The organism is Citrobacter sp. Cb080 (assembly GCF_030334745.1).
GTDB classification, from domain to species: Bacteria; Pseudomonadota; Gammaproteobacteria; order Enterobacterales; family Enterobacteriaceae; genus Citrobacter; species Citrobacter braakii.
Window position 1 is genome coordinate 203,065 of the sequence record NZ_JAOWDG010000078.1, and the last position, 56,764, is coordinate 259,828.

Consider the following 56,764-nt stretch of genomic DNA (forward strand, 5'->3'; position numbering starts at 1 on the left):
CGCCACCGTCTCTTTTCTCACCTCAGGCGTGGCTGTCGGGCCACGGAATATCAACAGTGAGCCGCAGGCGATAATCGCCGAGCCGCAGACAATTGAGAGCACATAAATCGGCCATTTTTCTACCGCCAGCCAGCCGTAAAAACCGGAGATCGGCGCATGGTTTACCGCCCCTAATCCTACCGCCATCGCCGCCCCCACCGCCGAGCCAATCACGTTGACGACAATAATTCTTGGATTTGACAGCGCAAACGGAATGGCGCCTTCAGAAACACCAATCAGCCCCATCAACGTAGAGGCTTTACCCGCCTCACGCAGGGATTCCGGGAAGCGTGACGACCACAGCAGCGTAGCGACACCCAGACCAATTGGCGGCACGATAATCGCCACCTGCGCGGCGGTGTTTGGGTCATAAATACCGGAGGCCAGTAACGCCATTGCCGTCGTCACCGCCGCCTTGTTAATCGGGCCGCCGAGATCAAACCCAACCATGCCGCCAATGACCGCCGCCAGCAGCACTTTGTTCGTGCCGGACATGGATAACAGCCAGCTTTCCATGCCGTGATTCAACGCCGCCAGCGGCGTACCGATAATAAATGCCATCACCACGCAGGTCAGCAGCGTACCGCCGACTGGCAGAATGAAAATAGGCACAGCAGAGGAGAGCGCCTTCGGCAATTTGATGTAGCGGTTCAGGGCGCGAACGATATAGCCCGCGACAAAACCGGCCGCCAGCGCGCCGAGAAAACCCGTTCCCAGGTTACTCGCCAGCAGTCCGCCAATCATCCCCGGCGCAAGACCCGGTTTGTTCGCCAGCGCAAAGCTGATATAGCCGGCCACCACCGGCAACATCAGGGACAGCGCCAGCCCGCCGAAACCATCAAATTTGTGCAGCAACTGCACCACCATGCCGGCCTGCTCGTAGCTGGCATCCCAGATGTTATCAATACCGTAGAGAGAAGCGCCGATACGGGCGATCCCCATTAGCACCGCTCCAGCAATGACAAACGGCAGCATCCATGAAACGCCGGTCATAATGGCGTTCTTGACCTCTATCCCGGTAGACGGTTTGTCTCCCCCCTGAAACTTAGCCATTTGCAACCTCCTGCTCTACTGCTTCAAACACCGCATCGCCAAATTTGATGGGATCAGAGACGCTGCATTCGAGCTTCACCATGCCATCAAAACGCTCTTTCCCGCTAATCGCAACGTCGGCAGCAATGATGACCGCGTCAGCGCGCGCCAGATCCTCTGGCATAATTTCATTCTCAGCGCCAATGCTCCCCTGCGTTTCCACTTTGACTTCATGCCCACGGTTTTTCCCCGTGATTTCAAGCGATTCCGCAGCCATGTAGGTATGAGCAACGCCGGTCGGACAAGCTGCAACACAAACAATGTACATAATGATTCCTCGTAGATTCAGGCAATAAAAAAAGCACAATGGCGAAAGTGCGCATTGTGCTTTGTGTAGGACTAACAAATTGATAAACCTGGCTTTCACCGTCAGCGCCGCTGGCATGGCGGCAAACTAACAGTTGGTGCAGGCTGGAGATACGGAAACTGAAGGCCAGCTCATCACGTTTGCGACGGCACAGCAGCGCCTGCGGGAAATGCAGGCCAAAACGAGCAGGACGATGACAGCGTTGACGTACGCTCGCGCCGATAGCTTCGCTGGCGCAGTCCCACAGGCTGGACCATTCGCGCGCCATTTGCGTATCCATACACTCCTGCTCGGCGATATCATTTTCAGCCAGATCGTTAACGGAATTAAACCAGCAAAAATAATCAAGCATACGTTTAATTTTGCGATCGCAAGATAGCAAAATTAAAAGCAGACTTTTGATGATTATAGAGTTGGTCAACACAAACGTTACTCCGATAAATAAGTTTGCTGAGAATAAAACAAAAATAAAAGAGCAACTGTGATTTATTGCACAGAGCATTCACTAATTATGTCTGATTTAGTCTGAATATGTATCAAAACGCCACTGCAATATATTAACCACATTTATATATTATGGTGTCACCCGACTACGATGGCGCCATTGCCCTGGCGTCATCCCGACTTCGCGGTTAAATACCACCGAAAAATAGTTACTGTCTTCAAAACCGCACTGCATAGCAACTTCACCAATCAGCTTTTCAGTATGCGATAACAGGTACTGAGCATGGCAAATGCGCAGTTGCCGCAGGTAATGGTTGATAGTCATCCCGGTCTGGCTACGGAACTGCTGGCGCAAAACGCGTTCGCTGCACCGTTCACGCTCGCAAAACGTATCCAGTTCGAACGCATGCTCATGGCTACCGGCTAACGCGGTGATCAGTTTATCCAGCAGCGTTTCACTTGACGTCGCCGGGAGCGTATCCGTGGCATAACGATGACGTTTAAGGTGAGTTACCAGTTGACCAAACAGCAGCTCAGCCATGGTAAAGGCCTGCGCATCGCGCTGATTACTTTCATGCTCAAGCTGGCTTATCACCTGTCTGGCCTGGGTCATGCCAACGCTGCCAAGTCGCCAGTGCGGCTGCCTTGGCGTACCGTCAAATCCGGGGATCGCCCCTTGCCAGTCAACATTCAGCGTTAACCGCTCCGGGCAGTAGATGATATTTTGCAACACAAGGTCGTTAACGGAGGTGTAGGAGTGTTTATCTTCGGCGCGAATGTAAAACAGATCGCCACGGGTTATCCGGTACGGACGATCGTTAAGGACATGCAGACCATTGCCGCGCCAGACCAGAACCAGCTCGCAAAACTCGTGGGTATGCTCAGCAAAGACATCCTGCGGATAACGATCGGCCACGGCGACAGCCTGCTGCTCATGCGCAAAAAAGTCTGATTTCGAAAGAACCAGATGATTCGCCATCACATCACCTCAACCTGTACGCTTGCCGGATAAGCGCAGCGCATCCGGCATGAAAGGGTATGATTATCAGCAAACGGACGGTAAAAAACGTTGATAGCTTTCGCGTTACTGAAGGCTGCTTCCCGCTATAAGGTCACGCCCCTGACGAATATCGCGTGGCGACCACTCGAACTCACGGCGAAAAAGCGTCGAAAAGTGGTTACTGTCACCGAAACCGCAGAGATAAGCGATATCAGTCACGCTGTCATCACTGTGGCGGAGAAGATGTCGGGCTTTAATCAGTCGCAGACGGTTAAGGTAGCGCTGCGGCGTCAATCCTGTTTGCTGTTTAAGCTGGCGATGCAGAGTGCGTAAAGAGAGCGAAAACTTCTCGGCCAGCGCCTCCCAACACACCTCTTCGGCAAAGTTATCCTCCAGCCATGCCATCAAAAGGTTAAGCCGCGCATCGTTATCGGTCGCCGCTTCCATCAGGCTGCTTTTACGTAGCAGTACCAGCAACTGCATAAACAAGATCTCGCGATTTGCCGCCGTGGGCGTATCCATCTCCTCGCCGAGCGTCTCCATCTGCCCCACCAGGTGACGAACCTGCTGCAGTACGCCCTGGTTTACGCGCCAGTGGGAGGGATACTGCCCATTTTGTTCCTGAGGCAAAAGCTGATTCAGCCCGGCCAGAAATTGAAACGCATCCGGAGAGCGATACAAAACATTGGTCAGACACAGATTGTCAGTATGTTCATATAAATGCCTGTCATGATCGCGGACGAAACACACCGTACCGCCGCTGATGGTGTAAGGCTGTCCGTTGAACACATGGATCCCCGTTCCATGTTCGACCACCACAATTTCATGAAAATCATGATGATGTTCAGGAAACGCGGGCTGAGGAAGCCGCGGTTCAATAGCCACAGGCGCTTTACCTGTCGGAAAAAAATCCACGCAATGCAGTACGGTCATGACGGCTCCCCCTGATTAACGAATATGGCTGAATAGTAATTAAGGGTTCCTACCCTCACCTTAATTTTTTGACGCCAAAGTGCGTAAACACGGTTAATTCTTCAAGAAATGGCGGGAAAGATCGGGAAATGCGGAAGGCGTCACATCCGCCAAAATCCGCGCTATTAGTGGAAACTGTGAACAACATCACGTTCACCTTTGCCATGTTGCCAGCCGCTAATTGGGGCTGTCACTGTCAAGAAGGTACGCTTTATTCGGGGTTCTTAGACTGAGTGCAATAAAACTCAGAAGGACCTCGCCATGACTTTTCGCCATTGTGTCGCTGTCGATCTCGGCGCATCCAGTGGGCGCGTAATGCTCGCACGTTACGACAGTAAACACCGCACCCTGACGCTGCGTGAAATCCACCGCTTCGTTAACTGTCTGCAAAAAACGGACGGTTTTGACACCTGGGACATCGACAGCCTGGAAAACGACATTCGCCTTGGCCTGAAAAAAGTCTGTGATGAAGGCATTCGGATAGACAGCATTGGCATTGATACCTGGGGCGTGGATTACGTATTGATCGATAACGCCGGCCAACGTGTTGGTCTGCCGGTCTCTTACCGTGACAGCCGCACGACCGGCATTATGTCACAGGCGATGGCGCAGCCAGGTAAAGGTGAAATCTACCGCCGTAGCGGCATTCAGTTTCTGCCGTTTAACACCTTGTATCAGCTACGTGCGCTGGTTGAACAGCAGCCAGAACTGCTTGCGCAGGTGGCACATGCCCTGCTGATCCCCGACTACTTCAGCTTTCGCCTGACCGGCAAATTGAACTGGGAATACACCAACGCCACCACCACCCAGTTAGTCAATATCAACACCGACGACTGGGATGACACGCTGCTGGCGTGGACCGGGGCAGACAAAGCCTGGTTTGGTCGCCCGACGCATCCGGGGAACGTCATTGGTCACTGGATTTGCCCGCAGAAAAACCAAATTCCGGTTGTGGCCGTCGCCAGTCACGACACCGCCAGCGCGGTCATCGCTTCACCGCTGGCCGATAAAAATAGTGCGTATCTCTCTTCCGGTACCTGGTCGCTGATGGGCTTTGAGAGCAGAACGCCGTATACCAACGATGCGGCGCTGGCGGCGAACATCACCAACGAAGGGGGCGCGGAAGGGCGCTACCGCGTACTGAAAAACATCATGGGACTGTGGCTGCTCCAGCGCGTTTTAAAAGAGCGCCAGATTACCGACCTGCCAACGCTTATTGCCCAAACGCAAGCGCTGCCGGCCTGCCAATTCCTGATAAACCCGAACGACGATCGCTTTATCAACCCCGACGATATGAGCGCGGAAATTCAGGCGGCCTGCCGTGAATCGGGTCAACCCGTTCCCCAGCAAAACGCCGAACTGGCGCGCTGTATCTTCGACAGCCTGGCATTGCTATACGCTGACATTCTGCAAGAGCTGGCACAACTGCGTGGTGCAGCATTTAGCCAACTGCACATCGTTGGCGGCGGCTGCCAGAACGCCCTACTGAACCAGCTATGCGCGGATGCCTGCGGTATTCGCGTGATGTCCGGGCCGATTGAGGCCTCCACGCTCGGCAATATTGGCATCCAGTTGATGACGCTGGACGAGCTTAACAACATCGATGATTTCCGTCAGGTGGTGCGTGCCAACTACGACCTGACCACCTTCATTCCAAATCCTGAAAGTGAAATTGCCCGCTACCAGGCGCAGTTTCCATCACTACGACAGACAAAGGAGCTTTGCGCATGACCACTCAACTTGAACAAGCCTGGGAACTGGCAAAACTGCGTTTCGCCGCGGTAGGCATTGATGTCGAGGCGGCCTTACGCCAGCTCGATCGTCTGCCGGTCTCCATGCACTGCTGGCAGGGCGATGATGTCGCCGGTTTCGAGAATCCGGAAGGCTCGCTCACAGGCGGTATTCAGGCCACCGGCAACTATCCGGGCAAAGCGCGTAACGCCACCGAACTGCGCGCCGATCTGGAGCAGGCGCTGAGCCTGATCCCAGGTCCAAAACGTCTGAATTTGCACGCGATCTATCTGGAATCTGAGACGCCGGTTGCCCGCGACCAAATCAAACCTGAACACTTTAAAAACTGGGTCGAGTGGGCGAAAGCAAACCAGTTAGGGCTGGATTTCAACCCCTCCTGCTTCTCTCACCCGCTGAGCGCCGACGGCTTCACGCTGGCCCACGCCGATGACACTATTCGCCAGTTTTGGATTGACCACTGTAAAGCCAGCCGTCGCGTCTCTGCGTATTTTGGCGAGCAGTTGGGTACGCCGTCGGTAATGAATATCTGGATCCCGGATGGCATGAAAGACATTACCGTTGACCGGTTAGCGCCGCGCCAACGTCTGCTTGAAGCACTGGATGAAGTGATCAGCGAAAAACTCGACCCGGCGCACCATATCGACGCCGTCGAGAGCAAGCTGTTTGGCATCGGCGCCGAAAGCTACACCGTGGGCTCCAACGAGTTCTATATGGGTTACGCCACCAGCCGTCAGACCGCGCTGTGCCTGGATGCGGGTCACTTCCATCCGACTGAAGTGATTTCCGACAAAATCTCCGCCGCCATGCTGTACGTACCGCGTCTGCTGCTGCACGTCAGCCGTCCGGTGCGCTGGGACAGCGATCACGTGGTGCTGCTGGATGATGAAACGCAGGCGATTGCCAGCGAGATCGTCCGCCACAACCTGTTTGACCGCGTACACATCGGCCTCGACTTCTTCGACGCCTCTATTAACCGCATCGCCGCGTGGGTTATCGGCACTCGCAATATGAAAAAAGCCCTGCTGCGCGCGCTGTTAGAACCGACCGAGCAACTGCGTCAGCTTGAAGCCAGCGGCGACTACACCGCACGTCTGGCCCTGCTGGAAGAGCAAAAATCGCTGCCGTGGCAGGCCGTCTGGGAGATGTATTGCCAGCGTCACGACACGCCAGCAGGAAGCCAGTGGCTGGACAGCGTGCGCGCCTATGAGAAAGAGATTTTGAGCAAACGTAGCTAACCGTGACACCAGGCTTACAGGCCGGATAAGACGCCCACGTCGCTATCCGGCAATGAATGAAACACGAAGCCGGATGGATCTTCACTTATCCGGCTTACGTAAGACCCGATAACGATCGGGCAATCAACAGGATCACCGAATATGCAAAACATGACTAATTCCTGGTTCGTCCAGGGGATGATCAAAGCCACTTCCGACGCGTGGCTGAAAGGCTGGGACGAACGTAACGGCGGCAATCTGACGCTGCGTCTGGATGAGGCTGATATTGCGCCATTTAGCGCCGATTTCCACGAAAAACCGCGCTATATCGCGCTAAGTCAGCCAATGCCTTTGCTGGCTAACACGCCGTTTATCGTCACCGGTTCCGGTAAATTTTTCCGTAACGTTCAGCTCGATCCCGCGGCAAATTTGGGCGTGGTGAAAGTAGACAGCGACGGCGCGGGCTACCACATCCTCTGGGGCCTGACCCACGAAGCGGTGCCAACCTCTGAGTTGCCGGCTCACTTCCTCTCCCATTGCGAGCGTATTAAAGCGACGAACGGCAAAGACCGCGTGATCATGCACTGCCATGCTACCAACCTGATCGCCCTGACCTACGTGCTGGAAAACAACACCCCGCTGATTACCCGCAAACTGTGGGAAGGCAGCACCGAGTGTCTGGTGGTGTTCCCGGATGGCGTCGGCATTCTGCCGTGGATGGTGCCGGGTACGGATGAAATCGGTCAGGCAACCGCCGAGGAAATGCAGAAACACTCGCTGGTACTGTGGCCGTTCCACGGCGTGTTCGGCAGCGGTCCCTCCCTCGACGAAGCATTTGGCTTGATAGATACCGCAGAAAAATCCGCCGAAGTTTTAGTCAAAATCTATTCGATGGGCGGTATGAAGCAGACCATCACACGTGAAGAGCTGGTAGCACTGGCTAAACGCTTTGGCGTGACCCCGCTGGCCAGCGCCGTAGAGCTGTACTGATACCTGCCAACTCAACGCCGGATGCGGCTTCGCTTTATCCGGCCTACATGACGATGCACGTTTCACCGTCGGCCCGATAAGCGTAATGCCACCGGGCACCAGGGATTTTTTTTAAGGAGAATAGTGATGAGCTTTATGTTGGCACTGCCAAAAATTAGCCTGCATGGCGCCGGCGCGATTGCCGATATGGTGAATCTCGTGGCGAATAAACAATGGGGCAAAGCGCTGATCGTCACCGATGGTCAGCTGGTGAAGCTGGGCCTGCTGGATAGCCTGTTTGCCGCACTGGATGAACATCAAATGTCTTACCACCTGTTTGATGAGGTGTTCCCGAATCCGACAGAAGAGCTGGTACAGAAAGGTTTTACGGCATATCAGGGGGCAGAATGTGACTACATTATCGCCTTCGGCGGCGGCAGCCCGATCGATACCGCCAAAGCGGTGAAGATCCTGACCGCCAACCCTGGCCCTTCTACCGCTTACTCCGGCGTAGGCAAAGTGAAAAATGCGGGCGTGCCGCTGGTTGCCATCAATACCACTGCTGGTACAGCAGCAGAGATGACCAGCAACGCGGTCATTATCGACTCTGTCCGTAAGGTCAAAGAGGTGATCATCGACCCGAACATCATCCCGGATATCGCCGTGGATGACGCCAGCGTGATGCTGGAAATCCCAGCCTCCGTTACCGCCGCAACCGGCATGGACGCCCTGACTCACGCGGTGGAAGCCTATGTTTCCGTTGGTGCGCATCCGCTCACCGACGCCAACGCGCTGGAAGCAATTCGCCTGATCAACCTGTGGCTGCCGAAAGCGGTCGACGATGGTCATAACCTCGAAGCCCGCGAACAAATGGCGTTTGGTCAGTATCTGGCGGGTATGGCATTCAACAGCGCAGGTCTGGGTCTGGTGCATGCGCTGGCACACCAGCCAGGCGCGACCCATAATCTGCCGCACGGCGTCTGCAACGCCATCCTGCTGCCGATCATCGAAAACTTTAACCGCCCGAACGCCGTGGCGCGTTTTGCCCGAGTGGCGCAGGCGATGGGAGTGGACACCCGCGGGATGAGCGACGAAGCGGCAAGCATGGAGGCCATCACCGCGATTCGTGCCCTGAGCAAGCGTGTAGGTATCCCGGCTGGTTTTAGTTCCCTTGGCGTGACGAAAGAGGATATTGAAGGCTGGCTGGATAAAGCGTTGGCCGATCCATGCGCGCCGTGTAACCCGCGCACTGCCAGCCGCGATGAGGTCCGCGAGCTGTATCTGGAGGCGTTATGATCCGCAAGGCCTTTGTGATGCAGGTGAATGCCGACGCGCACGTTGAGTATCAACGTCGGCACAATCCCATCTGGCCAGAACTGGAAGCGGTGCTGAAAGAGCACGGTGCCCATCACTACGCGATTTATCTCGACCAGGAACGCAACCTGCTGTTCGCCACCGTCGAGATTGAGTCAGAAGAGCGCTGGAACGCCGTTGCCAGCACCGATGTTTGCCAGCGTTGGTGGAAGCATATGCGTGATGTAATGCCGGCAAATCCGGACAACAGCCCGGTCAGCGCTGAGCTAAAAGAAGTGTTTTATCTGCCTTAACCGCTCTGTTTCCTCCCCTGACGGGGGAGGAAACCTTTTTCTCCCGTCAGCAGCATTGCGTTCGTTTTGTCATCCACGCCATTTCCCCACGACCCGGCACCTGCTCAGGCTTGCCAATGCTGAAAGTCTCCGGCGTCACCAAACTGGAAGATGGGACGGCATTTAACTACTCGTGTAGCTACAACCGCGCCGACAAGTTCAAAATCAAAAATAACTGGGTGGGAAAATAAAAGCCTGATGACCAGGCTCTAAGAAAAAGCGCCTGAATCCAGGCGCCTGAGAACAGAAAATCAGAAGAAGTATTTGAAGCGGAGACGCGCGCCGTAACGGTCGTCGTCGTCGGTATAATTCTCCGGATTGCTGTTATCGCTGTTAATCATCGAATAATAAGCGCCGAGATAAATATTAAAGTTCTGCATATCCATCACGTTCGGAATTAAATAAGACGCGTGAATGGTATGAATATCGTAAGTGCCCTCATTGTAGAACCAGTCATTATCATCGTGATCGATCAGACCGTTAAATTCGTCGATCTTGTTATGAGCATAGATATAGCCCAGTTCAAAGCGCTTCCACAGAGCGTTGACCGCCGCCGTAAAATCTTTTTCGTTATCCGCATCGAGATAAGCGGTGTTCAGGTTAAACACCAGGCCATTTTCCGGATCGGCTTTCAGACCGTTCCAGGTCATCGTCATACCGTAACCGGTACGATCGGACTGATCGACAAAGTTGCCCTGAGCATCGGTATATCCATAGGCGTTATTGATAACGTTCGATTCCATGGCCGCAGAAATCGTCAGCGCATCCACCGGTGTCCAGGCGACGACCGGGCGCAGATAAGCCACGTTTTTCTCCTGCGACATTTCACGACCATGATAGCGGCTATCCTGATAAAGCGAGGTACCATCTTCCAGCAGGGTATTTAACTCGAAATACCAGTTATCGAGCTGTTTGCTCATCAGGAAGCTGCCGCCGGAATCTGAACGGCCACGACCTTCTTTCATCATGTAGATGTAGCCGCTACCGTCATCATACAAATCGTTGGCGGTATGCCCTGAATGCTCAACAAAGGTATCCTGATTCAGCGGGAACATATCGTAAGCTTCGAAACGACCGACTTTTACTTTCCAGTCATTTTCCTGACCGAAGAAGAAAGCGGCGTCATCAAGATTGACCGAACCCGTCATGTCAGCCAGCGGTTGCGCTGAGAAACCGGCGAAATAGCCGTTATCCAGCTTACGCATACCGTCAAAGCCCAGCAGGATGCGTCCGTTCAGATCCCAGCGTTCATTAGTTGGGTCGCCCACATTCGAATTGGTTGCCGCCAGCACGCCTTTGTTGCTTTCCGCATCCATGTTGAATTCCACGTCGCCGTAGATTTTCAGATCGCCATAGCCGGAGAGCACCAGGTTAGGGGTGGTGGCGTTCTTTTTGGTCTCTTGCGCGGGCGTAGTGCCGTTGACTGGCGTATTTCCCTGAGCAACTTTAATTTCCTGGATCTCCGCAGCCTGCTGTACCTGCAATTGCTGCACCTGATTTTCCGCTTTTGCCGCGCGGTTTTCCGCAGCTTCCAGCCGAGCCTCCAGCTGTTCGAGCCGCTGTTCCAGAGTCATTTTTTGCGTTTTAGCAAAGCCATTATTTGCCACTAATAATAGACCTATTGCTAAAGCTAATGTCGATTTCTTCATTATTTGCTTTCCTTGAAATAAAGATCGTCCAACGTCTTCCGACCGGAAGACGCGCAACATGCAAATCCAAAAAATATTTTTATAGGTAATACGATACCGATGACTGAAATAAAATCAGAACATTAAAACGTGGCACCAGTGCAGGCTAATATTTATTATCATACTGATTTTTTTATGTGTAACGTAGATATAATTAAGAATGTGAGGGATATAACAATAGTGCTGAAATTAACGAAAAATAATAAAAACAATTTTATATGAATAACAATAAAATATAATTAAAAATAATAAAAGCGCGAACGATAATCGCCGCGCCTTTATTTAATAAGCGTTCAATTAACTCTGCTCAGAAACCAGAATCGCCTGAGTGTCAGGCTCCAGTGCTTTAAAGATATGCGCTTGATCGGCGGGGTAACAAATATAATCGCCCTCACCTAACTCCTCCGGCGCTTCCGTCAATCCCACCATCGCCTTACCCTGCGTTACGATAATATGTTCAACCGATCCCGGTGGATGCGGTTGTGAAATACGATCCGCGCCCGGCTGCGTCAGCAGCAGATAGATATCCCGCCGCGCACCCGGTGGGCAGGCGGCCAGTAAAATGGCCTGATAGTGGGCCTGCTCAGCCACGACTTTTGTCCCTTCGCCGCGGCGAATCACCTGCGTTTTTTGCTCCTGCGGTTCCAGCAGGCGCGCAAAGGGAATATCTAACGCCACACACAGCGACCAGAGCGTTTCCAGGCTAGGATTTCCATTGCCCGCTTCCAATTGCGAGAGTGTCGATTTTGCAATCCCCGCGCGACGGGCAATCTCCGCCAGCGACAAACCGGTGCGCTGACGTTCACGCACCAGACTTTTCGCGATCATACTGATGGGCTGGGTCATTCACGACTCCATGTTTTTTATATCGAACGAATTGTTCGACTTGTAAAGCCAATTGGTCGCGTTCATTATAATGGAAACTCGTTCGATATGGCTAAAACGGTATGAAACATTATTTTTCCAGTCTCAAAGGCGACACGATAAAAGCAATATTTTTAGTCTGTCTGGCCGTCGGTGTAGTCGGCATGTCATACGGCTCGCTGGCGATGGCCTACGGCTTCCCGCTGTGGGTACCGTTTGTACTCTCTATTACTGTGCTGGCGGGCGCGTCCGAGTTTATGTTTATCGGCATTATCGCCAGCGGTGGTAATCCACTGGCGGCTGCGGCTGCGGGTTTACTGGTTAACGCCCGACACGTGCCGTTCGGCGTCACCGTGCGCGATCTGGTAGGCACCCGGGCTGCCAGTTTCCTCGGCTGTCATATTATGAACGACGAAAGCGTAGTCTTTGGCCTGTCGCAAAAAACGCCTGAGCAACGTAAAGCCGCCTACTGGCTGTGCGGTCTGGGCGTCGCAATTTTCTGGCCTGTTGGCACCCTGATCGGCGCAGGCGTCGGCAAACTGCTCCCTGCCCCGGAAACCATCGGTCTGGATGCCGTCTTCCCTGCCATTCTGCTGGCTCTGGTCGTCCCGGCATTCAAAAACCGCACTACGCTGATTCGTGCCTGTAGCGGCGCCACGTTGTCGCTTGCCGCCATTCCCTTTGCGCCGGTCGGTTTACCGGTTTTGCTCTCACTCTTTGGCTTACTGACGAGGAAAAAATAATGGGCAACATGACGCTGTTTATCGTCGGTATCGCCATGTTATCTGTGGGAACGTATTTAATGCGTTTAGGGGGAGCCAAGCTTGGAAGCCGTTTAGCGTTCTCAGAACGCTCGCAGGCGCTGCTTTCCGACGCCGCAACGGTATTACTGTTCTCCGTTGCGCTGGCGACCACCTTTTACGAAGGCGAACACTTTGCCGGAATGGCGCGCGTACTCGGCGTGGCTTTTGCGGTATTTCTCGCCTGGCGTAAGATGCCGCTGATCGTGGTGATCGTTGCCGCTGCGGTGGTAACCGCGCTGTTACGAATGGTGGGTATACACTAAGAATATAATTACCCTGGCGAAATATTCATCAGGGTAATCACCTGTAGCGTTATGTGTTTTACCCCACAAAACCAGGCGCTAACTCTGCCTCAAATTGTCACTTCCCGCTGACATATTGCTGCTCATCTCTTCACCATCTCACCGTTAAAATCAAATCAAACAGTTTTTAACGGAGTCCCACCATGACAGCCCTTACAGCTAACTGCATTGACCTGAATATTCAGGGGAATAGCGTTTATGCCATCCTCAAGCAACTGGCGAATATGGCGCTTCAAAATGGCTACGTCTCTGACCGCAGCGCCTTCCTGCAAACGCTGCTGATACGCGAAAAGCTGCATTCCACCGGCTTTGGTTCGGGCATTGCCGTCCCACACGGTAAAAGCGTCTGTATCACACGCCCCTTCGTCTTGTTCGCGCGCAAATCAGAAAAAGTGGACTGGAAAGCCAGCGACGGCGAGGACGTTAACTGCTGGATCTGCCTCGGCGTGCCACAAACGGGCGAGGACGATCAGGTCAAAATTATCGGCACCCTGTGCCGCAAAATTATCCATCAAGATTTCATCAACCAACTGAAGCAAGGCGACACCGACCAGGTACTCGCCCTGCTCAATCAGACCTTAACCTCATAAGGAAGCGGCTATGGAGTCATCCTTGCGTTTAGTGGCGATTACCAACTGTCCGGCGGGTATCGCCCACACTTATATGGTGGCAGAAGCGCTGGAGCAAAAAGCGCGCTCGCTCGGCCATACGATTAAAGTCGAAACCCAGGGCTCAAGCGGCGTCGAAAACCGACTGACCAGTGAAGAAATTGCCGCTGCCGATTACGTTATTCTGGCTACAGGTCGCGGCCTGAGCGGTGAAGACCGGGGGCGTTTCGCCGGGAAAAAAGTCTATGAAATAGCCATTTCCCAGGCGCTGAAAAATATCGACCTGATTTTTACGCAGTTACCGACTCATTCACAACTTTTTGCCACTGATAGCAGCGTGAAGCTGGGAAAACAGGAGGTCCAGCACGGTAGCGTGATGAGCCACCTGATGGCTGGCGTTTCCGCCGCGCTGCCGTTTGTTATTGGCGGCGGTATTCTGGTTGCCATCGCTAATATGCTGGTGCAGTTCGGTTTGCCCTATGCCGATATGTCGAAAGGTGCGCCGTCGTTCACCTGGGTTGTTGAATCCATCGGCTATCTGGGCTTCACCTTTATGATCCCCATTATGGGGGCATACATCGCGTGGTCGATTGCCGATAAGCCCGCTTTTGCCCCGGCGTTTCTGGTGTGTTACCTGGCGAACGATAAAGGTCTTCTCGGCACCCAGTCCGGCGCGGGGTTTCTCGGCGCGGTCGTACTCGGGCTGGCAATTGGCTACTTTGTGCTTTGGTTTCGCAAGGTTCGGCTCGGCAAAGCGTTGCAGCCGCTGCTCGGCTCCATGCTGATCCCGTTTGTCACTTTGCTGGTGTTTGGCGTACTGACTTATTACGTCATCGGCCCGGTGATGTCCGACATCATGGGGGGGCTGCTGCACTTCCTGAACACCATTCCGCCATCAATGAAAATGGGCGCAGCCTTCCTCGTTGGCGCAATGCTGGCATTTGATATGGGCGGGCCAATCAATAAAACGGCCTGGTTCTTCTGCTTCTCACTGCTGGAAAAACATATCTATGACTGGTACGCCATCGTCGGCGTGGTGGCGCTGATGCCGCCCGTCGCGGCAGGTATCGCTACCTATTTAGCGCCAAAACTGTTTACCCAGCAGGAGAAGGCCGCCGCCAGCAGTGCGATTGTGGTGGGTGCCACCGTCGCCACCGAACCGGCAATCCCCTATGCGCTGGCCGCGCCGCTGCCGATGATTACCGCCAATACGCTCTCCGGTGGTATTACCGGCATGCTGGTCATCGCCTTTGGAATCAAACGTCTCGCGCCGGGTTTAGGTATCTTTGATCCGCTGATTGGCCTGATGTCTCCGGTGGGGTCATTTTACCTGGTGCTGGCTATCGGTCTGGCGCTGAACATTTCGTTAATTATCATCCTGAAAGGATTGTGGCTGAAACGTAAAGCCGCACAGCAGGAGCTTGCCCATGAACATTGAGTTACTTCAGCAGTTATGCGAAGCCAGCGCCGTCAGCGGTGATGAGCAGGAAGTTCGCACTCTTCTCATTAATGCGCTGGATTCCAGCGTCGATGAAATCACTTTTGACGGCCTCGGCAGCTTTGTCGCACGCAAGGGCAACCGTAGGCCGAAGGTTGCCATCGTCGGTCACATGGATGAAGTGGGCTTTATGGTCACGCATATCGACGAAAGCGGCTTTTTGCGCTTCACCACCATTGGCGGTTGGTGGAGCCAGTCGATGCTGAACCACCGGGTCGCCATCCGTACCCGCAAGGGCGTTAAAATCCCTGGCATAATCGGCTCCGTAGCACCGCACGCCTTAACGGAAAAGCAGAAACAGCAACCTCTGACATTTGACGAAATGTTCATCGATATTGGTGCCAACAGCCGCGAAGAAGTAGAAAACCGCGGAATTGCGATCGGTGATTTCGTTAGCCCGGAAGCCAATTTCGCTCGCTGGGGCGAAGATAAGATCGTCGGCAAAGCGCTGGATAATCGCGTCGGCTGCGCCCTAATGGCCGAGCTTTTACAAACCGTGAATAACCCTGAAATTACCCTGTACGGCGTGGGCAGTGTGGAAGAAGAAGTGGGTCTACGCGGGGCGCAAACCTCAGCGGAGCATATCAAGCCCGATGTGGTGATCGTGCTGGATACTGCGGTTGCGGGCGATGTGCCCGGAATCGACAGCATTAAATACCCACTCAAGCTTGGCGATGGCCCAGGGCTGATGCTGTTCGATAAGCGCTATTTCCCTAATCAGCAGTTGGTTGCCACATTAAAAGCGTGTGCAGAAAACAGCGGTGCGTCATTGCAGTTTTGCACCATGAAAACCGGGGCGACGGACGGTGGACGCTATAACGTTATGGGCGGCGGTCGTCCGGTGGCGGCACTATGCCTGCCGACGCGCTATCTCCACGCCAACAGCGGCATGATTTCCGCATCGGATTACGACGCGCTGTTTACGCTGGTGCGGGAACTGCTCACCTCGCTGTCGACCGAAAAGGTCCGCGCGCTTACTGACTTTCGCCGGGAGAGTTAATGCTTTCGGAACGCCAGTTAAAATTGGTGGATCTTCTTGAACAGCAGCCGTGTTTGCTGGGCGACCTGGCGCGGCAAACTGGCGTTTCAGGCAGAACCATCCTGCGCGATATTGACTACCTCAATTTTACCCTCAGCGGTAAGGCCCGCATTCAGCCCGGTGGCAGTGCGGGCTATCAGTTGGAAATTGTCGACAGACGCGGTTATTTTCAGCTTCTGCAACGCCATGATAATGATGACCGGTTGCTGGCCTTTCTTCTGCTCAATACCTTTACACCGCGTGTACAGCTGGCTTCGGCGCTCAATTTACCTGAAACCTGGGTGGCCGATCGTCTCCCACGGTTGAAGCAGCGCTATGAGCGCGCCTTTTGTCTTGCCAGTCGCCCGGGCGTCGGTCATTTCATTGATGAACCGGAAGAAAAGCGCATTATCCTGTTGGCGAATCTGCTTAAAAAAGATCCCCTCTTAATTCCACTGCCGGGTATTACCCGAGACAACATCGACAGGCTCAATGCAGCATGTGAAAAACTTAATGAATTCCCGCTCATCTCGGGAGAGTACCTGGCAAGTCTGGTGCTGGCCGTCTATGCCCTGCGTAACCAGCTCTCCGGGTCATGGCCGGAGTGTCGGTATGTATCACTGAAAAACGCGGTGGAACAAGGAGGAGTCTACCTGGGCGAGAACGCCTTCAGAACACTGATCGGCCTTCTGGAAATCAGACAACGGCAGGCAATGACAATTTCTGCCGATGCGGTGACCTTGTTGTTAAAAAGCGTTCCCGGCATCGCTGCGTTGAACGTTATCGATACCCAACTGGTTGATAATATTACCGGCCACCTGTTGAGATGCGTCTCTGCCCCGGTTTGGGTACCGGAACATCGCCAGAGCAGTATGCACAACCTGAAGTCGACCTGGCCTGCCGCCTTCGATTTGAGTCTGCGTTTTATTGCCCTGTTGCGTGAAAAACTGGATATCCCACTGTTCGATAGCGACCTCATCGGGCTTTACTTCGCCTGCGCCCTGGAGCGCCATCAAAACGAGCGCCAGCCAGTCATTTTGTTATCCGACCAGAATGCTATCGCCACCATCAACCAACAGGCCATTGAGCGAGATGTTCTGAATTGTCGGGTGATCATTGCGCGAAATACGAGTGAAGTCAGCGCCATCAGTGAAGAAATCACCCCACTGTTAATCATCAACAATAGTCACTATTTACTTGATGAATCTATAAAAAACACCTTAACCATCAAGAATATCATCACCTCTGCGGGTACCGAGCAGATTAAACACTTCCTCGCGACGGCCTTTATCCGCCAGCAGCCCGAACGTTTCTTTTTACAGCCGGGCAGCTTCCATTACGCCAATATGAAGGCCGAAAGCTGGCAGAGTATCATCGGCCGGATCTGCGGCCAGCTTGTGGCACAGAGCCATATCACCGAGGACGAAGCGCTGCGCATTTGCGCCCGGGAGCATGAAGGTGAAAACCTGATCGTGAATCGCCTGGCGATTCCTCATTGCTGGAGCGAACAGGAGCGCCGCTTTCGTGGTTTCTTTATTACCCTCGCACACCCTATTCTGGTGAATAACGAACCGGTCAGCCATGTCCTAATCGCCTGTGCCGCCGCCGAGGCGCGGCATGAGCTAAAAATCTTCAGTTATTTATCCAGCGTGCTGAGCAGCCATCCGGCAGAAACTATTGCGGGATTGAAAGACTATAACGCGTTTATCGCATTGCTCAGGCAGTGAATGCCGGAAATGAAAAAAGCGCCTCAAGGGCGCTCTTTCGACAGTACTGAGGTATCTTATTTCAGCAGTTCAGCGGTCATGTGCACGCGGTTGCCGGTGTATGCCTGAGTGATTTTATAATCGCTGGCACCTGCACGTTCAGCCTGAGCGGCAATTTTTGCTTCAGCGCTTTCCAGTGTAGAACCAGTTGCGGTAACTGTCTGAGCAGCGAAAGAACCGAAAGAAGTAGCCAGAGCGATAACTGCGACAAAAGTTTTGATGCTTTTCATGATATAAACCCTTTAACTTAGTTGTTTGATTAAGGCACCGTGCCTTGATGTGATAAATAATAGCCATCTCATCGCACAACTAAAAGCGGAAGGATTTGCCAGTCTTATTCAAATTAATTGAATACTGGTTACTCAGTTATCAGACGCTCGGGATGTGTATAAATCGTCGCCCGGCCCGGTTTGCAAAAACCCACCAGCGTCAGGTTACAGCGTTCGGCAACTTCCACAGCGAGCGTTGTCGCCGCAGAAACAGCAAACAGGATTTCCACGCCGCACATTGCCGACTTCTGCACCATCTCGTAGCTGGCGCGGCTGGAGACTAATACCGCGCCCTGCTGCCAGGTTTCCCCTTCGATCGCACGTCGTCCCAGCAGTTTATCCAGCGCAACATGACGTCCAACATCTTCATGTCCGCCCGCCAGATGACCTGACGGCTGTACCCAGGCAGCCGCGTGCGTGCAGCCTGTCAGTTGCCCAACAGGCTGGAAATCAGGGAGATGCCTTAAGGCGTTATCGAGATGCGCCAGATTGAATGTCTGGGTAAACGGCAGCGGCTGGACCGGTTTGCCAATATCATTAAGTTGTTCCACGCCACAAACACCGCAGCCAGTCCGACCGGCCAGTGCGCAACGACGCTCTTTCAGCCCCATAAAGCGCCGGCTGGACAGCTCAACCTGCACTTCTAATCCGTTGCAGGAAGGCACCACGTCCATCCCGTAAATATCTTGCGAGGACTCAATAATGCCTTCAGAAAGTGAAAAACCCATCGCAAAGTGCTCAAGATCTTTCGGTGATGCCATCATCACCACGTGTGAAATCCCGTTGTATACCAGCGCCACAGGCACTTCTTCAGCTACCTCATCTGGCTGAGGATGTTGCAAGTCCTCGCGCTTCCAGAGGGTCAACTGACGAGATCCTGTCGGAGATGTCACATTCTTGATGTTTTCTTGAATAATCTTATTCACTTTCTTTTAACCGTATTGGAACACGCATACCAACATTGTGGTATTCTTTACAAACCCCTCCTGGACGGAGGGAAATTCACCCAATTCTGGACCTTTGCGGTCCCGTCCGCAAAGAAAAATAACAACCACTTCCCTCGCGTTCGCGTTATAGGAAAACGAAGGGAACGTGACAATGTCGAAACAAGGAGCGAACCATGCAGGTCAGCAGAAGGCAGTTCTTTAAGATCTGCGCTGGCGGTATGGCAGGCACCACGGCAGCGGCACTGGGCTTTGCACCCGGCGTAGCGCTAGCGGAAACACGGCAATATAAATTGCTGCGCACCCGCGAAACCCGTAACACCTGCACTTACTGTTCCGTTGGCTGTGGACTGTTAATGTACAGTCTCGGTGACGGAGCAAAAAACGCCAAAGCATCCATCTTCCATATCGAAGGGGACCCGGATCACCCGGTGAACCGTGGCGCACTGTGCCCGAAAGGGGCAGGACTTGTGGACTTCATCCACTCTGAAAGCCGCCTGAAATTCCCGGAATACCGCGCACCTGGCTCTGATAAGTGGCAACAGATTAGCTGGGATGAGGCATTTGACCGCATCGCTAAGCTGATGAAAGAAGACCGCGACGCTAACTACGTTGCACAAAACGCCGAAGGCGTAACCGTTAACCGCTGGCTTTCCACCGGGATGCTGTGTGCTTCCGCTTCCAGTAACGAAACCGGCTATTTAACACAAAAATTCTCCCGCGCGCTTGGTATGCTCGCGGTCGACAACCAGGCACGCGTCTGACACGGACCAACGGTAGCAAGTCTTGCTCCAACATTTGGTCGCGGCGCGATGACCAACCACTGGGTCGACATTAAAAACGCCAACCTCGTTGTGGTGATGGGCGGTAACGCCGCTGAAGCTCACCCGGTCGGGTTCCGCTGGGCGATGGAAGCCAAAATTCACAACGGCGCGAAGCTGATTGTTATCGATCCGCGCTTTACGCGAACCGCGGCGGTGGCTGATTTCTATGCTCCGATTCGTTCCGGTACTGACATTGCTTTCCTGTCAGGCGTTTTGCTGTACCTGCTGAACAACGAAAAATTCAACCGCGAATACACTGAAGCCTATACCAACGCCAGCCTGATCGTGCGTGAGGATTACGGTTTCGAAGATGGCCTGTTTACCGGCTACGACGCGGACAAACGCAAGTATGACAAAACCAGTTGGAACTACGAACTGGATGAAAAAGGCTTCGCCAAACGCGATGTCACCCTGCAACACCCGCGCTGCGTATGGAACCTGCTGAAACAGCACGTCTCCCGCTACACGCCGGACGTCGTAGAAAATATCTGCGGTACGCCAAAGGCCGACTTCCTGAAGGTCTGTGAGTACATCGCAGAAACAAGCCGCCCAGATAAAACCGCGTCGTTCCTGTACGCACTGGGCTGGACGCAACACTCCGTTGGTGCGCAGAACATCCGTACCATGGCGATGATCCAGTTGCTGCTTGGCAATATGGGGATGGCAGGCGGCGGCGTTAACGCCCTGCGCGGACACTCTAACATTCAGGGTCTGACCGACTTAGGTCTGCTGTCACAAAGCCTGCCGGGCTACATGACGCTGCCAAGCGAGAAACAAACTGACCTGCAAACTTACCTTGCCGCCAACACGCCAAAACCGTTGCTGGAAGGCCAGGTGAACTACTGGGGCAACTACCCGAAATTCTTCGTTTCGATGATGAAAGCCTTCTTTGGCGATAAAGCGACAGCGGAAAACAGCTGGGGCTTCGACTGGCTGCCGAAGTGGGATAAAGGGTACGACGTCCTGCAGTACTTCGAGATGATGAACCAGGGTAAAGTGAATGGCTATATCTGCCAGGGCTTTAACCCGGTCGCATCATTCCCGAATAAAAACAAGGTTGTGGCTTCACTGTCCAAACTGAAGTTCCTGGTTACCATCGACCCGCTCAACACAGAGACCTCCACCTTCTGGCAGAACCACGGTGAGTCGAACGATGTTGACCCGTCGAAAATCCAGACTGAAGTATTCCGTCTGCCGTCCACCTGCTTCGCCGAAGAGAACGGTTCTATCGTCAACTCCGGTCGCTGGCTGCAGTGGCACTGGAAAGGTGCGGATGCCCCAGGAATTGCCGTTACCGATGGTGAAATCCTCGCCGGTATCTTCCTGCGTCTGCGCAAGATGTATGCCGAACAGGGTGGTGCGAACCCGGAACAGGTACTGAGCATGACCTGGAACTACTCCACCCCACACGAACCGGCTTCGGAAGAAGTGGCGATGGAGAGCAACGGTAAAGCCCTGGCCGACATTACCGACCCGGCCACCGGTGCCGTTATCGTCAAGAAAGGCCAACAGCTTAGCTCGTTCGCCCAACTGCGTGACGACGGTACCACCTCCAGCGGCTGCTGGATTTTTGCCGGTAGCTGGACGCCGGAAGGCAACCAGATGGCACGTCGCGATAACGCCGATCCGTCAGGCCTTGGCAATACGCTGGGCTGGGCATGGGCGTGGCCGCTCAACCGACGTATTCTGTATAACCGCGCCTCCGCTGACCCGCAGGGGAATCCGTGGGATCCAAAACGTCAGATCCTGAAATGGGACGGGGCGAAATGGAGCGGGATGGATATTCCAGACTACAGTGCCGCCGCGCCGGGCAGCAACGTTGGGCCGTTCATCATGCAGCCGGAAGGGATGGGACGCCTGTTTGCTATCGATAAGATGGCAGAAGGTCCGTTCCCGGAACACTACGAGCCGTTTGAAACGCCGCTGGGGACTAACCCGCTGCACCCGAACGTTATCTCTAACCCTGCCGCACGTATCTTTAAAGGTGACGCGGAAGCACTGGGTAAAGCGGATAAGTTCCCGTACGTCGGTACGACCTACCGTCTGACCGAGCACTTCCACTACTGGACTAAGCATGCGCTGCTTAACGCTATCGCCCAGCCGGAGCAGTTTGTGGAAATTGGCGAGAAGCTGGCGAATAAGCTCGGTATCTCTCATGGCGATACCGTCAAAGTCTCCTCTAACCGTGGCTACATTAAAGCCAAAGCGGTGGTGACCAAACGTATTCGCACGTTGAAGGCCAACGGTCAGGATATCGACACTATCGGAATCCCGATTCACTGGGGCTACGAAGGTGTGGCGAAAAAAGGCTTTATCGCTAACACGTTAACGCCATTCGTCGGTGATGCGAACACGCAGACGCCGGAATTTAAGTCCTTCCTCGTGAACGTGGAAAAGGTGTAACGGAGACGACCTATGGCTTATCAATCGCAAGACATCATTCGTCGTTCCGCCACTAACGGTTTCACCCCCGCGCCTCAGGCGCGGGACCATCAGGAAGAGGTGGCGAAGCTTATCGACGTCACCACCTGTATCGGCTGTAAAGCGTGTCAGGTGGCGTGTTCAGAATGGAACGACATCCGTGATGAAGTGGGCAACAACGTTGGGGTGTACGACAACCCGGCTGATTTGACCGCTAAATCCTGGACGGTAATGCGCTTCTCGGAAGTGGAACAAAACGACAAACTGGAGTGGCTAATCCGCAAGGATGGCTGTATGCACTGCGCCGATCCGGGCTGCCTGAAGGCGTGTCCGGCCGAAGGAGCAATCATTCAGTATGCCAACGGTATCGTCGACTTCCAGTCCGAGCAGTGCATCGGCTGTGGCTACTGTATCGCGGGCTGCCCGTTCGACGTGCCGCGCCTCAACCCGGAAGACAACCGCGTTTACAAATGTACGCTGTGCGTTGACCGTGTAGTGGTCGGACAAGAACCAGCCTGCGTGAAAACGTGTCCAACCGGCGCTATTCATTTCGGCACTAAAGAATCGATGAAAACGCTGGCCGGTGAGCGCGTGGCGGAGCTGAAAACGCGTGGTTACGAAAACGCGGGTCTGTACGATCCGGCAGGCGTTGGCGGTACGCACGTGATGTACGTATTGCACCATGCGGACAAGCCGAATCTGTACCACGGTCTGCCGGAGAACCCGGAAATCAGCGCCACCGTGAAGTTCTGGAAAGGCATCTGGAAACCTCTCGCAGCCGTCGGCTTTGCAGCGACATTTGCGGCCAGTATCTTCCACTACGTCGGCGTAGGCCCGAACCGTGCGGAAGAGGAAGAAGACAATCTGCATGAAGAAAAAGACGAGGTGCGCAAATGAAACGACGTGACACCATCGTGCGCTACACGGCGCCGGAACGCATCAACCACTGGATCACCGCCTTCTGCTTCATTCTGGCGGCAGTGAGCGGGATGGGTTTTCTCTTCCCGTCGTTTAACTGGCTGATGCACATCATGGGCACGCCGCAACTGGCGCGAATTGTGCACCCGTTTGTCGGCGTGATCATGTTTGCCTCGTTTATCATCATGTTTTTCCGTTACTGGCACCACAATCTAATCAATCGGGATGATATCTTTTGGGCGAAGAATATTCGTAAGATTGTCGTCAACGAGGAAGTAGGTGACACTGGACGTTATAACTTCGGCCAGAAATGCGTATTCTGGGCGGCGATTATCTTCCTGGTCCTGTTGCTGGTGAGCGGAGTGGTCATCTGGCGTCCGTATTTTGCGCCTGCTTTCTCAATCCCGGTGATCCGATTCGCGTTAATGCTGCATTCATTTGCCGCAGTAGCGTTAATTGTGGTTATCATGGTGCACATTTACGCCGCCCTTTGGGTGAAAGGCACCATTACCGCGATGGTGGAAGGATGGGTTACCAGCTCATGGGCGAAGAAACATCACCCGCGCTGGTACCGTGAAGTCCGCCAGAAACAGGAAAAGTCATCTGAATGAGTATTCGCATAATCCCGCAAGATGAGCTGGAGAAGAGCGAGAAACGCACGGCGGATATGATTCCGCCGTTATTATTCCCCAGACTCAAAAATTTGTATAACCGCCGCGCTGAACGTCTGCGCGAGCTGGCCGAGAACAACCCACTGGGTGATTACCTGCGTTTTGCCGCGCTGATCGCTCACGCGCAGGAAGTGGTGTTGTACGACCATCCGCTGCAGATGGATCTGACCGCTCGCATCAAAGAAGCGAACGATCAGGGCAAACCGCCACTGGATATCCACGTTCTGCCACGCGACAAGCACTGGCAAAAACTGCTGCAATCGCTAATTGCTGAGCTGAAGCCGGAAATGAGCGGCCCTGCGCTGGCCGTGATCGAGAATCTGGAAAAAGCCTCGGAGCAGGAGCTGGAACTGATGGCCAGCGCGCTGTTTGCCTCCGATTTCGCCTCCGTCAGCAGCGACAAAGCACCGTTCATTTGGGCTGCCCTGTCGCTCTACTGGGCGCAGATGGCGAGCCTGATCCCCGGCAAAGCCCGTGCGGAATACGGCGAACAGCGTCAGTACTGCCCGGTGTGTGGTTCAATGCCGGTCTCCAGCATGGTGCAAATCGGTACCACTCAGGGGCTGCGCTATTTGCACTGCAACCTGTGCGAAACCGAGTGGCACGTGGTGCGCGTGAAGTGCAGCAACTGCGAGCAGAGCCGTGATTTGAACTACTGGTCGCTGGATAACGAACAGGCGGCAATTAAAGCTGAAAGCTGCGGCGATTGCGGGACTTACCTGAAGATTCTCTATCAGGAAAAAGACCCGAAAGTCGAGGCCGTAGCCGACGATCTCGCTTCACTGATGCTGGACGCACACATGGAGCAAGAGGGCTTTGCCCGCAGCTCCATCAACCCGTTCCTGTTCCCGGGTGAAGGGGAGTAAGTTCTTCGCACTACCGGGCGGCGCAGGTCGCCCGGGTTATAACGTATACGGTGTGACCACGCCGGATATGCCTGCAAAATCCCTGGTATTACGCGTAACCAGTGTAAGACGATGAATCTGCGCAGTGGCCAAAATGATGGCATCCGGCAATTTCATCCCATATTCCTGCCTGATACTCACGCTTCGTTCAGCAATATCCTGTGAAACACCGATCACATTAAAAGCGCCTAGCGCAACGCGTGTGCGAGATTCCTGATGATATTTTTTTGCTCCCACCATCAACTCCATCCATGTAATGAGGCTGATTGCGTTCTGCGGCGGCCATGTTTCTATCGCTAGTTTTGCTTCACTTCGCCCGCTAAACAGGTCGATCAGGATGTTGGTATCAAAAAGCGCAGATCCTGTGACCATTACCATTCCTCGCGGAGTTTACGCTGATAATCAACGCCATCTTCCTCACAACCTTGCCATAGCCCAAGAGCACGTGAAATTGTCGTTTCAGCTTGATCCTGCCTCTCAAGATACTGTTCAACAGCCTCCCGCAAAAGCTCAGCCCGCGGCAGATTACGCTGCACCTTGAGATCATCAAGACGTTTGATCACTTCGTCTGATAAATCGAGTAAAATTCTGCCCATATCCATCCCAGCCATCATACTCACATATACCTCCAGTATATCATTGGCGATTAATTTCCACACAACATACACCCGAGAAAAGCGAGAAAATAGCCTTCACGCGAACGATTTTTACTTTTGCGAGCCGCTTTCCAGAATCGTACACCCCGTCACTTTTCCCATTCTCATTCGTGGCTATCCAGGTTATAAACCTGTATATCCATACAGATAAGGAAAATAATAAATGGCACTGGAAAGCGGGATTGCACAGCTGGTTGAGACATTTATCGCGGCGGGACGCCCTTCTTCGTGCGAGCAAAATATTGATGACCGGAGAGCAGGCTACATTGCCAGCACGGTACTGGCAGGAGAAACTGAAACCCGCGTACAGGTTGAAGATTTTGAACTCGATGCAATGACATTTCGCGTTGTTTCGCCGCGGGACGCCACGGGAAATCTCCCCTGCGTTATCTATTATCACGGTGGCTGCTTTGTCAGTGGCGGATTCGCGACGCATGATAACCAGCTAAGGCAGCTCACCTGGTACAGCGGCTGTCGAGTCATTGCGGTGCATTATCGCCTCGCACCAGAGCATACTTTCCCGGCTGCACATAACGACGCTGAAACGGGAGCCAATATTATCTGGAAGTATGCCCAGAAACTGGGTGTCGACCGCGGCAGGATTACGCTTGCTGGCGACAGTGCGGGCGGGCATCTGGCGCTGGTCACTGCACTTCGCCTAAAAGCTGCCAATCAATGGCAACCTGCGCAGCTAATGCTGATTTACCCAATGCTGGACGCAACCGCCAGGTTTGAGAGCTACGACCGAAATGGGCAGGATTACATTATCACACGTGACACGTTGCTTTCGGGCTACGAGATGTATTTGCCGCAAACCGACCTGCGGCATCCTGAAGCCAGCCCTGTCTGGCGTGAAGACTTCAACGGTCTGCCGCCCACGCACATCATTACAGCCGAATTCGACCCACTGCGCGATGAGGGCGAGGCCCTGTATCAACGGTTCCAGGAGCAGGGCGTGGAGTGCACCTGCCAACGCTATCTTGGCGTTATCCACGGATTTTTCCAGTTGGCAGGAGTGAGCCAGGCGGCACGAAATGTTATGCGAGATGTGGCCTGGCGGCTTGGCCGTTAGGGTTGTTTATGTTTTCGTCCACGGGTGCTATCTTGTGTGAATAGATAACACAAAGGACAAACTTATGCCCAGAACTACCAGCATTACAATCGGCGAGCATCTCGATCGTTTTATTAACGAAATGATTGAAAGTGGGCGCTATGGCTCCACCAGCGAAGTTGTTCGTTCGGCATTGCGTTTGCTGGAGGAACAAGAATTGCGAAATAATGCATTGCGCGACGCGCTGGAGGATGGGATACACAGTGGCACAAGCGACCTGACTCTACAGGAGGTCGCGCTCCGGAAGAAGCGCAGTCTGAATGTATAAACTCTCTAATCGGGCAGTCGAAGACTTTGAATCTATCTATGAATACACCTGGAGAAAATTCGGTTATCAACATGCAGATAAATACACGACAGAGTTGGAGCAGCTTTTATTACTATTAGAGAAAAACTCTTTGATGGGTCGCAACAGCTCTGAAATTAAGGAAGGTACCCGTCAATACAACCACCGCCAACATGCAATTTTTTATCAAAATGCGGATTATGGCATTTTCATAATCCGCATTTTACATCAGCAAATGAACCCAATATTGCATATTAACTAGAGAAACTACTCTTCCTCATTCCCGCCCTCTTCATATGCGCCAAACGGTTTCGCGGGTAGCACAATGTAGGTACCTTCAAACACGACGCCCGGCGTGTCATCGCCAAACACCCCGACCTGCATCTGAACGCGCGCCTTGCGGCCTCTTGCCAGACGGTCCAGGTCACCGCTCAGCGAGCCCAGATCGGCAATAGCGGTAGGTTTCCCGGTAATTGGCCTGCTGTATCGGATATGCGCGTCGGCGAGGATTATCGTCCCCCCCCAGATGACGCTCGCGCAGCATCAGCCAGATAAGCCCCCAGCCCGTTAACGTCGCCAGTGAAAACAGGCTTCCGGCAAACAGCGTATGGTGCGGGTTCTGATTGCCTGTCTCTGGCATCGTAGTAATAAATTTCTGCCCGGTGTACTGCTGAATGCGCACGCCCATTTTCTCACTCAATGGAATATGTTCGTACCAGGCTTGCTGTAGCTGTCCGCACCAGTCCCCGCGATGGAGAATGTCGTCCAGCGTTGCGATGGGTTTAATCATCAAAAAATGGCGCACCGGCGTGGTTTGTGGCGTGGTAATTTCGCCCTGACTCACAAACCCCAGTTTGGCGAAAAATTCGACCGCATCTTCACGAGCGCTACAGGTTACGCGCTTTACCCCTTCCTGACGCGCCACAGACTCCAGGGTCATCGCCATCAGCGTGCCCAGCCCTTTCTCCTGCACAGAGGGGTCAACGGCCATAAAGCGTATGGAGGCTTCGTTATCCGCATTGATATACAGACGCCCGACCGCGACCAGATTTCCCTCTTCGTCCACCACCATCTGGTGATGCGCCATCGCGTCCCAGGCATCCCGTTCGGAGCCTTTGGGCTGGTGCAACGGTTTACGCAACATCTCCCAGCGAAACTGGTAGTAACGCTCCAACTCTTCTTCTGTTTGCGGTACTCGAAGGTGATACATAGTCGTATTCTCTCTTGTTGCCCGCGGCCACACCGGTAGCTGGTTCATACTTGTAACCAGAACGTCACGGGGCCATCATTAACCAGTGAAACCTGCATATCCGCAGCGAATCGACCGGTTTGCGTATTCATTTCCTGTTGGCGGCAACGCTCAACAAAGTATTCATACAGCGCTTCTGCCCGCTCTGGCGCAGCACCTTTCGAAAACCCCGGGCGCATGCCGCGTTCGGTATCTGCCGCCAGCGTGAACTGTGAAACCACCAGCACACTGCCACCTGATTGCTGCACGTTGAGGTTCATTTTTCCTTCGGCATCGCTAAAGATTCGATAGCCGAGTACGCGCTCGCACAGACGGTTCGCTTTCTGTTCGTCATCATCCCTTTCGACACCTAACAGGACCAAAAGTCCTGGGCCAATTTCACCCGTCACCTCGCCCTCCACGGTGACGCTGGCACGGGTTACGCGCTGAATTAATGCAATCATGGTTGATCTGCTTCTTCTTGTTCTGCGGCTTGTTTAAGTTTGCGGTATTCCCCGAGAGTGACAGTTATTTCCGCGCCAAGCAAGACGATACACCACGTCCAGTATACCCAGACAAATAAAATGGGGATCACCGCCAGGACACCGTAAATGAGCTGATACGACGGGAACATCGTGATGTAGAGCGCAAATCCTTTCTTTCCGGCCTCGAACAACACGGCGGCCACAAAGGCGCCAATAACCGCATCACGATTGGGCACACGCGTAGTTGGTACAATGCTGTAAAGCAGCCAGAACGAGAGCCAGGAAAGCACCAGAGGGAAAATACGCAAGACGTCATCAATCACCGAGTTGAGATCGCTGGCCCAGCGCAATGACAACAAATAAGAGCTGATCGCCAGACTAGCCCCCGCCAGCAGCGGCCCCAGCGTTAAAATCATCCAGTAGACGGCGAAAGAGTAAACTTTGGGACGAGTGCGCTTACTGCGCCAGATAGTATTCAGAGCATTATCAATGGCATACATCAGCAATAACGCCGTGACAATCAGCCCACATGCCCCAACGGCCGTCATTTTGTTCGAGTTGGCGACAAACTGTTCGATATAACGCTGGATGACGTCTCCCGTCGCCGGGATAAAGTTTGCAAAAATAAAATGACGTAGCTGGGCACTGACGTCGGAAAACATCGGAAATGCGGCGAAAAGAGCAAACACAACGGCGATAAGCGGCACTAATGAGAGCAGTGAAACGTAGGCAAGATTCCCTGCCAGCGTCGTCATGTTGTCCTCATCAATCCGCTGCCATAGTAGCTTCAGCCAGGCCCGTACAGGACGCGTATGGTGCCTGGCTTGTTGCTGAACATTTTTTAACATAACAACTTCGCGAAATAGTCAGGAATGGTCGTTTTATCGACGACCTGGATACTGGTAATCCCTAACCGGTTAGCCCCTTCAATATTATCGGCGTTGTCGTCAAAAAAGACCGCATCTTCCGCAGAAAAACCTTCAGACTGCAGGACATGCTGGTAAATCCGCGCTTCCGGTTTTCGCATGCCCAGATCCTGGGAAAGATAAATATGGTCAGCAGCCTGACGAATTTCAGGATATTCATCCGGCCAAAATGTTGTGTGCAGACGGTTAGTATTCGACAAGACGACCACACGATGCCCCTGCTCACGCAGCTTATGCATGATGTCGATGACTTCAGGGCGCAATGCCACAAAAACGGCCTGCCAGCCGTGAGAGAACTGCTCGTAACTTAGCGGCAGCGCCATGTCATGACATAGCGCCTCGGCAAAGGCTTCATCCGTTATTTCACCTCGCTCGTGCTGGTGAAAAGCCTCCCCCATGGTGAAACTTTGCTTCAGCGAGGCCAGCGGTACACGGCTCAGATCGCTCCATGTGCCCAACACGCGGTTGAAGTCGATATCGACAATCACATTACCTAAATCAAAGATATAGAGCATGCCCTTCTCCTTATTCGCCGTGGATGAATAACTGTAGCGGGAAAGGAGAAGTTTGACTATGCGTCCCTGTTGGGATTATTGGCTAAGCCATCAGAATTCCTGTGCAAATTGCCAGCGTGACTCAATCACCAACGGAAGACCTGCACTGACAAACTGCGGTGTCCTATTTATCGCATTTGGCGCCTGAGTAAGCGGATTGGCACAAGTTGCATCGGGCTGTTTATCAAAGACAACCAGACTTTGCGCACTCGATGTCATTGTCATACTCAGCTTACCAGGCCACTGTAATCTGACATTGAGACCGTTATTAAAACCAAAGCAGTCATCCCACGGACCTGATTGTGGAGGGATTTTTTTACCGGTTGGTAGCTCATTGTTTCCAGCCTCTTCCTGCCAATCAGCATCAAAAATTACCTGTAATTGTTCTTGTTCATTCTGCTGGTCGAGTCGTTTTGCAAACCAAGGGTGCCATCCAGCTGATGCAGGGAATGTTTCAGACAAAGTATGAATTTCTAAGCGTAGAATTAGCGCATTGTCTTCAATGGTCAGCGTTTGCAGGACCTCTCCTTGCCATGGCCATGGAGCGCCCAGTGGCATGCGCAGTTTCAAGGTATCCGCTTTATGTTCGACAATTTCCCATGATGAATAACAGGCCATACCATGTAGAGCATGAGGCGGTTTGTTAGCAGGTAATGCGTACTGTTTCTTCCCTACTGTCAACGTTGCATCGCCAAGGCGGCCTGCCCAAGGAACCATAGGAAAGCAGCCATACTGAAATGCTTTACGCTGTGGCTCCCATTGACGTAACACTTCAAAACCAAATGCCTGTAGCGAGGTGATTCTGGCACCATCACGCGGAAAAACTTGCAGACGTAAATGTCCTTTTTCCAGCAAAATAGGTTGACCGATCGGTCCCGGCCAGGCGGCATCAAAAGCACGCTGTAATGCTTGATAATGCTCAGTATTCAATTCATTGTTCATGTTATTGCTCTCTGATATTTCGGTAAGAAGTTAAATGTTATTAGCGTCATTTTTATTGTCTGAATGTGGCTCAATAAGCCAGACGCAAATGAATGAAAGTATTGAGATAACAAACAGAAACAGTGCTACATACCACGGTTTCCCGCCTCCCAGCGCCAACAAGCTGGAGGCAATTAGCGGGCTTAACCCACCCAGAATTGCGGAGAACTGATAGGCAAATGAAAGACCCGTATAACGCACTCGTGTTCCGAACATACGAGTAAATAAGGTGGGCTGTACTGCAGACATCATCGTTGGCCCCAGGTTATAGCCAAGAATCATGCAGCACCAGATGATAAGTGTGCTTTTCGTATCCAGCAGCAGGAAGAATGGGAATGCAAAAAGGATGCAAAAACCAGCGCCAAATAAATACATCTTCCGTTGCCCAACGCGGTCAGAGATCCAACCAATTAATGGACAACATACAATGCCAATTGCTGAGGCGATTAGCATGCCGTTGAGTGGAATATCCCTTGATAATGCCAACTGGCTGGAAATATAGACAATACCAAAGGCATTAATGATGTTCGACGAAACGCTCTCCGCCAGCCTGGCCCCTAGCGCCAACAGAATGTTACGTGGATGCTTACGGAAAAGTTCAATCAACGGTGGTGCTGATTGTTCCTGTGAGACAGCCGTTTTTTGTTTTTTAAAATCCAGTGTTTCTTCAGTATGTAATCGTATGAACATCCCAACAATTAACATGATGGCAGAGAGCCAAAAAGGGATACGCCATCCCCAGGCCAGAAACTCTTCCTGGGTCAGGAAGTGATTGCATAATGCAAACACCCCTGTCGCCAGCATAATCCCAACCGAGGCTGCAGTTTGTGGGAGCGAACCTAAAAACCCGCGCTTCGCCTCAGGCGCAGATTCAATAGTCATCAATGCAGCCCCGCCATATTCCCCACCCAGACCGAACCCCTGCACCAGACGAAGAACCATCAATATAATCGGGGCCCAGATACCAATGTCCTTGTATGTTGGTATGAAGCCGATTAAAAACGTTGAGGAACCAACTATCGCTAACGTCCAAATCAACGTTATTTTGCGACCGACTTTATCGCCAAAATGGCCAAAAACAATGCCCCCTAGCGGACGTGATAGAAAACCCACACCAAAGGTCGCGAATGCGGCGATTAAACCAATAAAAGGATCGCTATCAGGGAAAAACAGGGGAGCAAAGACTAGCCCTGCTGCCGTTCCGAAAATAAAAAAATCGTACCATTCCATCAACGCGCCAGCGAAACTGCCCATGACAACGCGTCTCATGGCTTTGCCGGATAGCTCTTTCCCTGGTACATGTTCTATTTCAGCCATACTTTTCCTCTCCGGGTCGGCGAGAAATCTGCGCAATAAAATCACTAAAAAAGCAGCGGATATACGAAAAAGCGCGTCGACATGTTGCGACGCGCTTGCTTGTTATTTATCCAGCTCAGCCAGTACCTCAGCGTCTTCAGCGTCAACGTTTGCACCAAGTGGTTCCCACTTAATCAACACGCATGTCAAGAAGCCGAGAAAAGGAACAATTGCCAGCCAATAGAACGCTTCTGTCTTTAATGCACCCCACAACATTGGCCAGAAAATAAGTCCGGCAATCGCCCCAGTACGCATAATTGCACGAGCAAATCCTACGCCTGTCGGGCGAATAGATGGCGGATAAGAAAGTGTGGCAATGGTCATTCCCAGGCCGCCCGGGCCCGCTGAATGGAAGAAAATGATCGCGCCCAACAAACCTAAAGAAAGCCATGGGTTGGTGGTTGCTAATGCACCTAAAGCAAGTAATGCAACCGTTACGACGGCGAAACCATACATCGACTGAAGGCGAGTTCCCAAACGCTGGAGGATAAGTGAACCAATCAATCCACCTGTAATGCCACACAGGGCATTCACTACCGCAGAACCGCTAAGTGCCCCGGTTAATCCACCGCTCAGTATTCCCGCCAAAGTCAGCGGTAAATAAACGCCCACGGCGTTGTATTGCCAGGCTTGCATCGTCGCCACAACGCAGCCGAGAATGGTACGTTTGCGATAACGTGAGTTAAATAAAATCCCATACCCGCCATGAAACTTACTTTCTGTTTTTTCAGCAGAAATATCATCGCTTTTTGACTTGGCAGCAACGCGAGCATGAACACCATAGCGTTTAGCCAGAATATCGCAGGCTTTATCATAACGTCCGACTCGTGCGGCCCACATTGCGGATTCGCCAATGAAGAAATAGCGTAGGATCATGATAATGATGGCAAAAATAGCACCAATGAAAATACCATAGCGCCATAATTGCTCTTCTGCGATACCCGACAACAGCAGTGGAAGCAGCACAAGATAGACGACCGTAGTTGATACATACCAGGCCATTTGCCAGAGATTAACCGATGAACCGGTTTTCTTAGATGTTGAGCCGCGTAGTTCTGCCACCGCATTTGTTGCCAGCGGGAAATCAATACCCAAGCCAAATCCCATGATTACGCGACACACCAGCACCCACCAGATGTTCGGGGCTATCGCGACAGCTGCGGCACCTATTGTGCACAGGCCCATTCCGATGATAAATGCACGCTTTTGACCAAAGCGGTTAATCACACGGTTCGCCAGCAATCCACCAATCAGAGCGGCAACTAAAACAGAGGCGTTAACCGTCGCCGCTAGCCCCGGCGAAATACCAAATTGCAATGCAATATATTTATTACCAAACCCCACCATCGCCGCCTGATAGGCATCAATTAGAATGCCGCCAAGAGCGATAAAAATGACGCCGACACTGGTGTTTACTGCTGAATGTTTATTAACAATATCAATCACGTCCTGGGGACGACCGATCGAGTAAGGTGTAGGACTGGTGATGTGACTCATCGCAGCATCCTTTTTCATTGTTGTAGGATGGCGCTACCCTTAAGCAGCGCCAGACAGAGGGTTACAGCATCAAACCTCAGCAAATTGCAGCATGACTTTTATAGAGTCATTTTGCTGCGCACGTTCAAACGCCTTATCCGCATCTTCGACAGGGAAGAGATCGGTCACCAGTTCGCTGGTGTCAAACCGCCCATCCGCAAGCCATTCAATCACGGCATCGAAGTCTTCCGGGATATACATGCCGGAATTCAACAAATCGCGTTCGAAGCGCTGCATCATCGGAAGAGGAATTTCACGTGGGCCACTCGGTACTCCCATGCACACTACCGTTCCGCCAGCATAAACGTGGGTAAATGCATCATTCAGCGTGGTCTGGGCAGCAACAACATCAATTGCCCCCGTAAAACGGACCTGTGCATCCAATTCCCCCGGAGCCCAGACTTCCGTGGCACCTAGCTTTAACGACAACGCGCGCTTAGCGGCATCAGGTTCGATGACGGTGATCTTTCCCGCGCCCATGATGCGCAATGCTTGAACGATGGATAAGCCAATTGTCCCTGCACCAATCACTAGTACACTTTCCAATGACGCTTTCGGCATACGGCTCACGCAATGACGCGCGCAGGCTGCTGGCTCAGCGAAAGCCAGTGCTTTTAGTGGTAACGAAGCAGGTGCAACATGGCAGTTTCGTGCAGGTACAATGTGCTGCGAGCGGGCAAAACCCGGCGCCCGAAAGCCAGCAACCTGTGGCGGCTCACACAGATTAAAGCGACCCGCTTTACAAGCACGACACTCCATGCAGGCCATTATTGGGTCGACTACGACATGATCGCCCAGCTTAACATTCGTCACTTCACTGCCCACTTCAGTTACGCGTGCCGCAATTTCATGTCCAGGCACAACCGGAGGTTTTGCAAATGGGTGCCCTCCCTTCAGTACATGCAGATCAGAGCCACATATTCCGTAAAACACCGGAGCAATGCGGACTTCTTGCGGTTTAAGTTCCTGGTGCGGCAGCTCAACATATTGGGTGGTCACCTTCCCAATATCAGAAAATAGAACTTGGGTAATCTTATCCATGGTTCTTCTCCAGATTCGTTAAAATGGGTGATTAACGCTGAGAAATCCCTTCATCGACGATTTCTGCCAGGCGTTGTAAGCGTGGAACCGACACATCACGCAACATTGTTTGCGGATCTTGAGCACCAACAACCGATGCCCAAACGGCACGCCCTGCCAGGAATCCGGAAGCTCCCCCCTTCATGGCGATACGGACCGCGCGGCCAAAAATATCCGCATCAACACCAGAAGAGAGAATGACCCACGGCATTTTCATTTGCTCATGCAACTTTTGACACGCAGCAAGTAGGGTCTGTTCATCACCTTTGCCGCCTAATGGCATTTCAGCTTTATAGAGGTCAGCATCGGTGCAGCCGAGTTCAGCCGCTGCGGCAACGATGGCGCTTTCCCGGTCAAATTCCCAACCACGACGAGGGGGTCGGACAACCGGCTCAATGATGCTGACCAACCCTGCGCTACGGCAGCGTTGAACAAACTCAGCCACCATAGCCAAACGTTCTTCTGCAGGTTCATCTTCACGCCACAGCACCAACAACTTCATGGCTTTCGCACCCATTTCGCGGGCTTTATGCGGATCAATCGCTCTATCAATTTCGACACTATCAACTGGAATACCATTACCCGGAACAAAATGGTCAGCCGCCACAATCAGTCCACATGAATCAGCGACTGCACCTTGAGAGACAATCTGATCGAGACAAAATTGTTTATCTGCCAGAACCGCTGAAGCGTAGGGAGACAGAATTTGTGTTGCTGCAACTTTAAAATCAGTCAATACGCTGTCGGCAACCGGTTTAGGATATCCAGACGCTGCAAACATCAGGCGCATTGCTTCACGCTGATCAACGGCCAGCATGGCAAATCCACCGCCAGGGCGAGAAATATCTTTCAGCGTGTATGGGGTATTGTGGGAAGACATAATAACTCCTGTAACTGTTTAAAATTTATAGTGAATCTGGTCGGCCAGCCTGCTGACGAACCTGAGATAACAACGCACTCCAGTCCTGACGGCCTCGACCGTTCTCGCTGGCACGGGTGTAATAGGTTTCTGCTGCAATGCCCATATTGAGCGGCGCACCGGTCTGACTAGCGACATCGACGGCAATACGCAGGTCTTTCAACGCGAGGTCCACCATGAATGCCGGAGATAGATCTCCTTTAAGTACCTTGCCAGGCCAGGTTGTCGTAAAGTGCCCCTTGCCTGCGGCAGTACCGCTCATGACCTTAATGGCCACATCAAGGCTCAAACCCAATGATTCGCAAAGTACAGCGGCTTCCGCTGACAAGGCGTTCAGCGCAATACTCATATAGTTATTGATGAGCTTTACACGGATCCCCATACCGGGACCGCCAGCTTCCACCAGTTCATTTCCCATACACATCAGCACAGGGCGAGCGCGTTCAACCTGTTCAGGCGTTCCACCAGCAAGAATCAGCAGCGTGCCGTCAATCGCGTTAACTGACGTTCTGCCCACGGGGGCATCCATCATGCTGATGCCTTTCTCTCTCATCTCATGAATCAATGCATCGGTCTGCAATGGATGAATCGTGGACATGTCAATAACCAATGCATTGGGGGACAGGCCTTCGCTGACGCCATCTTTACCCAGCAGAACTTGCCGAACGATGTCGCCATTTGGCAGCATAGTGATAATGAATTCAGCATCTTTAGCGGCTTCAGCAGGGGTTTGAGCAGCAGTCGCACCTTTTTGTACTAATTCATTGACTGCCTGTTGGTTTACGTCGAACACACGCAAAGCATGTCCCTTTTGCAATAGATTATTAGCCATTGGGCTGCCCATCTGGCCCAAGCCCAAAAATGCAACGGTTGTCATGAATGCTCTCCTGTCTCAGGTTGACAAAATAATTACAATTAAAAATTCGTTTTCGTCTGTTTTTGAGCATATTTGTAATTTATGACTAAAAACAAGACACATGTCACTAATTTGATCATTTATGTCATTAAAATGAACAAAAGAAGACAAGATCACACAGGAATAAACAAATATGACCAGAATTGCTTGTATTGGAATCACCGTTCAGGACCGTATTTATTCTTTAAACGACCTGCCCAATGGCGGGGGTAAATATCAATCTAATCAATACCTTGAAACAGGTGGCGGCCCAGCCGCAACAGCGGCTGTCGCCATTGCCCGGCTCGGTATTGACGTTGATTTTATAGGTCGCGTAGGCGATGACAGTTGCGGGAATACTTTGCTTAACGAACTTCAGGTCTGGGGGGTTAATACCGAGTTTTGTCGGCAATACCCGAATTCCCGTTCATCTCAGTCCGCAATATTGGTCGATCAGCACGGAGAACGCATCATCGTGAACTATCCAAGCCCAGATCTTGGTACAGATGCTCAGTGGTTGGAGTCGATTGATTTTTCTCGATATGACATCGTTCTGGCCGATGTACGTTGGCATGAAGGGACGTTGAAATCCTTCGAGCTGGCACGTGCCGCAGGTGTCCCAACACTGCTGGATGCCGATATGACTCCACAAGACATAACCCCATTGGTAGCACTTGCCGACCATGCAGTTTTTTCAACCCCAGGTCTGAAGAGAATGACAGGGCAGAATGATGCACAACTGGCACTTAAACTGGCCTCTAAGCATACCAATGGTAAAGTGTACGTTACGCTTGGTAGTGAAGGATCACTATGGATTGAAAATGGGCAAACGTGCCAACAAACTGCATTTTCTGTCAATGTTGTGGATACAACTGGGGCAGGCGATGTTTTCCACGGTGCTATGGCGGCAGCTCTCGCAGAGAAAATGTCTACTGATCAAGCTATCCGTTTCGCAAGTGCTGTGGCGGCGATGAAATGCACTCAGGCAGGCGGACGAGCCGGAATTCCTAATCGTGCGCAAACCGAATCATTTTTGTCACTTTATGCGTAAAATAGCCGACAATTACGGGGAAGAGGTCCAGGAGTATTCATGAGCATCATTGAAGTCACCGGTAATCCGCGTCACGATCAACTTGTTCATTACATTTCAGAACGCGGCTATATGAATATTGAAGAGCTCGCACAATTGCTGGATGTTTCCACACAAACCGTACGCCGAGATATTCGTAAGTTGAGTGAACAGGGTCTGATCACCCGACACCATGGTGGAGCCGGACGTGTATCCAGCATCATGAATACCGCCTTCGAACAGCGAGAGTTGTCCCTCATTCAGGAAAAAGAAGCGATAGCGGAGGCTGTTGCTGATTATCTTCCTGAACGCTGCACGGTTTTTATTACCATTGGTACTACGGTAGAAGCCGTCGCACGAGCTTTGCTGAACCGCCGAGACCTACGCATAATTACTAACAGTCTTCGTGTTGCGCAGATCTTATATAAGAATCAAGATCTTGAGGTCATGGTGCCCGGTGGAACGTTACGTGCTCATAATGGCGGTATTGTTGGTCCAGGAGCAGTGAACTTTATTGAAGGATTCAGAGCCGACTATTTAATTACCAGCATTGGTGCCATTGAGGAAGACGGCACACTATTGGAATTTGACGTTAACGAAGCGCTTGTCGCCAAAACGATGATTAAGCATGCACGTAATACGCTGTTAGTTGCTGATCATACTAAGTTTACCGCCTCAGCCGCTGTATCCATCGGTAATATGCGCAAAATTCGGGCATTTTTTACCGATTCCCAACCACCAAATTCATTCAAGCAATTGCTTGATTTAGAAAATATTGAGCTAGTCATTGCAGAGCAGGAAACAACCTGATCTTTTAGATAAAAAAGCCGCTGAAATCAGCGGCTTTTTATGCTTACCTGAGAAAGAGCGTTAATTACTCTTCTTTCGCGCCACGCATTGCACGGCGACGATCGTTTTCAGTCAGGTGACGCTTACGGATACGGATAGAGGTTGGGGTAACTTCTACCAGTTCGTCGTCATCAATGAATTCCAGAGCCTGCTCCAGAGTCATCTTAACCGGCGGAACCAGAACCGTTGCTTCGTCAGTACCGGACGCACGCATGTTGGTCAGTTTCTTACCGGTCAGGCAGTTTACAGTCAGGTCGTTAGAGCGGCTGTGAATACCGATGATCTGGCCTTCGTAAACTTCAGCACCGTGACCCAGGAACAGCTTACCGCGGTCCTGCAGGCTGAACAGTGCGAACGCAACTGCTTTACCCTGGCCGTTGGAGATCAGTACGCCGTTCTGACGCTGACCCACATCACCCGCACGAACATCGTCGTAGTGGCTGAAGGTGGAGTACAGCAGACCGGTACCGGAGGTCATGGTCATGAATTCTGAACGGAAGCCGATCAGACCACGGCTTGGGATCACGTAGTCAAGACGTACGCGGCCTTTGCCATCTGGATTCATGTTTTTCAGGTCGCCTTTACGCTCACCCAGAGCCTGCATGACAGAACCCTGATGCTGCTCTTCTACGTCCAGCGTTACGTTTTCGAACGGCTCTTGTTTACGGCCGTCGATTTCGCGGAAGATTACTTTCGGACGGGAAACCGCCATTTCGAAACCTTCACGACGCATGTTCTCGATCAGAACAGACAGGTGCAGCTCACCACGACCGGATACACGGAACGCATCCGCATCTTCGGTTTCTTCGACGCGCAGCGCAACGTTGTGCACCAGCTCTTTGTTCAGGCGGTCAAGGATCTGACGAGAGGTAACATACTTACCTTCTTTACCACAGAACGGGGAGGTGTTTACGCAGAAGAACATGGTTACGGTCGGTTCATCAACGGACAGAGCCGGCAGCGCTTCGACGTTCTGCGGGTCGCAGATGGTGTCGGAGATGTTCAGTTCGCCCAGACCGGTGATCGCGATGATATCGCCCGCTTCGGCAATATCACTCTCGATACGTTCCAGACCCAGATGGGTCAGAACTTTACCGACTTTACCGTTACGGGTTTTGCCTTCGCTATCAATGATAGTGATCTGCTGGTTCGGTTTAACTTTACCGCGTTTGATACGGCCGATGCCGATTACGCCAACGTAGTTGTTGTAGTCCAGCTGAGAGATTTGCATCTGCAGCGGGCCATCAAGGTCTACGCTTGGAGCCGGAACACGATCAACGATGGTCTGATACAGCGGAGTCATGTCTTCAGCCATATCTTCGTGATCCAGACCTGCGATACCGTTCAGCGCGGAAGCGTAAACGATCGGGAAGTCCAGCTGCTCGTCGGTAGCGTCGAGGTTAACGAACAGGTCAAATACCTGATCAACAACCCAGTCAGGACGCGCGCCAGGGCGGTCAACTTTGTTGATAACAACAATTGGCTTCAGGCCATGGGCAAAGGCTTTTTTGGTCACGAAGCGCGTCTGCGGCATCGGACCATCCATTGCATCCACCACCAGCAGCACGGAGTCGACCATGGACATTACACGTTCAACTTCACCACCGAAGTCGGCGTGCCCTGGGGTATCAACGATGTTGATACGGTAGTCATTCCATTTGATAGCGGTGTTTTTAGCGAGGATGGTAATCCCACGCTCTTTCTCCAAATCGTTGGAGTCCATCACGCGCTCTTGGGTTTCAGCACGTGCATCGAACGTACCGGATTGTTGGAGCAGCTTGTCTACCAGGGTCGTTTTACCATGGTCTACGTGCGCGATGATGGCGATGTTACGCAAATTTTCGATCACAACTTTGCCTCAGGCATTTTAGAAATAGCGCGTTATTGTACACGGATTAATCGCAGTACAAAACAGGATCACAAACATCCTCCGCAAACAAGTATTGCAGAGTTTCTTTGTGATCACATTCACGGAGCGTTAAAAGGGGTAATCTGACATGCTTTGCACCAATATGGTGCTTAATGTTCACATTAAAGCACTATAATGGTGCAATACAACCTTCATGGTGCAGCCCCTTTGCACGATAGTGCGCATGATAACGCCTTTTAGGGGCAATTTAAAAGTTGGCACAGATTTCGCTTTATATTTTTTACGGCGACACGGCCAATTTTTTGCAGAATTGAAGACTTCGTTACCACGACGACCATGACCAATCCGGGAGAGTAAGTATGTCCGCTGAACACGTTTTGACGATGCTGAACGAACACGAAGTGAAGTTTGTTGATTTACGCTTCACTGATACCAAAGGTAAAGAACAGCACGTCACTATTCCTGCTCATCAGGTAAATGCCGAATTCTTTGAAGAAGGCAAAATGTTTGACGGCTCCTCAATCGGTGGCTGGAAAGGCATTAACGAATCAGACATGGTTCTGATGCCAGATGCGTCTACTGCACTCATCGACCCGTTCTATGAAGAGTCCACCCTGATCATCCGTTGCGATATCCTGGAACCAGGTACGCTGCAGGGCTACGACCGCGACCCGCGCTCCATCGCTAAACGCGCTGAAGAGTATCTGCGTTCTACCGGCATCGCAGACACCGTTCTGTTCGGGCCTGAGCCAGAGTTCTTCCTGTTTGACGACATCCGTTTCGGCGCGTCCATTTCCGGTTCCCACGTGGCTATCGATGACATCGAAGGCGCATGGAACTCCTCCACCAAATACGAAGGTGGTAACAAAGGTCACCGTCCTGGCGTGAAAGGCGGTTACTTCCCGGTTCCTCCGGTAGATTCTTCTCAGGACATCCGTTCTACCATGTGTCTGATCATGGAAGAAATGGGCCTGGTTGTTGAAGCGCATCACCACGAAGTGGCGACCGCAGGTCAGAACGAAATCGCGACCCGCTTTAACACCATGACCAAAAAAGCAGACGAAATTCAGATCTACAAATATGTGGTTCACAACGTCGCTCACCGTTTCGGTAAAACCGCGACCTTTATGCCAAAACCTATGTTTGGCGATAACGGTTCCGGTATGCACTGCCACATGTCTCTGTCCAAGAACGGCGTAAACCTGTTCTCTGGCGACAAATATGCGGGTCTGTCTGAGCAGGCGCTGTTCTACATCGGCGGCGTAATCAAACACGCTAAAGCGATCAACGCCCTGGCTAACCCAACCACCAACTCTTACAAGCGTCTGGTCCCAGGCTACGAAGCGCCGGTAATGCTGGCTTACTCTGCCCGTAACCGTTCTGCTTCTATCCGTATTCCGGTAGTGGCTTCTCCGAAAGCGCGTCGTATCGAAGTGCGTTTCCCGGACCCGGCTGCTAACCCGTACCTGTGCTTCGCAGCACTGCTGATGGCGGGTCTTGACGGTATTAAGAACAAGATCCACCCGGGCGAAGCCATGGATAAAAACCTGTACGACCTGCCGCCGGAAGAAGCGAAAGAGATCCCACAGGTTGCAGGTTCTCTGGAAGAAGCACTGAAAGAACTGGATCTGGACCGTGAGTTCCTGACTGCAGGCGGCGTGTTCACCAATGAAGCGATCGATGCGTACATTACGCTGCGTCGCGAAGAAGATGACCGCGTGCGTATGACTCCGCACCCGGTAGAGTTTGAGCTGTACTACAGCGTTTAATTAGTACCAATACTCCGTAGATTTCTTGTTGCGACCCACGCGGCTGTAGCAAGAAAAATATAGAGTCTTTAAGTTGCCGTGGAACTTTTAGCCCATCCCAGGATGGGCTTTTTTCTCCACTAACAACCTGCTTCCTCGCGCTTTTTTGATGTAAAAAGCTATAATGCACTAAATTGGTGCAACACTTTTCAGGAGACTGCTGAATGGCAACCGGCACGCTGCCCGATGCTGGGCAGATCCTCAATTCTTTAATCAACAGCATCTTACTCGTCGACGATGAGCTGGCGGTACATTACGCCAACCCGGCGGCACAACAGCTGCTCGCCCAAAGCTCCCGCAAACTGTTTGGTACCCCACTTCCCGATCTGTTGAGTTATTTCTCCTTAAACATCGGGCTGATGCGAGAGAGTCTGGAAGCAGGCCAGGGCTTTACGGATAACGAAGTGACGCTGGTGATAGATAGCCACTCACATATCCTCTCTGTGACCGCTCAGAGGCTGCCTGATGGCCTTATCCTGCTGGAGATGGCGCCAATGGATAACCAGCGCCGTCTGAGCCAGGAACAGCTCCAGCACGCCCAGCAGATCGCTGCCCGCGATCTGGTGCGCGGCCTGGCGCACGAAATTAAAAACCCGCTGGGTGGATTACGCGGCGCGGCGCAACTGCTCAGTAAAGCGCTTCCGGACCCGGCGCTGACCGAATATACCAAAGTCATTATTGAGCAGGCCGACCGCCTGCGTAATCTGGTCGACCGTCTGCTGGGACCACAACAGCCGGGAATGCACGTCACAGAAAGTATTCACAAAGTGGCGGAGCGCGTGGTAGCGCTGGTCTCGATGGAGCTACCGGAAAACGTCACGCTGATTCGTGATTACGACCCGAGTCTGCCTGAATTACTGCACGACCCGGACCAGATCGAGCAGGTTTTGCTGAACATCGTGCGCAATGCTTTGCAGGCGCTGGGACCGGAAGGCGGCGAAATTATTCTGCGTACCCGCACCGCGTTTCAGCTCACGCTGCATGGTATGCGTTATCGTCTGGCGGCGCGGATTGATGTTGAGGATAACGGCCCGGGAATTCCCTCGCATTTGCAGGACACGCTGTTCTACCCAATGGTCAGCGGTCGCGAAGGCGGTACCGGCCTTGGATTATCCATCGCCCGTAATTTGATTGATCAACATTCCGGCAAAATTGAATTTACCAGTTGGCCGGGTCATACCGAGTTCTCGGTTTACCTGCCTATCAGGAAATAAAGGTGACGTTTATGCAACGAGGAATAGTCTGGGTAGTTGATGACGATAGTTCCATCCGTTGGGTGCTTGAACGTGCGCTCGCAGGGGCAGGACTAAGCTGCACTACATTTGAGAGTGGTAAAGATGTACTGGACGCGCTGGCCAGCAAAACGCCGGACGTACTGCTGTCGGATATCCGTATGCCGGGCATGGACGGCCTGACGCTGTTAAAACAGATCAAACAGCGGCATCCGATGCTTCCGGTCATCATAATGACCGCACACTCCGATCTGGATGCTGCCGTCAGCGCCTACCAGCAAGGGGCGTTTGATTATCTGCCCAAACCTTTTGATATTGATGAAGCCGTGGCGCTGGTCGAACGCGCCATCAGCCATTATCAGGAACAGCAGCAGCCGCGTAATATTCAAATCAACGGCCCAACAACCGACATCATCGGCGAAGCACCGGCAATGCAAGACGTCTTTCGCATTATTGGTCGCCTGTCCCGTTCTTCAATCAGCGTATTGATTAACGGAGAGTCCGGGACCGGTAAAGAGCTGGTCGCCCATGCGTTGCACCGTCATAGTCCGCGCGTCAAAGCACCGTTTATCGCGCTGAACATGGCTGCTATTCCGAAAGATTTGATCGAGTCTGAGCTGTTTGGCCATGAAAAAGGGGCGTTTACCGGGGCAAATACGATTCGTCAGGGGCGCTTTGAACAGGCAGACGGCGGCACGCTGTTCCTCGATGAAATTGGCGATATGCCGCTGGACGTGCAGACGCGTTTATTGCGCGTATTAGCCGATGGACAGTTTTACCGCGTTGGCGGTTATGCGCCTGTGAAGGTGGACGTACGTATTATCGCCGCTACGCACCAGAACCTGGAACTGCGGGTGCAGGAAGGCAAATTCCGTGAGGACTTATTCCATCGCCTGAACGTCATCCGGGTGCATCTGCCGCCACTGCGCGAACGTCGGGAAGATATCCCACGCCTGGCGCGTCATTTCCTGCAGGAGGCCGCCCGCGAACTGGGAGTAGAAGCCAAGCAATTACACACTGAAACAGAGGCGGCGCTCACCCGTCTGTCATGGCCGGGAAACGTGCGTCAGCTTGAGAATACCTGTCGCTGGTTAACCGTAATGGCCGCCGGACAGGAAGTACTCATTCAGGACTTACCGACCGAACTGTTTGAAACCACCGTGCCTGACGCACCGTCCCATATGCAGCCAGACAGTTGGGCAACCCTGTTGGCACAGTGGGCGGATCGGGCATTACGTTCCGGTCATCAAAACCTGCTTTCAGAGGCCCAACCGGAGATGGAGCGCACGCTGCTGACCACCGCGCTACGTCATACCCAGGGGCATAAACAGGAAGCGGCACGGCTGCTCGGTTGGGGCCGTAATACCTTGACGCGAAAGTTAAAAGAACTCGGAATGGAGTGACGATCGGTCACTGTGTAAAGATTGATAATTGAGCGCAAATTGCTGCTATTTTGCGCTTTACTGTTCCGATGAGTTAAGTATGATCGTGCCCGGCAAACGGGGGGAAGTCATCATGCTGGAATCAATGATAAATCTGCTATCGAGCGGTGCGGTTGAAAGCCATACGCCACAAACTGCGGTTGCCGCCGTGCTGTGTGCGGCGCTGGTTGGGCTGTTCAGCTAGCGGGTTTGTCGGGTGGCGCTTCGCTTACCCGACCTACGTATTGAGATTTCGTAGGCCCGGTAAGCGAAGCGCCACCGGGCAACCCGGCTAAATAACGCGCGAGAACTGCTGCAAACGCGCTTTTTGGCGCAGATATGCATCGAAGCACATGCAAATATTACGAATCAGCAGACGCCCCTTCGGCGTAACCTGAATCCCCTTCTCATCCACATCCACCAGCCCATCTTTCGCCAGCGGCGCCAGCAGTTTCAGGTCTTCGGCAAAATAGTCAGCGAAGTTCAGACCCCATTGCTGTTCCACGGCGGCATAGTCGAGGCGGAAATTGCAGATCAGGAGCTTAATAACATCCCGACGAATGCAGTCGTCGCGGGTCAGGGCAATTCCGCGCCACAGCGCATTCCCCTGCTCGTCTACCTGCTGGTAATAGTGCTTCAGCTCTTTCTGATTCTGCGCGTAGTTGTCGCCAATCATACTGATGGCCGATACGCCCATCCCCAGCAGATCGGTATCCCCCTGGGTGGTATAGCCCTGGAAATTGCGATGCAAAACGCCCTCGCGTTGAGCAATGGCCAGTTCGTCATCCGGGCGGGCAAAGTGATCCATGCCAATGAACTGATAGCCAGTTTCGGTCAGTGAAGAGATGGTCTCCTGCAGGATATCCAGCTTCTGCTGCGCGCTGGGCAGGTCGGCATCTTTAATCTTGCGCTGGGCAGCAAACAGCGTCGGCAGGTGCGCGTAGTTAAAAACGCTCAGACGGTCTGGATTCAGCTCAGCCACGCGTTTCAGGGTAAAGGCGAAGCTCTCTGGCGTCTGTTTTGGCAGGCCATAAATCAGATCGATATTCGTTGAGGTAAAGCCAATCTCCCGCGCATGATTCAGCAGCGCAAAGATAAACTCCTCATCCTGCTCACGGTTCACCAGGCGCTGGACTTCTTTGTTGAAGTCCTGCACTCCCATGCTCAAACGGTTAAAACCTTCAGCGCGTAAATGATCAAGGACATCCAGCTCGATTTCACGCGGATCCACTTCGATCGAGATTTCGGCATCGTCGTTAAAGTTGAAATTGCCACGCAGCAGTGACATCAAACGGCTGATTTGCGCTTTATTCAGATACGTTGGCGTGCCGCCGCCCCAGTGCAGCTGGCTGACATGGCGTCCGGCGAACAGCGGTGCGCGATGGATAATTTCTTGTTCCAGGGCATCGAGATATTGATCTGCTTTATGCTGCTGGCGAGTCACAATCTTGTTGCAGCCACAGAAGTAGCACAGTTTGTGGCAGAACGGGATGTGAACGTACAGCGAGAGCGGACGCTCAGGATAACGCGCCACGGCCTTTAGAAATGCTTCTGTGCCGTAGTCTTCAGAAAACTCCAGCGCGGTCGGGTACGAGGTATATCGTGGCCCGGAATAGTTATATTTCTGGATCAGGGCCAGGTCCCAGTCTATTAACTGCTCTGACATGCTCACTCCTTCCGATGGCGTCTCTGGCGGGTACGGCGTACCGGCTTAACCCCAGTGCGGGTGATAAGCCGGTTGCGCAGCCACTTCTGTCGCCGCGACAACCGCTGTAGTTTAACGAATAACCACACCAGATAACATATAACCGGAAGGGTTATAAGCAGGACGGGAAGACCCACGGTGTAAAACCGTTAGTTGCCGCCTTTCAGCAGACGCATCATGTCTTCCTGCTTTTCTTCCTCTTCCTCTTCTTCCTCGTCATCGTAAGAAAGACCCAGCTTTTGCATCAGCTCATCGATGCGGTCCAGCTTGACATCAACCCAGGTCTGATCTTCCGCACTCAGGGTTTCTCCTGCTTCAAGACGCTCCAGCAGCGCATCCAGGCGCTCATCCGTTTCCAGTAAATCCAACTCAGCCTGTGGTGAAAGCATAGGTTTCTCACTCTTCGGTTTGTGCTGTTTGGTGACTTTTTCGGTCACGCCCAATGGAATGGGGTTTTTGCTGCCAATACGAGGATCTTTTTGCTTATTTTGGTTTCCGCCACCAGATGCGCCTTCGCTACCGGACGCACGGCTACCCGCCGCATGACCACGGTGTTTTTTCTGGCGCTTACGGTCGCGAGCTTCCTGATTAATTTCTTCGCGTGTTTTACGACGCGCTTTTGCAGGACCTTTACCGCGTGGTGTAGAAGTTGGTTTCATCATGATTCGTCTTTGGCTGTTTTATTCAGTATATAATTGCGCCGGAATCTAGCAGAAATAAAGAAAAAAGGCGACAGAGTAATCTGTCGCCTTTTTTCCTGACTCTCAACCCTTACGGGCTCTACAATCCCTGTTGGCTATCAACACACCCTGTTTTTCCCTTAGCCTGAAACATTCCGTGTTGTTTCCATTTCCTTTTACTAACGTCTCCGGACGTTTGTCTCCCTGACAATCCTGTGTCTTCGCCTCCTGGCGCTCCTGACCCTCATCCTGAGTCGACTATCCTGTCAGCTTCCTCGCTATGGGCGCTACTTTACCGCTTTGGTTTAAACGTACAAGTAACCTGGGTAACAATTTCGGACTTTAAGAATAGTGCCTTATCTTAACTATATGATTTATTTTAGTTACGTCATTTTTTACTCTGTCATCTCGTATAGAAACTATCGGCAATGTCTCACAAAGTGCGAGGTTTTTACTTACATAGCCTACGCGTCGAAAAACCAGCCTTTTGCTGGGGTTCAGGTATAATCGCTGCAAAGCCCTGATTGATGGAGAGGACTGCTTTGACTAACTTGAATTATCAACAGACGCACTTTGTGATGAGTGCGCCTGATATTCGCCACTTACCTTCCGATACCGGTATCGAAGTGGCTTTTGCTGGCCGTTCCAACGCAGGCAAATCCAGTGCGCTAAATACCCTGACGAATCAAAAGAGTCTGGCGCGTACATCTAAAACGCCGGGTCGTACTCAGCTCATCAACTTGTTTGAAGTCGTTGACGGCAAACGCCTGGTCGATTTGCCAGGATACGGTTATGCCGAAGTTCCGGAAGAGATGAAGCGCAAATGGCAGCGCGCGCTGGCTGAATATCTGGAAAAACGTCAGAGCCTGCAAGGTCTGGTGGTATTGATGGATATTCGTCACCCGCTAAAAGACCTCGACCAGCAGATGATCTTGTGGGCGGTTGAGAGCAACGTTCAGGTTCTGGTACTGCTGACTAAAGCAGACAAGCTGGCCAGCGGTGCGCGCAAAGCCCAGTTGAATATGGTACGTGAAGCCGTACTGGCATTTAACGGTGATGTACAGGTAGAAGCATTTTCATCACTGAAAAAACTGGGCGTGGACAAACTTCGGCAGAAGCTGGATAGCTGGTTTAGTGAACTGGCGCCGATTGAAGAGATGCAGGCCGGGGAATAACCCACCGATATGCCGGATAGCGCCGCTGCGCGTCTTATCCGGCCTACAGCCTGTACGAAACTTTTCTTTCGCACAATAAAAAACGCCCCAGTCATTACTGACTGGGGCGGCTAAAATATTCAGCCAAATCCGATTACGTGAAGTAAAAGGTCTGAAAGATAGAACATCTTACCTCTGTACCCTACGTGAATAACTTTACTCTTTTTTGAGCAACTCAGAAAGCACTTTTTGTAATTTTTTTTCATTCCTTACATAGGGAATTCTAATGGACATCACAAAAAGTTCTATCTTATGTTGCTTAGTTACGAAAAAGGGGCGTTATTCAGTAAACCCTTAGTGCGCCTGATCCCAGTTTTCGCCACTACCGACTTCCACCAGCAACGGCACATCAATCTGGGTCTCGTTTTCCATCAGTTGATGGATCTTTTTAGAGACGCTTTCGAGGTCATCTTTATGCACTTCAAACACCAGTTCATCGTGTACCTGCATGATCATGCGCACACGTGGTTGCTCGGTTTGCAGCCACCCGTCCACCGCAATCATGGCTCGTTTGATAATGTCTGCGGCAGTACCCTGCATCGGGGCGTTAATTGCCGCGCGCTCTGCACCAGCGCGACGAGCGCCATTACTGGATTTAATATCCGGTAAATAGAGACGACGCCCTTCCAGCGTTTCGACATAACCTTGCTCTTTTGCCTGTGCACGGGTGCGTTCCATATATTCCAGCACGCCAGGGTAGCGTTCGAAGTAGAGGTCCATGTACTTCTGTGCTTCTTTACGTGGAATATTCAACTGGCGCGCCAAACCAAAGGCACTCATCCCGTAGATCAGACCGAAGTTGATGGCTTTCGCGCTGCGGCGTTGTTCACCAGTCACGGAATCCAGCGGTAAGCCAAAGACTTCCGCCGCCGTTGCGCGGTGAATATCTTTCCCTTCGGCAAATGCGGTAAGCAGACCTTTATCACGCGAGAGATGCGCCATGATACGCAGTTCAATCTGTGAGTAGTCTGCAGAGACAATCACGTAGTCTTCTGGCGCAATAAACGCCTGACGAATACGACGACCTTCGTCATTACGTACCGGGATGTTCTGCAGGTTTGGATCCGTAGATGATAAGCGCCCGGTAGCGGTCACCGCCTGGTGATAGGAGGTGTGAACGCGCCCGGTTTTCTTGTTAATCATCAACGGAAGCTTATCCGTATAGGTCGACTTCAGTTTTGCTAAGCCGCGATATTCCAGGATCACTTTCGGCAATGGGTAATCGAGCGCGAGCTCTTCCAGTACCTCTTCCGACGTTGATGGCGCGCCGCCAGGGGTTTTCTTCAGCGGCTTAATACCCTGCTTTTCAAACAGGATAGTTTGCAGTTGTTTGGTGGAAGAGAGGTTAAACGCTTCTCCGGCGATCTCGTGCGCTTTTTGCTCCAGCTCGTTCAAACGCAGCGTCAGCTCTTCTGAATGTTTGTGCAGAACAGCCGGATCGATTTTCACACCATTGCGCTCAACACGAGACAAAACAGGAACCAGCGGCATATCGATATTTTCAAAGACGTTCAGCGGTCCTTTATGCTGCTGCAATTCTGGCCACATTTTGAGATGGAGCTGTAGCGTAACGTCGGCGTCTTCCGCAGCGTAACGTCCGGCTTCTTCCAGCGCTATCTGGTTAAAGGTCAACTGGTTTTTGCCCTTTCCGGCGATCTCTTCAAAGGTGATGGTTTTATGTTTCAGCCAGCGGTCCGACAGGCTGTCCATATCGTGTCGGCCAGCGACGCTGTTAAGAATGTAGGATTCGAGCATGGTGTCAAAGGTGATACCACGCAGTTCGATGCCATAGTTCGCCAGGATACCGCGATCGTACTTCAGGTTTTGCCCGACTTTATGCTCGTTCTCATCTTCCAGCAGCGGCTTCAGCAATGCCAGCGCGCGGTCGCGAGCGATCTGATCGGGGGCGTCCAGGTAATCGTGGGCAACAGGAACATATGCAGCCACACCCGGTTCAATGGCAAAAGACAGGCCAACCAGATTCGCAGAGATGTTGTCCAGGCTGTCAGTTTCAGTATCGAAGGCAAAGACAGGCGCTTTTTTCAGCTTCGCAATCCACTCTTCCAGCGTCGCTTCATCCAGAATTGTCACATAGTTATCATACGAGAGAACCGTGGCCGGCCCCTCAGGCGTTTCATCGACGGCGATAGTTTCCTGTGGTTTTGCCGCCGGCTTCGTTCCTTTCGCCTGTAGCCATTTACCCGCTTCAACGTCAGTAACCCAACGCTTGAATTCATACTGTTTAAACAGGCCAAGCAGTTCATCCGCTGCCGGCTGACGTACTTCCAACTGCTCGCAGGTCAACTCCAGTTCAACATCCGTTTTAATGGTAGCCAATTGATAAGAGAGGTACGCTACCTCTTTATTCTGCTCAAGCTTGCCCGCCATAGTTTTCGCACCACGGAAAGTCAGCCCCGCGATTTTGTCTGATTCAGCATAGAGGGTATCCAGCCCCCCCAGCCCCTGCAGCAGAGCCTGCGCGGTTTTTTCACCTACGCCAGGAACGCCTGGGATGTTATCTGAGGAATCCCCCATCAGCGCCAGGAAATCGATGATCAGTTCTGGTGGAACACCATATTTATTCACCACTTCATCCGGGCCGAGGATCGTATTGGTCATGGTGTTGATCAGGGTGATATTCGGCGTCACCAACTGAGCCATATCTTTATCACCGGTGCTAATCAGCACCGGACGCCCCACCTTCTCTGCTTCTCGCGCCAGCGTACCGATGACATCGTCTGCTTCCACGCCCGAAACGGCCAGCAGTGGCAACCCCATCGCTTTTACCATCGCATGCAGAGGCTCAATCTGCGCACGCAGATCGTCCGGCATGGGTGGGCGGTGTGACTTGTAGTGTTCGAATAACTCATCACGGAAGGTTTTACCCTTAGCGTCGAATACCACCGCAGCATGGGTCGGCTGATATTGCAGAATCAAGCTACGCAGCATGTTGAGGACACCATACATCGCGCCAGTAGGTTCTCCTGCACTGTTGGTCAGCGGCGGGAACGCATGGTATGCGCGATACAGGTAAGAGGAGCCATCTACAAGGATAAGTGGGTTTTCTGGGATCTGAACCATAATGTCCGTGCCTGTTTATCAGATTATGGGTAAAGGATGCCACAGACAGGATGAAAACATGAGTTTTTCGCCGCATTTGTCGAAAAACTTTTGTAGATCTTCTGCTTTGATCGCAAAGAAGACTGTGGATAACTTTGTGAATAAATAATTTTCAGCTCTTTAAATATAGCAATGAAATTAACACATCATTTTATTTATACATATATTTCAGAAGCTTAAATAAATACGTAGCATTTTATTCCATTTATACAGCTTATATCCTGATGTGGATAGATATTCCCTTTTTTTCTATTCAGGGAAGATCCATCATTTGGTTCGTTTTCTGATAAAATCAGCCCCTTGCGCCTCTTTAGCGCACTATCTATGGCTAACCTTTTGAATAATTTAATTATGACGAGAATACTCGCTGCGATAACGCTGTTGCTGAGTATCGTATTGACCATATTGGTCACGATTTTTTGTTCTGTGCCGATCATCCTTGCCGGGGTTGTAAAACTCCTTTTGCCCGTTCCCGTTGTCTGGCGCAAGGTTTCTGTCTTCTGTAATTTCATGATGTACTGCTGGTGTGAAGGTCTGGCGCTACTGCTACACCTCAATCCGCGACTGAAGTGGGATGTCGAGGGACTGGAAGGTCTTAGCAAGAAAAACTGGTATCTGCTCATTTGTAACCATTACAGTTGGGCTGACATCGTTGTGCTTTGCGTGCTGTTCCGTAAGCACATCCCCATGAATAAATATTTCCTCAAGCAACAACTGGCCTGGGTGCCCTTTATTGGCCTGGCCTGCTGGGCGCTGGATATGCCGTTTATGAAACGCTATTCGCGAGGCTACCTGCTCCGTCATCCAGAACGGCGCGGTAAAGATGTCGAAACAACGCGTCGTTCCTGCGAGAAGTTTCGCGTACACCCGACAACTATTGTGAATTTTGTCGAAGGTTCACGCTTTACCAAAGAGAAACGTGAGCAAACCCGCTCTCCTTATCAAAACTTGCTCCCTCCAAAGGCGGCCGGTATTGCGATGGCATTGAACGTACTGGGGTCGCAGTTCGATAAAATGTTGAACGTCACGTTGTGCTATCCGGAAAATAGCAGCCGACCGTTCTACGATATGCTGAGCGGTAAGCTAACGCGTATTGTCGTGCGGGTAAATCTGGAGCCAATTCATGAAGAGTTACACGGTGATTACGTGAACGATAAGGGATTCAAGCGTCGGTTTCAGCTGTGGCTTAATACGCTGTGGAGTGAGAAAGACGCGCAACTCGACGCGATTAAAGCCTCAAATGAAAAAGCCGGTCAGCACAAGTGACCGGCTTTTGCTTTTACTTCTGACCAACCAGATACTTCACAGTATCCGCATACTGTTGTACAAAGATATCCATGCTGCTGGTATCCATGCCCTGCGGATTTACCTGATATTTGCCATTCACGAACATTGCCGGAACGCCCTGCAGCTGTAAATCAGCCGCCGCTTTTTCCTGCTGCGCCACGAGTGATTTCACCACGAAGCTGTTCCATGCCGCATCATAGTCTTCACCCTTAATACCCGCGTCGACAAACACTTTACGGATATCAGCTACAGACTGAACGGTCTGGGTTTTCTGAACACCTTCAAACAACGGAACGGTTACTTGATCTTCAACGCCCAGCGCCATAGCAACGGCCCAAGCTTGCGTCAGATCTTTGCCCAACGGCCCCAGAAACTCGACGTGGTACTTAGTCATCTTAGTGCCTTCCGGCAGTTTTTTCTTCACGTTATCAGATACGTGAAGAACTTCTTCAAACTGATAGCAGTGCGGGCAGTAGAAGGAGAAGAACTCCAACACTTGCGGTTCACCCGCAACAGGCTTTTCCAGAGTGATGTATTGTTTGCCATCCTGGAACTGCGCTGCAGATGCGCTAAAAGCTAAAACCATACCAGCCAGCGCCAGCCATAATTTTTTCATGTTCAAATTTCTCCGATTAATACATTGGCGTTAATTGTAAGGGGGGCTCTTGCAGAATTTTTGCCTGCTCAATAAAGGTCGCGGTCTGACGATGCCAGTAATCTTCCCCGGTTAACCACGGGAAGTTTTTTGGAAACGCAGGGTCAGCCCAACGTCGAATTAGCCAGGCAAGATAATAAACTAAACGCATAGCGCGTAAAGGTTCTATCAGTCCGATTTCAGAGGTGTCGAACTCACTAAACTCTTCATAAGCCTCGATAATGGTTTCAAGCTGCATGCGTTGTTCAGCTTTATCGCCATTGAGGAGCATCCATAAATCCTGAACAGCCGGGCCATTGCGGGCATCATCTAAATCGACAAACATCGGACCATCGCGCCACAGAATATTACCGGCATGACAATCACCGTGCAGACGTAACGTGGTAAAACGTGCATGCCAGCGTTCGGTAACGACCGCGATAAGCGCATCCGTTGCCTTCAGGAAAGCCGCTTTTTGCCCTGATGGGATCAACTGTGCGTGTTCAAAAAGCTTACGCGGCTCAGTCAGGTATTCTTCAAGGCCAATCGTCGGGCGAAAGGCAAAAGTACGCTTGCATCCGGTCTGATGCATACGCCCCAGATAGCGCCCCACCGCCTCCATCTGATCGATATTGTCGGCCTCAAACTGCCGCCCGCCGACGCTGGGGAAGATCGCATAATGGAAACCCTGATGGCTTAACAGCGTTTGGCCGCTTAGTACCAGCGGTGCAGCTACCGGGACTTCATCGCTTACCAGTTCCAGAGCAAACTGGTGCTCTTCCTGGATCTGCTCGACAGACCAACGTTCAGGGCGATAAAACTTAACGACAAAGCGTCGACGGTCTTCGTCCTGGAATTGATAGACACGGTTTTCATAGCTGTTAAGCGGGGTAAGCCCGGAGTCCACCCGGATCCCCTGCTCAAACAGTGCATCCATGATGGTATCCGGGTGTAGCGTCTGGAAATTAAAAGCGTTGTCGTTCATCCCATCATCCGGAAAATACTACGAATGATTCAGGATATCATTTCGCAGCGCTTTCGGTGGTGGCGATTACAAGCTTTTACTCTTTAATTACGCCACGTGCGCGGAGTAGTGCGGTTTTAAAATCTTCTTCATAATCTTTCTGAATACCTGGGATGACGGCGTCTTTCGCCGAGTCACGCATTTTCAGGTGATAGATCAGAATGTCATCAGTTAAATCCGCCAGTTCGCCGTCAAAACCTGACTCTTGCGCCAGTTTCTGTAAAAATTGCATCAGGTTAAGATCGGGTTCCTTCTGCCAGGCCGGCTGGAGGAGTTCAATAACTTCATTCAGACGTTTACATTTCATGGTTGTGCTCCTTAGGCTCAATACAGATACGTTAGCAGGGTCAATCCCACATTAAAAGAGGCGATATCAGTGATTCTGGATAGTGCAATAACAGGGGTTGTGCTGGCAGGCGGTAAGGCCAGACGGATGGGCGGAACCGATAAAGGTCTGCTTGAGCTGGATGGTAAACCTCTTTGGCGGCATGTGGCCGATACCCTCGCTTTACAGGTCGAAACCGTGGTGGTTAATGCCAATCGCCACCGGGATATTTACCAACAAAGCGGCCTGAAAGTTATCCCTGATTCATTGGCCGATTTCCCTGGCCCACTGGCCGGGATGCTATCGGTATTCCTGCAGCAAGCGGGGGAGTGGTTTCTGTTCTGCCCGTGCGATATGCCCTATATTCCTCACGATCTGGTCAAACGTTTGAAGGAACAGCGCAAAGCTGCACCGGTTGTCTGGGTGCATGATGGCGAAAGAGATCATCCGACCATTGCGCTAATGCACCGCACCATGCAACCCTTGCTACAGGATTATCTTCAGTCCGGTGAAAGACGCGTTATGGTCTTTATGCGCCAGGCTGGCGGTCATGCTGTCGATTTCAGCGATCATAAAGATGCGTTCGTGAACGTGAACACCCCTGAAGAACTTGCAAAATGGCAGGACAAATCATGATCCCATTACTCGCTATAGCAGCATGGAGCGGAACGGGAAAAACTACGCTGCTTAAAAAATTGATCCCGGAGCTACGTGCCAGAGGCATTCGTCCCGGATTGATTAAGCATACTCATCACAATATGGATGTTGATAAGCCCGGCAAAGATAGCTATGAGCTACGCAAAGCCGGTGCAGCACAAACCCTGGTCGCCAGCCAGCAGCGCTGGGCATTAATGGTAGAGACCCCGGAAGAGCCCGAACTGGATTTAGCGTACCTGGTAAGCAGGATGGATGGTTCTACACTGGATATGGTGTTGGTTGAAGGCTTTAAGCATGAACCTGTTGCTAAGATCGTTCTTTTTCGCGACGGTTGCGGGCACAGTCCAGAGGACCTGGCGTTAGACAACTATGTTATCGCGGTTGCCAGTGATATTCCGCTTGCGGTGGATGTTCCATTGTTAGATATCAACGATATACAGCAAGTTGCCGATTTTGTTACGCAATGGATAAGAAGATAGCTGCTGTGTCGTGATACGCTTTTGTAGGCCGGATCAGGCGGGAGGTCACATCCGGCAGTTTTCATTCCCTGCAGACGCAAAAAAGCCCATCCGGCAGGATGGGCTTCTTCACTTATTTGATGCCTGGCAGTTCCCTACTCTCGCATGGGGAGACCCCACACTACCATCGGCGCTACGGCGTTTCACTTCTGAGTTCGGCATGGGGTCAGGTGGGACCACCGCGCTACAGCCGCCAGGCAAATTCTGTTTATCAACACGCTTTTCGCATGTCGATGTCATCTGTAATCAAGCTGAATTTCGATGTCTCATCCGCCAAAACATCTTCGGCGTTGTAAGGTTAAGCCTCACGGTTCATTAGTATCGGTTAGCTCAACGTATCGCTACGCTTACACACCCGACCTATCAACGTCGTCGTCTTCAACGTTCCTTCAGGACCCTTAAAG

General features: G+C 52.1%; 56 protein-coding genes, 2 rRNA genes and 2 pseudogenes (1 of these 60 cut by a window edge). 28 read left to right on the forward strand and 32 right to left on the reverse strand.

What is annotated here, in order from left to right; genetic code table 11:
* The 5 genes from OGV38_RS18140 to rhaS all read right to left on the reverse strand — a co-directional run.
* Window positions 1-1,092, reverse strand: the 5' portion of a protein-coding gene (locus OGV38_RS18140) for a PTS fructose transporter subunit IIC (RefSeq protein WP_047415600.1). Its footprint begins 24 nt before the window's first position; the window shows 1,092 of its 1,116 coding nt (coding positions 1-1,092); the start codon lies at window positions 1,090-1,092; its stop codon lies off the left edge, out of view.
* Window positions 1,085-1,399 carry a PTS fructose transporter subunit IIB gene (locus OGV38_RS18145; RefSeq protein WP_047497535.1) on the reverse strand — a complete coding sequence of 105 codons (315 nt, stop codon included), beginning with the start codon at window positions 1,397-1,399 and terminating at the stop codon, window positions 1,085-1,087. The genes OGV38_RS18140 and OGV38_RS18145 overlap by 8 nt, the downstream gene beginning before the upstream one ends.
* On the reverse strand, window positions 1,329-1,790 hold the full coding sequence (locus OGV38_RS18150; protein ID WP_137367534.1) for a hypothetical protein: 462 nt from the start codon (window positions 1,788-1,790) through the stop codon (window positions 1,329-1,331). The genes OGV38_RS18145 and OGV38_RS18150 overlap by 71 nt, the downstream gene beginning before the upstream one ends.
* A gap of 222 nt (window positions 1,791-2,012) precedes the next feature.
* Window positions 2,013-2,861, reverse strand: coding sequence for an HTH-type transcriptional activator RhaR (gene rhaR, locus OGV38_RS18155; RefSeq protein WP_016157891.1), 849 nt, complete (start codon window positions 2,859-2,861; stop codon window positions 2,013-2,015).
* A gap of 105 nt (window positions 2,862-2,966) precedes the next feature.
* Window positions 2,967-3,815 carry an HTH-type transcriptional activator RhaS gene (rhaS, locus tag OGV38_RS18160; RefSeq protein WP_016157890.1) on the reverse strand — a complete coding sequence of 283 codons (849 nt, stop codon included), beginning with the start codon at window positions 3,813-3,815 and terminating at the stop codon, window positions 2,967-2,969.
* 300 nt (window positions 3,816-4,115) lie between these two features.
* Here rhaS and rhaB point away from each other — a divergent pair, with 300 nt between their 5' ends.
* From rhaB to rhaM, 5 genes are all read left to right on the forward strand, one after another.
* The gene (gene rhaB / locus OGV38_RS18165; RefSeq protein ID WP_269519799.1) at window positions 4,116-5,585 is read left to right on the forward strand and encodes a rhamnulokinase; all 1,470 of its coding nucleotides are present in this window, start codon (window positions 4,116-4,118) and stop codon (window positions 5,583-5,585) included.
* A complete protein-coding gene (gene rhaA, locus OGV38_RS18170; protein ID WP_016157888.1) occupies window positions 5,582-6,841 on the forward strand; it encodes an L-rhamnose isomerase in 1,260 nt (419 codons plus the stop codon). The genes rhaB and rhaA overlap by 4 nt, the downstream gene beginning before the upstream one ends.
* Window positions 6,842-6,982: 141 nt before the next feature.
* Entirely contained in the window at window positions 6,983-7,810 is an 828-nt protein-coding gene (rhaD, locus tag OGV38_RS18175) for a rhamnulose-1-phosphate aldolase (RefSeq protein ID WP_016155197.1), read from the forward strand.
* Window positions 7,811-7,936: 126 nt separating this feature from the next.
* Window positions 7,937-9,085, forward strand: a complete 1,149-nt coding sequence (fucO, locus tag OGV38_RS18180; RefSeq protein WP_016157887.1) for a lactaldehyde reductase — start codon at window positions 7,937-7,939, stop codon at window positions 9,083-9,085.
* Window positions 9,082-9,396 (forward strand): L-rhamnose mutarotase, encoded by a 315-nt coding sequence (rhaM, locus tag OGV38_RS18185; RefSeq protein ID WP_016155195.1) that lies wholly within the window; start codon window positions 9,082-9,084, stop codon window positions 9,394-9,396. Before fucO ends, rhaM begins: the two co-directional genes overlap by 4 nt.
* 290 nt (window positions 9,397-9,686) lie before the next feature.
* On the opposite strand, the gene OGV38_RS18190 is transcribed toward rhaM, so the two are convergent.
* The gene (locus OGV38_RS18190) at window positions 9,687-11,084 is read right to left on the reverse strand and encodes a carbohydrate porin (protein WP_029139696.1); all 1,398 of its coding nucleotides are present in this window, start codon (window positions 11,082-11,084) and stop codon (window positions 9,687-9,689) included.
* A gap of 336 nt (window positions 11,085-11,420) precedes the next feature.
* Entirely contained in the window at window positions 11,421-11,969 is a 549-nt protein-coding gene (locus OGV38_RS18195) for a helix-turn-helix domain-containing protein (RefSeq protein WP_016155192.1), read from the reverse strand.
* A 101-nt stretch (window positions 11,970-12,070) separates the two neighbouring features.
* Between OGV38_RS18195 and OGV38_RS18200 the strand changes: the two genes are divergently transcribed.
* From OGV38_RS18200 to OGV38_RS18225, 6 genes are all read left to right on the forward strand, one after another.
* Window positions 12,071-12,730 carry an AzlC family ABC transporter permease gene (locus OGV38_RS18200; RefSeq protein WP_016155191.1) on the forward strand — a complete coding sequence of 220 codons (660 nt, stop codon included), beginning with the start codon at window positions 12,071-12,073 and terminating at the stop codon, window positions 12,728-12,730.
* Window positions 12,730-13,053 carry an AzlD domain-containing protein gene (locus OGV38_RS18205; RefSeq protein ID WP_016157884.1) on the forward strand — a complete coding sequence of 108 codons (324 nt, stop codon included), beginning with the start codon at window positions 12,730-12,732 and terminating at the stop codon, window positions 13,051-13,053. Before OGV38_RS18200 ends, OGV38_RS18205 begins: the two co-directional genes overlap by 1 nt.
* A 182-nt stretch (window positions 13,054-13,235) precedes the next feature.
* Window positions 13,236-13,682, forward strand: coding sequence for a PTS fructose transporter subunit IIA (locus OGV38_RS18210; protein WP_016157883.1), 447 nt, complete (start codon window positions 13,236-13,238; stop codon window positions 13,680-13,682).
* A gap of 10 nt (window positions 13,683-13,692) precedes the next feature.
* Window positions 13,693-15,138, forward strand: a complete 1,446-nt coding sequence (locus OGV38_RS18215) for a PTS fructose-like transporter subunit IIBC (RefSeq protein ID WP_016157882.1) — start codon at window positions 13,693-13,695, stop codon at window positions 15,136-15,138.
* Entirely contained in the window at window positions 15,128-16,198 is a 1,071-nt protein-coding gene (locus OGV38_RS18220) for an aminopeptidase (protein WP_286474336.1), read from the forward strand. Before OGV38_RS18215 ends, OGV38_RS18220 begins: the two co-directional genes overlap by 11 nt.
* A complete protein-coding gene (locus OGV38_RS18225; RefSeq protein ID WP_049269660.1) occupies window positions 16,198-17,943 on the forward strand; it encodes a putative frv operon regulatory protein in 1,746 nt (581 codons plus the stop codon). The genes OGV38_RS18220 and OGV38_RS18225 overlap by 1 nt, the downstream gene beginning before the upstream one ends.
* Window positions 17,944-17,999: 56 nt before the next feature.
* On the opposite strand, the gene OGV38_RS18230 is transcribed toward OGV38_RS18225, so the two are convergent.
* Together OGV38_RS18230 and fdhD are read right to left on the reverse strand one after the other, a co-directional pair.
* A complete protein-coding gene (locus OGV38_RS18230) occupies window positions 18,000-18,212 on the reverse strand; it encodes a YdgH/BhsA/McbA family protein (protein ID WP_003825262.1) in 213 nt (70 codons plus the stop codon).
* A 128-nt stretch (window positions 18,213-18,340) separates the two neighbouring features.
* Window positions 18,341-19,177 carry a formate dehydrogenase accessory sulfurtransferase FdhD gene (fdhD, locus tag OGV38_RS18235; RefSeq protein WP_286474340.1) on the reverse strand — a complete coding sequence of 279 codons (837 nt, stop codon included), beginning with the start codon at window positions 19,175-19,177 and terminating at the stop codon, window positions 18,341-18,343.
* 194 nt (window positions 19,178-19,371) lie between these two features.
* On the opposite strand from fdhD, the gene fdnG reads away from it, so the two are divergent.
* The 4 genes from fdnG to fdhE are packed head-to-tail and all read left to right on the forward strand — an operon-like array spanning window position 19,372 to window position 24,895.
* Window positions 19,372-22,422, forward strand: a complete 3,051-nt coding sequence (gene fdnG / locus OGV38_RS18240; protein WP_087121869.1) for a formate dehydrogenase-N subunit alpha — start codon at window positions 19,372-19,374, stop codon at window positions 22,420-22,422.
* A 12-nt stretch (window positions 22,423-22,434) separates the two neighbouring features.
* The gene (gene fdoH / locus OGV38_RS18245) at window positions 22,435-23,337 is read left to right on the forward strand and encodes a formate dehydrogenase O subunit beta (RefSeq protein WP_003028691.1); all 903 of its coding nucleotides are present in this window, start codon (window positions 22,435-22,437) and stop codon (window positions 23,335-23,337) included.
* The gene (gene fdoI / locus OGV38_RS18250) at window positions 23,334-23,969 is read left to right on the forward strand and encodes a formate dehydrogenase cytochrome b556 subunit (protein WP_003028686.1); all 636 of its coding nucleotides are present in this window, start codon (window positions 23,334-23,336) and stop codon (window positions 23,967-23,969) included. Before fdoH ends, fdoI begins: the two co-directional genes overlap by 4 nt.
* Complete coding sequence (gene fdhE / locus OGV38_RS18255; protein WP_003028685.1) at window positions 23,966-24,895, forward strand: formate dehydrogenase accessory protein FdhE; 930 nt, start codon at window positions 23,966-23,968, stop codon at window positions 24,893-24,895. Before fdoI ends, fdhE begins: the two co-directional genes overlap by 4 nt.
* Before the next feature lie 36 nt (window positions 24,896-24,931).
* Here fdhE and OGV38_RS18260 read toward each other — a convergent pair whose 3' ends face one another.
* On the reverse strand, window positions 24,932-25,306 hold the full coding sequence (locus OGV38_RS18260; RefSeq protein WP_016155182.1) for a type II toxin-antitoxin system VapC family toxin: 375 nt from the start codon (window positions 25,304-25,306) through the stop codon (window positions 24,932-24,934).
* Window positions 25,306-25,548, reverse strand: a complete 243-nt coding sequence (locus tag OGV38_RS18265) for a ribbon-helix-helix domain-containing protein (protein WP_016155181.1) — start codon at window positions 25,546-25,548, stop codon at window positions 25,306-25,308. Before OGV38_RS18265 ends, OGV38_RS18260 begins: the two co-directional genes overlap by 1 nt.
* A gap of 205 nt (window positions 25,549-25,753) precedes the next feature.
* On the opposite strand from OGV38_RS18265, the gene OGV38_RS18270 reads away from it, so the two are divergent.
* The 3 genes from OGV38_RS18270 to OGV38_RS18280 all read left to right on the forward strand — a co-directional run bounded on the left by OGV38_RS18270 (window position 25,754) and on the right by OGV38_RS18280 (window position 27,249).
* On the forward strand, window positions 25,754-26,662 hold the full coding sequence (locus tag OGV38_RS18270) for an alpha/beta hydrolase (RefSeq protein WP_286474343.1): 909 nt from the start codon (window positions 25,754-25,756) through the stop codon (window positions 26,660-26,662).
* Window positions 26,663-26,726: 64 nt separating this feature from the next.
* Entirely contained in the window at window positions 26,727-26,969 is a 243-nt protein-coding gene (locus OGV38_RS18275) for a type II toxin-antitoxin system ParD family antitoxin (protein WP_016155179.1), read from the forward strand.
* Window positions 26,962-27,249 (forward strand): type II toxin-antitoxin system RelE/ParE family toxin, encoded by a 288-nt coding sequence (locus OGV38_RS18280; protein WP_049269420.1) that lies wholly within the window; start codon window positions 26,962-26,964, stop codon window positions 27,247-27,249. The genes OGV38_RS18275 and OGV38_RS18280 overlap by 8 nt, the downstream gene beginning before the upstream one ends.
* 5 nt (window positions 27,250-27,254) lie before the next feature.
* Here the strand turns inward: OGV38_RS18280 and fabY are convergent.
* The 10 genes and pseudogenes from fabY to yihU form a co-directional block, all read right to left on the reverse strand.
* Window positions 27,255-28,197 (reverse strand): annotated as a pseudogene (gene fabY, locus OGV38_RS18285) (fatty acid biosynthesis protein FabY).
* 44 nt (window positions 28,198-28,241) lie between these two features.
* Entirely contained in the window at window positions 28,242-28,679 is a 438-nt protein-coding gene (dtd, locus tag OGV38_RS18290; protein ID WP_003028671.1) for a D-aminoacyl-tRNA deacylase, read from the reverse strand.
* Window positions 28,676-29,548: a virulence factor BrkB family protein gene (locus OGV38_RS18295; RefSeq protein ID WP_019077938.1), complete on the reverse strand. Its 873-nt coding sequence runs from the start codon at window positions 29,546-29,548 to the stop codon at window positions 28,676-28,678. The genes dtd and OGV38_RS18295 overlap by 4 nt, the downstream gene beginning before the upstream one ends.
* Entirely contained in the window at window positions 29,542-30,141 is a 600-nt protein-coding gene (gene yihX, locus OGV38_RS18300) for a glucose-1-phosphatase (protein ID WP_016155174.1), read from the reverse strand. The genes OGV38_RS18295 and yihX overlap by 7 nt, the downstream gene beginning before the upstream one ends.
* A gap of 90 nt (window positions 30,142-30,231) precedes the next feature.
* Window positions 30,232-31,122 carry an aldose epimerase family protein gene (locus tag OGV38_RS18305; protein WP_049041376.1) on the reverse strand — a complete coding sequence of 297 codons (891 nt, stop codon included), beginning with the start codon at window positions 31,120-31,122 and terminating at the stop codon, window positions 30,232-30,234.
* A 30-nt stretch (window positions 31,123-31,152) separates the two neighbouring features.
* A complete protein-coding gene (locus OGV38_RS18310) occupies window positions 31,153-32,478 on the reverse strand; it encodes an MFS transporter (protein ID WP_286474346.1) in 1,326 nt (441 codons plus the stop codon).
* Between the two features lie 102 nt (window positions 32,479-32,580).
* A complete protein-coding gene (locus OGV38_RS18315; protein ID WP_049041375.1) occupies window positions 32,581-34,014 on the reverse strand; it encodes an MFS transporter in 1,434 nt (477 codons plus the stop codon).
* A 69-nt stretch (window positions 34,015-34,083) separates the two neighbouring features.
* Entirely contained in the window at window positions 34,084-35,094 is a 1,011-nt protein-coding gene (locus tag OGV38_RS18320; RefSeq protein ID WP_016157869.1) for a zinc-dependent alcohol dehydrogenase, read from the reverse strand.
* Between the two features lie 31 nt (window positions 35,095-35,125).
* Entirely contained in the window at window positions 35,126-36,013 is an 888-nt protein-coding gene (locus tag OGV38_RS18325) for an aldolase (protein ID WP_016157868.1), read from the reverse strand.
* A gap of 25 nt (window positions 36,014-36,038) precedes the next feature.
* The gene (gene yihU / locus OGV38_RS18330; protein ID WP_016157867.1) at window positions 36,039-36,929 is read right to left on the reverse strand and encodes a sulfolactaldehyde 3-reductase; all 891 of its coding nucleotides are present in this window, start codon (window positions 36,927-36,929) and stop codon (window positions 36,039-36,041) included.
* Between the two features lie 172 nt (window positions 36,930-37,101).
* Between yihU and OGV38_RS18335 the strand changes: the two genes are divergently transcribed.
* Window positions 37,102-37,998: a sugar kinase gene (locus OGV38_RS18335; RefSeq protein ID WP_016157866.1), complete on the forward strand. Its 897-nt coding sequence runs from the start codon at window positions 37,102-37,104 to the stop codon at window positions 37,996-37,998.
* Between the two features lie 39 nt (window positions 37,999-38,037).
* Window positions 38,038-38,826 carry a DeoR/GlpR family DNA-binding transcription regulator gene (locus tag OGV38_RS18340; RefSeq protein WP_016157865.1) on the forward strand — a complete coding sequence of 263 codons (789 nt, stop codon included), beginning with the start codon at window positions 38,038-38,040 and terminating at the stop codon, window positions 38,824-38,826.
* 64 nt (window positions 38,827-38,890) lie between these two features.
* Here OGV38_RS18340 and typA read toward each other — a convergent pair whose 3' ends face one another.
* Complete coding sequence (gene typA / locus OGV38_RS18345) at window positions 38,891-40,714, reverse strand: ribosome-dependent GTPase TypA (protein ID WP_008786988.1); 1,824 nt, start codon at window positions 40,712-40,714, stop codon at window positions 38,891-38,893.
* Between the two features lie 380 nt (window positions 40,715-41,094).
* On the opposite strand from typA, the gene glnA reads away from it, so the two are divergent.
* From glnA to OGV38_RS18365, 4 genes are all read left to right on the forward strand, one after another.
* Entirely contained in the window at window positions 41,095-42,504 is a 1,410-nt protein-coding gene (gene glnA / locus OGV38_RS18350; protein ID WP_003028638.1) for a glutamate--ammonia ligase, read from the forward strand.
* A gap of 203 nt (window positions 42,505-42,707) precedes the next feature.
* A complete protein-coding gene (glnL, locus tag OGV38_RS18355) occupies window positions 42,708-43,757 on the forward strand; it encodes a nitrogen regulation protein NR(II) (protein WP_016155163.1) in 1,050 nt (349 codons plus the stop codon).
* 11 nt (window positions 43,758-43,768) lie between these two features.
* Window positions 43,769-45,178: a nitrogen regulation protein NR(I) gene (glnG, locus tag OGV38_RS18360; RefSeq protein ID WP_269519841.1), complete on the forward strand. Its 1,410-nt coding sequence runs from the start codon at window positions 43,769-43,771 to the stop codon at window positions 45,176-45,178.
* Between the two features lie 112 nt (window positions 45,179-45,290).
* On the forward strand, window positions 45,291-45,401 hold the full coding sequence (locus tag OGV38_RS18365) for a YshB family small membrane protein (protein ID WP_003028631.1): 111 nt from the start codon (window positions 45,291-45,293) through the stop codon (window positions 45,399-45,401).
* An 87-nt stretch (window positions 45,402-45,488) separates the two neighbouring features.
* On the opposite strand, the gene hemN is transcribed toward OGV38_RS18365, so the two are convergent.
* The 3 genes and pseudogenes from hemN to OGV38_RS18380 all read right to left on the reverse strand — a co-directional run bounded on the left by hemN (window position 45,489) and on the right by OGV38_RS18380 (window position 47,914).
* A complete protein-coding gene (gene hemN, locus OGV38_RS18370) occupies window positions 45,489-46,862 on the reverse strand; it encodes an oxygen-independent coproporphyrinogen III oxidase (RefSeq protein ID WP_075848752.1) in 1,374 nt (457 codons plus the stop codon).
* Between the two features lie 188 nt (window positions 46,863-47,050).
* Window positions 47,051-47,560, reverse strand: coding sequence for a Der GTPase-activating protein YihI (gene yihI / locus OGV38_RS18375; protein WP_286474359.1), 510 nt, complete (start codon window positions 47,558-47,560; stop codon window positions 47,051-47,053).
* 105 nt (window positions 47,561-47,665) lie between these two features.
* Window positions 47,666-47,914 (reverse strand): annotated as a pseudogene (locus tag OGV38_RS18380) (hypothetical protein).
* A 209-nt stretch (window positions 47,915-48,123) separates the two neighbouring features.
* On the opposite strand from OGV38_RS18380, the gene yihA reads away from it, so the two are divergent.
* Window positions 48,124-48,756, forward strand: coding sequence for a ribosome biogenesis GTP-binding protein YihA/YsxC (gene yihA, locus OGV38_RS18385; RefSeq protein WP_269519844.1), 633 nt, complete (start codon window positions 48,124-48,126; stop codon window positions 48,754-48,756).
* Window positions 48,757-48,875: 119 nt separating this feature from the next.
* On the opposite strand, the gene spfP is transcribed toward yihA, so the two are convergent.
* Both spfP and polA read right to left on the reverse strand, forming a co-directional pair.
* Window positions 48,876-48,923 carry a small protein SpfP gene (gene spfP / locus OGV38_RS25150; RefSeq protein WP_071892919.1) on the reverse strand — a complete coding sequence of 16 codons (48 nt, stop codon included), beginning with the start codon at window positions 48,921-48,923 and terminating at the stop codon, window positions 48,876-48,878.
* 166 nt (window positions 48,924-49,089) lie between these two features.
* Window positions 49,090-51,876 (reverse strand): DNA polymerase I, encoded by a 2,787-nt coding sequence (polA, locus tag OGV38_RS18390; RefSeq protein WP_286474353.1) that lies wholly within the window; start codon window positions 51,874-51,876, stop codon window positions 49,090-49,092.
* Window positions 51,877-52,239: 363 nt separating this feature from the next.
* Between polA and yihG the strand changes: the two genes are divergently transcribed.
* Entirely contained in the window at window positions 52,240-53,181 is a 942-nt protein-coding gene (gene yihG / locus OGV38_RS18395; protein ID WP_016157862.1) for a 1-acylglycerol-3-phosphate O-acyltransferase, YihG family, read from the forward strand.
* A gap of 13 nt (window positions 53,182-53,194) precedes the next feature.
* On the opposite strand, the gene dsbA is transcribed toward yihG, so the two are convergent.
* The 3 genes from dsbA to OGV38_RS18410 all read right to left on the reverse strand — a co-directional run bounded on the left by dsbA (window position 53,195) and on the right by OGV38_RS18410 (window position 55,167).
* Window positions 53,195-53,818, reverse strand: a complete 624-nt coding sequence (gene dsbA, locus OGV38_RS18400; RefSeq protein ID WP_016155156.1) for a thiol:disulfide interchange protein DsbA — start codon at window positions 53,816-53,818, stop codon at window positions 53,195-53,197.
* A 16-nt stretch (window positions 53,819-53,834) separates the two neighbouring features.
* Window positions 53,835-54,821, reverse strand: coding sequence for a serine/threonine protein kinase (locus OGV38_RS18405; RefSeq protein WP_016155155.1), 987 nt, complete (start codon window positions 54,819-54,821; stop codon window positions 53,835-53,837).
* Window positions 54,822-54,897: 76 nt separating this feature from the next.
* Window positions 54,898-55,167: a YihD family protein gene (locus OGV38_RS18410; protein ID WP_003028616.1), complete on the reverse strand. Its 270-nt coding sequence runs from the start codon at window positions 55,165-55,167 to the stop codon at window positions 54,898-54,900.
* Window positions 55,168-55,236: 69 nt separating this feature from the next.
* Between OGV38_RS18410 and mobA the strand changes: the two genes are divergently transcribed.
* Window positions 55,237-55,821 (forward strand): molybdenum cofactor guanylyltransferase MobA, encoded by a 585-nt coding sequence (gene mobA / locus OGV38_RS18415; protein ID WP_016157861.1) that lies wholly within the window; start codon window positions 55,237-55,239, stop codon window positions 55,819-55,821.
* Window positions 55,803-56,321, forward strand: coding sequence for a molybdopterin-guanine dinucleotide biosynthesis protein MobB (gene mobB, locus OGV38_RS18420; protein ID WP_269519847.1), 519 nt, complete (start codon window positions 55,803-55,805; stop codon window positions 56,319-56,321). The genes mobA and mobB overlap by 19 nt, the downstream gene beginning before the upstream one ends.
* Before the next feature lie 121 nt (window positions 56,322-56,442).
* Here the strand turns inward: mobB and rrf are convergent.
* Both rrf and OGV38_RS18430 read right to left on the reverse strand, forming a co-directional pair.
* A 5S ribosomal RNA gene (gene rrf, locus OGV38_RS18425) occupies window positions 56,443-56,558 on the reverse strand.
* A gap of 96 nt (window positions 56,559-56,654) precedes the next feature.
* Window positions 56,655-56,764 (reverse strand): 23S ribosomal RNA (locus OGV38_RS18430); the annotation flags it as partial.

Bases quoted from the DNA above. Each gene is read 5' to 3' on its own strand.
- rhaR (WP_016157891.1), bottom strand. From the start codon at position 2,861: ATGGCGAATCATCTGGTTCTTTCGAAATCAGACTTTTTTGCGCATGAG.
- OGV38_RS18200 (WP_016155191.1), top strand. From the start codon at position 12,071: ATGAAACATTATTTTTCCAGTCTCAAAGGCGACACGATAAAAGCAATA.
- OGV38_RS18145 (WP_047497535.1), bottom strand. From the start codon at position 1,399: ATGTACATTGTTTGTGTTGCAGCTTGTCCGACCGGCGTTGCTCATACC.
- yihU (WP_016157867.1), bottom strand. From the start codon at position 36,929: ATGACAACCGTTGCATTTTTGGGCTTGGGCCAGATGGGCAGCCCAATG.
- OGV38_RS18320 (WP_016157869.1), bottom strand. From the start codon at position 35,094: ATGGATAAGATTACCCAAGTTCTATTTTCTGATATTGGGAAGGTGACC.
- rhaA (WP_016157888.1), top strand. From the start codon at position 5,582: ATGACCACTCAACTTGAACAAGCCTGGGAACTGGCAAAACTGCGTTTC.
- fdoI (WP_003028686.1), top strand. From the start codon at position 23,334: ATGAAACGACGTGACACCATCGTGCGCTACACGGCGCCGGAACGCATC.
- OGV38_RS18340 (WP_016157865.1), top strand. From the start codon at position 38,038: ATGAGCATCATTGAAGTCACCGGTAATCCGCGTCACGATCAACTTGTT.
- fdhE (WP_003028685.1), top strand. From the start codon at position 23,966: ATGAGTATTCGCATAATCCCGCAAGATGAGCTGGAGAAGAGCGAGAAA.
- yihX (WP_016155174.1), bottom strand. From the start codon at position 30,141: ATGCTCTATATCTTTGATTTAGGTAATGTGATTGTCGATATCGACTTC.
- OGV38_RS18410 (WP_003028616.1), bottom strand. From the start codon at position 55,167: ATGAAATGTAAACGTCTGAATGAAGTTATTGAACTCCTCCAGCCGGCC.
- glnL (WP_016155163.1), top strand. From the start codon at position 42,708: ATGGCAACCGGCACGCTGCCCGATGCTGGGCAGATCCTCAATTCTTTA.
- rhaM (WP_016155195.1), top strand. From the start codon at position 9,082: ATGATCCGCAAGGCCTTTGTGATGCAGGTGAATGCCGACGCGCACGTT.
- rhaS (WP_016157890.1), bottom strand. From the start codon at position 3,815: ATGACCGTACTGCATTGCGTGGATTTTTTTCCGACAGGTAAAGCGCCT.
- OGV38_RS18220 (WP_286474336.1), top strand. From the start codon at position 15,128: ATGAACATTGAGTTACTTCAGCAGTTATGCGAAGCCAGCGCCGTCAGC.
- OGV38_RS18195 (WP_016155192.1), bottom strand. From the start codon at position 11,969: ATGACCCAGCCCATCAGTATGATCGCGAAAAGTCTGGTGCGTGAACGT.
- OGV38_RS18295 (WP_019077938.1), bottom strand. From the start codon at position 29,548: ATGTTAAAAAATGTTCAGCAACAAGCCAGGCACCATACGCGTCCTGTA.
- mobB (WP_269519847.1), top strand. From the start codon at position 55,803: ATGGCAGGACAAATCATGATCCCATTACTCGCTATAGCAGCATGGAGC.
- OGV38_RS18325 (WP_016157868.1), bottom strand. From the start codon at position 36,013: ATGTCTTCCCACAATACCCCATACACGCTGAAAGATATTTCTCGCCCT.
- OGV38_RS18310 (WP_286474346.1), bottom strand. From the start codon at position 32,478: ATGGCTGAAATAGAACATGTACCAGGGAAAGAGCTATCCGGCAAAGCC.
- OGV38_RS18305 (WP_049041376.1), bottom strand. From the start codon at position 31,122: ATGAACAATGAATTGAATACTGAGCATTATCAAGCATTACAGCGTGCT.
- rhaB (WP_269519799.1), top strand. From the start codon at position 4,116: ATGACTTTTCGCCATTGTGTCGCTGTCGATCTCGGCGCATCCAGTGGG.
- dsbA (WP_016155156.1), bottom strand. From the start codon at position 53,818: ATGAAAAAATTATGGCTGGCGCTGGCTGGTATGGTTTTAGCTTTTAGC.
- glnG (WP_269519841.1), top strand. From the start codon at position 43,769: ATGCAACGAGGAATAGTCTGGGTAGTTGATGACGATAGTTCCATCCGT.
- OGV38_RS18210 (WP_016157883.1), top strand. From the start codon at position 13,236: ATGACAGCCCTTACAGCTAACTGCATTGACCTGAATATTCAGGGGAAT.
- fdoH (WP_003028691.1), top strand. From the start codon at position 22,435: ATGGCTTATCAATCGCAAGACATCATTCGTCGTTCCGCCACTAACGGT.
- OGV38_RS18315 (WP_049041375.1), bottom strand. From the start codon at position 34,014: ATGAGTCACATCACCAGTCCTACACCTTACTCGATCGGTCGTCCCCAG.
- OGV38_RS18190 (WP_029139696.1), bottom strand. From the start codon at position 11,084: ATGAAGAAATCGACATTAGCTTTAGCAATAGGTCTATTATTAGTGGCA.
- rhaD (WP_016155197.1), top strand. From the start codon at position 6,983: ATGCAAAACATGACTAATTCCTGGTTCGTCCAGGGGATGATCAAAGCC.
- OGV38_RS18275 (WP_016155179.1), top strand. From the start codon at position 26,727: ATGCCCAGAACTACCAGCATTACAATCGGCGAGCATCTCGATCGTTTT.
- OGV38_RS18280 (WP_049269420.1), top strand. From the start codon at position 26,962: ATGTATAAACTCTCTAATCGGGCAGTCGAAGACTTTGAATCTATCTAT.
- OGV38_RS18365 (WP_003028631.1), top strand. From the start codon at position 45,291: ATGCTGGAATCAATGATAAATCTGCTATCGAGCGGTGCGGTTGAAAGC.
- hemN (WP_075848752.1), bottom strand. From the start codon at position 46,862: ATGTCAGAGCAGTTAATAGACTGGGACCTGGCCCTGATCCAGAAATAT.
- OGV38_RS18270 (WP_286474343.1), top strand. From the start codon at position 25,754: ATGGCACTGGAAAGCGGGATTGCACAGCTGGTTGAGACATTTATCGCG.
- OGV38_RS18230 (WP_003825262.1), bottom strand. From the start codon at position 18,212: ATGAAAAGCATCAAAACTTTTGTCGCAGTTATCGCTCTGGCTACTTCT.
- glnA (WP_003028638.1), top strand. From the start codon at position 41,095: ATGTCCGCTGAACACGTTTTGACGATGCTGAACGAACACGAAGTGAAG.
- OGV38_RS18335 (WP_016157866.1), top strand. From the start codon at position 37,102: ATGACCAGAATTGCTTGTATTGGAATCACCGTTCAGGACCGTATTTAT.
- yihI (WP_286474359.1), bottom strand. From the start codon at position 47,560: ATGAAACCAACTTCTACACCACGCGGTAAAGGTCCTGCAAAAGCGCGT.
- OGV38_RS18260 (WP_016155182.1), bottom strand. From the start codon at position 25,306: ATGGTCACAGGATCTGCGCTTTTTGATACCAACATCCTGATCGACCTG.
- OGV38_RS18225 (WP_049269660.1), top strand. From the start codon at position 16,198: ATGCTTTCGGAACGCCAGTTAAAATTGGTGGATCTTCTTGAACAGCAG.
- OGV38_RS18215 (WP_016157882.1), top strand. From the start codon at position 13,693: ATGGAGTCATCCTTGCGTTTAGTGGCGATTACCAACTGTCCGGCGGGT.
- dtd (WP_003028671.1), bottom strand. From the start codon at position 28,679: ATGATTGCATTAATTCAGCGCGTAACCCGTGCCAGCGTCACCGTGGAG.
- OGV38_RS18405 (WP_016155155.1), bottom strand. From the start codon at position 54,821: ATGAACGACAACGCTTTTAATTTCCAGACGCTACACCCGGATACCATC.
- OGV38_RS18150 (WP_137367534.1), bottom strand. From the start codon at position 1,790: ATGCTTGATTATTTTTGCTGGTTTAATTCCGTTAACGATCTGGCTGAA.
- polA (WP_286474353.1), bottom strand. From the start codon at position 51,876: ATGGTTCAGATCCCAGAAAACCCACTTATCCTTGTAGATGGCTCCTCT.
- OGV38_RS18265 (WP_016155181.1), bottom strand. From the start codon at position 25,548: ATGATGGCTGGGATGGATATGGGCAGAATTTTACTCGATTTATCAGAC.
- OGV38_RS18205 (WP_016157884.1), top strand. From the start codon at position 12,730: ATGGGCAACATGACGCTGTTTATCGTCGGTATCGCCATGTTATCTGTG.
- yihG (WP_016157862.1), top strand. From the start codon at position 52,240: ATGGCTAACCTTTTGAATAATTTAATTATGACGAGAATACTCGCTGCG.
- fucO (WP_016157887.1), top strand. From the start codon at position 7,937: ATGAGCTTTATGTTGGCACTGCCAAAAATTAGCCTGCATGGCGCCGGC.